The sequence below is a fragment of the Streptomyces sp. NPDC026377 genome, assembly GCF_055567715.1.
Genome location: NZ_JBVHPV010000010.1, coordinates 219160 through 275997 on the forward strand (window position 1 = coordinate 219160; position 56838 = coordinate 275997).

At 72.3% G+C, this 56838-nt stretch carries 46 protein-coding genes and 2 pseudogenes (2 of these 48 cut by a window edge); 27 read left to right on the forward strand and 21 right to left on the reverse strand.

Annotation, left to right across the window (positions count from 1 at the left end; translation table 11 throughout):
• Positions 1 to 1808, reverse strand: the 5' portion of a protein-coding gene (locus ACZ4MU_RS22135) for an AAA family ATPase (protein ID WP_467879211.1). 1024 nt of this gene lie to the left of the window's left edge; 1808 of the gene's 2832 nt are visible here — the first part of the coding sequence; its start codon is at positions 1806 to 1808; its stop codon lies beyond the left edge, outside the window.
• 288 nt (positions 1809 to 2096) lie between these two features.
• Here ACZ4MU_RS22135 and ACZ4MU_RS22140 point away from each other — a divergent pair, with 288 nt between their 5' ends.
• From ACZ4MU_RS22140 to ACZ4MU_RS22150, 3 genes and pseudogenes are all read left to right on the forward strand, one after another.
• On the forward strand, positions 2097 to 2744 hold the full coding sequence (locus tag ACZ4MU_RS22140; RefSeq protein WP_467879214.1) for a helix-turn-helix transcriptional regulator: 648 nt from the start codon (positions 2097 to 2099) through the stop codon (positions 2742 to 2744).
• A 56-nt stretch (positions 2745 to 2800) separates the two neighbouring features.
• A pseudogene (locus tag ACZ4MU_RS22145) lies at positions 2801 to 2955 on the forward strand (Pvc16 family protein); the annotation flags it as partial.
• Positions 2947 to 3487 (forward strand): annotated as a pseudogene (locus ACZ4MU_RS22150) (NADase-type glycan-binding domain-containing protein); the annotation flags it as partial. The pseudogenes ACZ4MU_RS22145 and ACZ4MU_RS22150, both read left to right, overlap by 9 nt.
• Before the next feature lie 60 nt (positions 3488 to 3547).
• Here ACZ4MU_RS22150 and ACZ4MU_RS22155 read toward each other — a convergent pair.
• Both ACZ4MU_RS22155 and ACZ4MU_RS22160 read right to left on the reverse strand, forming a co-directional pair.
• On the reverse strand, positions 3548 to 4075 hold the full coding sequence (locus tag ACZ4MU_RS22155; RefSeq protein ID WP_467879217.1) for a GNAT family N-acetyltransferase: 528 nt from the start codon (positions 4073 to 4075) through the stop codon (positions 3548 to 3550).
• Positions 4076 to 4166: 91 nt separating this feature from the next.
• Complete coding sequence (locus ACZ4MU_RS22160) at positions 4167 to 4760, reverse strand: TetR/AcrR family transcriptional regulator (RefSeq protein ID WP_467879220.1); 594 nt, start codon at positions 4758 to 4760, stop codon at positions 4167 to 4169.
• A 214-nt stretch (positions 4761 to 4974) separates the two neighbouring features.
• Between ACZ4MU_RS22160 and ACZ4MU_RS22165 the strand changes: the two genes are divergently transcribed.
• Entirely contained in the window at positions 4975 to 5532 is a 558-nt protein-coding gene (locus ACZ4MU_RS22165; RefSeq protein ID WP_467879223.1) for a DUF3237 domain-containing protein, read from the forward strand.
• 107 nt (positions 5533 to 5639) lie between these two features.
• Here ACZ4MU_RS22165 and ACZ4MU_RS22170 read toward each other — a convergent pair whose 3' ends face one another.
• Positions 5640 to 6860, reverse strand: coding sequence for a PP2C family protein-serine/threonine phosphatase (locus ACZ4MU_RS22170; RefSeq protein WP_467879225.1), 1221 nt, complete (start codon positions 6858 to 6860; stop codon positions 5640 to 5642).
• 164 nt (positions 6861 to 7024) lie between these two features.
• Positions 7025 to 7813 carry a VOC family protein gene (locus ACZ4MU_RS22175; RefSeq protein ID WP_467879228.1) on the reverse strand — a complete coding sequence of 263 codons (789 nt, stop codon included), beginning with the start codon at positions 7811 to 7813 and terminating at the stop codon, positions 7025 to 7027.
• A 283-nt stretch (positions 7814 to 8096) separates the two neighbouring features.
• On the opposite strand from ACZ4MU_RS22175, the gene ACZ4MU_RS22180 reads away from it, so the two are divergent.
• Positions 8097 to 8642 (forward strand): HFCD family protein, encoded by a 546-nt coding sequence (locus ACZ4MU_RS22180; RefSeq protein WP_467879231.1) that lies wholly within the window; start codon positions 8097 to 8099, stop codon positions 8640 to 8642.
• Between the two features lie 232 nt (positions 8643 to 8874).
• Positions 8875 to 10224 (forward strand): phosphatase PAP2 family protein, encoded by a 1350-nt coding sequence (locus ACZ4MU_RS22185; RefSeq protein WP_467879233.1) that lies wholly within the window; start codon positions 8875 to 8877, stop codon positions 10222 to 10224.
• Between the two features lie 27 nt (positions 10225 to 10251).
• Here ACZ4MU_RS22185 and ACZ4MU_RS22190 read toward each other — a convergent pair whose 3' ends face one another.
• The gene (locus ACZ4MU_RS22190; protein ID WP_467879342.1) at positions 10252 to 11511 is read right to left on the reverse strand and encodes an MFS transporter; all 1260 of its coding nucleotides are present in this window, start codon (positions 11509 to 11511) and stop codon (positions 10252 to 10254) included.
• A 260-nt stretch (positions 11512 to 11771) separates the two neighbouring features.
• Here ACZ4MU_RS22190 and ACZ4MU_RS22195 point away from each other — a divergent pair, with 260 nt between their 5' ends.
• Together ACZ4MU_RS22195 and ACZ4MU_RS22200 are read left to right on the forward strand one after the other, a co-directional pair.
• Entirely contained in the window at positions 11772 to 12005 is a 234-nt protein-coding gene (locus ACZ4MU_RS22195) for a chaplin (protein WP_467879236.1), read from the forward strand.
• Positions 12006 to 12215: 210 nt separating this feature from the next.
• Positions 12216 to 13184, forward strand: coding sequence for an endonuclease/exonuclease/phosphatase family protein (locus ACZ4MU_RS22200; RefSeq protein ID WP_467879239.1), 969 nt, complete (start codon positions 12216 to 12218; stop codon positions 13182 to 13184).
• Positions 13185 to 13227: 43 nt separating this feature from the next.
• Here ACZ4MU_RS22200 and ACZ4MU_RS22205 read toward each other — a convergent pair whose 3' ends face one another.
• The 3 genes from ACZ4MU_RS22205 to ACZ4MU_RS22215 form a co-directional block, all read right to left on the reverse strand.
• Positions 13228 to 13845: a TOPRIM nucleotidyl transferase/hydrolase domain-containing protein gene (locus tag ACZ4MU_RS22205; RefSeq protein ID WP_467879242.1), complete on the reverse strand. Its 618-nt coding sequence runs from the start codon at positions 13843 to 13845 to the stop codon at positions 13228 to 13230.
• 104 nt (positions 13846 to 13949) lie between these two features.
• Positions 13950 to 15689 carry a ferritin-like domain-containing protein gene (locus ACZ4MU_RS22210; protein WP_467879244.1) on the reverse strand — a complete coding sequence of 580 codons (1740 nt, stop codon included), beginning with the start codon at positions 15687 to 15689 and terminating at the stop codon, positions 13950 to 13952.
• Entirely contained in the window at positions 15689 to 18397 is a 2709-nt protein-coding gene (locus ACZ4MU_RS22215; protein WP_467879247.1) for a xanthine dehydrogenase family protein molybdopterin-binding subunit, read from the reverse strand. The genes ACZ4MU_RS22210 and ACZ4MU_RS22215 overlap by 1 nt, the downstream gene beginning before the upstream one ends.
• Positions 18398 to 18684: 287 nt before the next feature.
• On the opposite strand from ACZ4MU_RS22215, the gene ACZ4MU_RS22220 reads away from it, so the two are divergent.
• Genes ACZ4MU_RS22220 through ACZ4MU_RS22230 form a run of 3 tightly spaced genes read left to right on the forward strand, consistent with a single transcriptional unit; the run spans position 18685 to position 21559 of the window.
• Entirely contained in the window at positions 18685 to 19779 is a 1095-nt protein-coding gene (locus ACZ4MU_RS22220) for a FecCD family ABC transporter permease (protein WP_467879250.1), read from the forward strand.
• Positions 19780 to 19781: 2 nt separating this feature from the next.
• A complete protein-coding gene (locus tag ACZ4MU_RS22225) occupies positions 19782 to 20552 on the forward strand; it encodes an ABC transporter ATP-binding protein (RefSeq protein WP_467879253.1) in 771 nt (256 codons plus the stop codon).
• An 8-nt stretch (positions 20553 to 20560) separates the two neighbouring features.
• Complete coding sequence (locus tag ACZ4MU_RS22230; RefSeq protein ID WP_467879258.1) at positions 20561 to 21559, forward strand: ABC transporter substrate-binding protein; 999 nt, start codon at positions 20561 to 20563, stop codon at positions 21557 to 21559.
• Between the two features lie 77 nt (positions 21560 to 21636).
• On the opposite strand, the gene ACZ4MU_RS22235 is transcribed toward ACZ4MU_RS22230, so the two are convergent.
• Positions 21637 to 22497 (reverse strand): class I SAM-dependent methyltransferase, encoded by an 861-nt coding sequence (locus ACZ4MU_RS22235; RefSeq protein ID WP_467879261.1) that lies wholly within the window; start codon positions 22495 to 22497, stop codon positions 21637 to 21639.
• Between the two features lie 263 nt (positions 22498 to 22760).
• Between ACZ4MU_RS22235 and eno the strand changes: the two genes are divergently transcribed.
• A complete protein-coding gene (eno, locus tag ACZ4MU_RS22240) occupies positions 22761 to 24032 on the forward strand; it encodes a phosphopyruvate hydratase (RefSeq protein ID WP_467879264.1) in 1272 nt (423 codons plus the stop codon).
• Positions 24033 to 24117: 85 nt separating this feature from the next.
• Here eno and ACZ4MU_RS22245 read toward each other — a convergent pair whose 3' ends face one another.
• Entirely contained in the window at positions 24118 to 25365 is a 1248-nt protein-coding gene (locus ACZ4MU_RS22245; protein ID WP_467879266.1) for an erythromycin esterase family protein, read from the reverse strand.
• Between the two features lie 58 nt (positions 25366 to 25423).
• On the opposite strand from ACZ4MU_RS22245, the gene ACZ4MU_RS22250 reads away from it, so the two are divergent.
• Complete coding sequence (locus ACZ4MU_RS22250) at positions 25424 to 26161, forward strand: TioE family transcriptional regulator (protein ID WP_467879269.1); 738 nt, start codon at positions 25424 to 25426, stop codon at positions 26159 to 26161.
• Positions 26162 to 26250: 89 nt separating this feature from the next.
• Here the strand turns inward: ACZ4MU_RS22250 and ACZ4MU_RS22255 are convergent, their stop codons facing one another.
• Positions 26251 to 26481 (reverse strand): putative antibiotic biosynthesis monooxygenase, encoded by a 231-nt coding sequence (locus ACZ4MU_RS22255; RefSeq protein ID WP_467879271.1) that lies wholly within the window; start codon positions 26479 to 26481, stop codon positions 26251 to 26253.
• 254 nt (positions 26482 to 26735) lie between these two features.
• On the opposite strand from ACZ4MU_RS22255, the gene ACZ4MU_RS22260 reads away from it, so the two are divergent.
• A complete protein-coding gene (locus ACZ4MU_RS22260) occupies positions 26736 to 27719 on the forward strand; it encodes an AraC-like ligand-binding domain-containing protein (RefSeq protein ID WP_467879274.1) in 984 nt (327 codons plus the stop codon).
• A 260-nt stretch (positions 27720 to 27979) separates the two neighbouring features.
• The gene (locus tag ACZ4MU_RS22265) at positions 27980 to 29476 is read left to right on the forward strand and encodes an IMP dehydrogenase (protein ID WP_467879277.1); all 1497 of its coding nucleotides are present in this window, start codon (positions 27980 to 27982) and stop codon (positions 29474 to 29476) included.
• 146 nt (positions 29477 to 29622) lie between these two features.
• Here ACZ4MU_RS22265 and ACZ4MU_RS22270 read toward each other — a convergent pair whose 3' ends face one another.
• Positions 29623 to 30858 carry a GNAT family N-acetyltransferase gene (locus tag ACZ4MU_RS22270; RefSeq protein ID WP_467879280.1) on the reverse strand — a complete coding sequence of 412 codons (1236 nt, stop codon included), beginning with the start codon at positions 30856 to 30858 and terminating at the stop codon, positions 29623 to 29625.
• 290 nt (positions 30859 to 31148) lie between these two features.
• On the opposite strand from ACZ4MU_RS22270, the gene ACZ4MU_RS22275 reads away from it, so the two are divergent.
• From ACZ4MU_RS22275 to ACZ4MU_RS22325, 11 genes are all read left to right on the forward strand, one after another.
• Positions 31149 to 31379, forward strand: coding sequence for a chaplin (locus tag ACZ4MU_RS22275; protein WP_467879344.1), 231 nt, complete (start codon positions 31149 to 31151; stop codon positions 31377 to 31379).
• Between the two features lie 532 nt (positions 31380 to 31911).
• Positions 31912 to 32349, forward strand: coding sequence for a phage holin family protein (locus ACZ4MU_RS22280; protein WP_467879283.1), 438 nt, complete (start codon positions 31912 to 31914; stop codon positions 32347 to 32349).
• Positions 32346 to 32792: a DUF3618 domain-containing protein gene (locus ACZ4MU_RS22285; protein ID WP_467879286.1), complete on the forward strand. Its 447-nt coding sequence runs from the start codon at positions 32346 to 32348 to the stop codon at positions 32790 to 32792. The genes ACZ4MU_RS22280 and ACZ4MU_RS22285 overlap by 4 nt, the downstream gene beginning before the upstream one ends.
• A gap of 5 nt (positions 32793 to 32797) precedes the next feature.
• Positions 32798 to 33064 (forward strand): DUF4235 domain-containing protein, encoded by a 267-nt coding sequence (locus tag ACZ4MU_RS22290; RefSeq protein WP_358835820.1) that lies wholly within the window; start codon positions 32798 to 32800, stop codon positions 33062 to 33064.
• A gap of 295 nt (positions 33065 to 33359) precedes the next feature.
• The gene (locus tag ACZ4MU_RS22295) at positions 33360 to 34451 is read left to right on the forward strand and encodes a glycosyltransferase (protein ID WP_467879289.1); all 1092 of its coding nucleotides are present in this window, start codon (positions 33360 to 33362) and stop codon (positions 34449 to 34451) included.
• The gene (locus ACZ4MU_RS22300) at positions 34448 to 35515 is read left to right on the forward strand and encodes a glycosyltransferase (protein WP_467879292.1); all 1068 of its coding nucleotides are present in this window, start codon (positions 34448 to 34450) and stop codon (positions 35513 to 35515) included. Before ACZ4MU_RS22295 ends, ACZ4MU_RS22300 begins: the two co-directional genes overlap by 4 nt.
• Positions 35512 to 36531, forward strand: coding sequence for a glycosyltransferase (locus ACZ4MU_RS22305; protein WP_467879295.1), 1020 nt, complete (start codon positions 35512 to 35514; stop codon positions 36529 to 36531). The genes ACZ4MU_RS22300 and ACZ4MU_RS22305 overlap by 4 nt, the downstream gene beginning before the upstream one ends.
• Positions 36516 to 37331 carry a glycosyltransferase family 2 protein gene (locus ACZ4MU_RS22310; protein WP_467879298.1) on the forward strand — a complete coding sequence of 272 codons (816 nt, stop codon included), beginning with the start codon at positions 36516 to 36518 and terminating at the stop codon, positions 37329 to 37331. The genes ACZ4MU_RS22305 and ACZ4MU_RS22310 overlap by 16 nt, the downstream gene beginning before the upstream one ends.
• A gap of 250 nt (positions 37332 to 37581) precedes the next feature.
• Positions 37582 to 39813 carry a catalase gene (locus ACZ4MU_RS22315; protein ID WP_467879300.1) on the forward strand — a complete coding sequence of 744 codons (2232 nt, stop codon included), beginning with the start codon at positions 37582 to 37584 and terminating at the stop codon, positions 39811 to 39813.
• A 311-nt stretch (positions 39814 to 40124) separates the two neighbouring features.
• Complete coding sequence (locus tag ACZ4MU_RS22320) at positions 40125 to 41012, forward strand: SDR family oxidoreductase (protein ID WP_467879303.1); 888 nt, start codon at positions 40125 to 40127, stop codon at positions 41010 to 41012.
• 121 nt (positions 41013 to 41133) lie between these two features.
• Positions 41134 to 42366: an FUSC family protein gene (locus ACZ4MU_RS22325; RefSeq protein ID WP_467879306.1), complete on the forward strand. Its 1233-nt coding sequence runs from the start codon at positions 41134 to 41136 to the stop codon at positions 42364 to 42366.
• 92 nt (positions 42367 to 42458) lie between these two features.
• Here ACZ4MU_RS22325 and ACZ4MU_RS22330 read toward each other — a convergent pair whose 3' ends face one another.
• The 7 genes from ACZ4MU_RS22330 to ACZ4MU_RS22360 form a co-directional block, all read right to left on the reverse strand.
• Entirely contained in the window at positions 42459 to 43046 is a 588-nt protein-coding gene (locus ACZ4MU_RS22330) for a hypothetical protein (protein WP_467879309.1), read from the reverse strand.
• Positions 43047 to 43193: 147 nt separating this feature from the next.
• Positions 43194 to 44210: a MerR family transcriptional regulator gene (locus tag ACZ4MU_RS22335; protein ID WP_467879311.1), complete on the reverse strand. Its 1017-nt coding sequence runs from the start codon at positions 44208 to 44210 to the stop codon at positions 43194 to 43196.
• Positions 44211 to 44213: 3 nt separating this feature from the next.
• A complete protein-coding gene (locus tag ACZ4MU_RS22340) occupies positions 44214 to 44885 on the reverse strand; it encodes a HEAT repeat domain-containing protein (protein WP_467879314.1) in 672 nt (223 codons plus the stop codon).
• 174 nt (positions 44886 to 45059) lie between these two features.
• Positions 45060 to 47582, reverse strand: coding sequence for a SpoIIE family protein phosphatase (locus tag ACZ4MU_RS22345; RefSeq protein WP_467879316.1), 2523 nt, complete (start codon positions 47580 to 47582; stop codon positions 45060 to 45062).
• Positions 47583 to 47658: 76 nt separating this feature from the next.
• Entirely contained in the window at positions 47659 to 52248 is a 4590-nt protein-coding gene (locus ACZ4MU_RS22350; protein WP_467879319.1) for a HAMP domain-containing protein, read from the reverse strand.
• A 476-nt stretch (positions 52249 to 52724) separates the two neighbouring features.
• Positions 52725 to 54383, reverse strand: a complete 1659-nt coding sequence (locus ACZ4MU_RS22355; RefSeq protein WP_467879322.1) for a tannase/feruloyl esterase family alpha/beta hydrolase — start codon at positions 54381 to 54383, stop codon at positions 52725 to 52727.
• Between the two features lie 261 nt (positions 54384 to 54644).
• Positions 54645 to 55856, reverse strand: a complete 1212-nt coding sequence (locus tag ACZ4MU_RS22360) for an MFS transporter (protein ID WP_467879325.1) — start codon at positions 55854 to 55856, stop codon at positions 54645 to 54647.
• 434 nt (positions 55857 to 56290) lie between these two features.
• Here ACZ4MU_RS22360 and ACZ4MU_RS22365 point away from each other — a divergent pair, with 434 nt between their 5' ends.
• The gene (locus tag ACZ4MU_RS22365; protein WP_467879328.1) at positions 56291 to 56758 is read left to right on the forward strand and encodes a MarR family winged helix-turn-helix transcriptional regulator; all 468 of its coding nucleotides are present in this window, start codon (positions 56291 to 56293) and stop codon (positions 56756 to 56758) included.
• Between the two features lie 50 nt (positions 56759 to 56808).
• On the opposite strand, the gene ACZ4MU_RS22370 is transcribed toward ACZ4MU_RS22365, so the two are convergent.
• Positions 56809 to 56838, reverse strand: partial view of a methyltransferase domain-containing protein gene (locus ACZ4MU_RS22370; RefSeq protein ID WP_467879330.1) — the 3' portion only. The gene runs 660 nt beyond the window's last position; 30 of the gene's 690 nt are visible here — the last part of the coding sequence; its start codon lies off the right edge, out of view; it ends in the stop codon at positions 56809 to 56811.

Sequence of the window (56838 nt, forward strand, 5' to 3'; positions counted from 1 at the left end):
GCGGCCAGGCCGTGGTCGACGAGCCGGTCCGCCTCGTCGAGTTCGTCCGCCCACTGGGCCACCGCGGCGGCCGTCCCCAGCAGAAAGGGTTCGGCGAGCGGGTCGGTGGGCCGGGCGAGCAGGTCCCGTATCCGGGTCATCGCCTCCTGGGCGGAGATCGCCGCGGCCGTCGCGGCGTACCGCACGAGCAGGGCCTGTCCGGCGGTGCCGACCAGCTCCGGGGAGTACTGCGCGGCCTCGCACAGCCGCCGGTAGATCCGCTGCCGCGCCTCGGTGTCCCCGTCGCCCAGCAGAGCGGTCGCGGTGCGTAGGGTACGGGCGAGATCGGGGTGGGCGGAGAGCTGTCCCTCGGTGCGGAGCAGCACCTCCAGGGCGGTACGGATCTCACCGCGGCTCACCAGGGCGGTGCCGAGGGCGACGGCGGTACGCACCCGGTCGCGCGGCTCGGCCGCCAGATGGTGCGCCTCGGCCAGGCGGGCGATGGCCGCCGGGGCCTCCGCCGAGGCGTGGTGCAGGGAGCCCAGTTCGGTGAGCAGGCGCTGGCGAAGGGCGTCGGGCAGCGGTTCGTCCAGCGCGCGGCGCAGATAGGCGAGGGCGTCGGCGGGGCGGGCGTCGTGCACGGCGACGGTCACCGCGTCCCGCAGGACGCGCACCGCCCACGGCAGACCGTCCGCCGGCACCCGCAGCAGGTGCCGGGCGACGGCCTCGGCCCGTGCGCCCCCGCGGACCATCGCCCGCGCCGCGGCCCGGTGGGCCGCCTGCCGGCGCGCCTGGGGCCAGCCGGTGAGTACCGCGTCGCGCAGCAGCGGATGGGCGTAGCGGGGACGGCCACTCGCGTCGGGGCGCAGCAGGCCGAGCCGGGTCGTCGCGGCGAGCCAGCCCGCGATCCTGGCGGGGTCCGCGCCGGTGGCCTCGGCCAGGAGCCGCACCGGGTCGCCCTGCCCGTCCAGGTCGTCGTCCGCGCCGGGTTCGTCCGGTGGCCACGCCTCCTCCAGCGCCGCCAGGCAGCGGGCCACCTCGGCCGTGGCGGGACCGGCGCTCTGCAGCCACCAGGAGACGGCCGCCGGATAGGACCCGGGATACAGGGCGGCGCAGGTCTCGGGCAGCGGCGGGGGGCCGTCGGCCGCGGAAGGATCCGCGCCCACGTCGTCGAGGAGGGCGTGCAGCAGCAGCGGACTGCCCGCCGCGGCGCGCACGCAGACCGCCCTCCACCCCGAGCCGGCCGAGGGGAAGGCCTCCCGGACCAGATCGGCCGCCGCCGCGTCGCCCAGCGGGGCGAGGGTGTGGGCGTGCACGAGCGAGGGGGACAGCGTGCGGGCGAGACTGGCGGGCCCGGGCTCGATGTCGTACTGGCTGCGTTCGGTGGCCACCACCAGGACCCCCGGCCGGTCGGCGCGCCTGGCCAGTTCGCGCAGCCAGCGGCAGGAGGCGTCGTCGGCCAGGTGGACGTCGTCCACGGCCAGCAGCAGCGGCCCCTCGTCCGCGTACGAGCGGAGCGTCCGCCAGAGGCGGGCCGCCCGGGTGCGCTCGTCCTCGCCGGGGAGCGGGTCGGGGAACTCCGGTGCGGGCGCCAGCAGTTGGCGCACCGTGGCGAAGGGCACCGCCGTGTTCTCGGACGAGCACCGCACGCGTAGCACCCGCAGTCCGGCCGCCGCGGCGTGCTCACCGGCGGCCTCCAGCACGGCGGTACGGCCGGTGCCCGTGGCGCCGCGCAGCACCACGAGTGAGCCGTCGCCGGACCGGGCGCGCTCGACCGCCGACGCGATCAGCCCCTCGGCGCGGTCGCGTTCGCGGAGCGGTCCGCTCATCGGGGCCTCCTGACGTCGGTGCTTCCCCCACCGGTTAGACGGGCGAAAGCCGACGAAGGTGGGGGTGAGATCGCTCACTCGGGGGCAAGGACGTGCCCCGGAGGCCTGTCCGCAGGGGGGCGTAAGGCCCTCTCGTGGTGGTCTCGTGGTGTGCCTCGTGGTGCTCCACGATTGCGTGCGCGGCCGCCCCCGAAGAAGGGTGAAGCAGTTGTCCGGTGCCGGACGTCCTCGTACGGCACGCCTGTGAACAGGGGGAGACGGTTGCTGAACTCACTGGGGACCGCCACGATGTCCGATGCCGTACAGACGCGCGCCGTTCGACGGCGGGTTCCGGTGGCCGTCACCGCACCGGACCCGATCAGCCGTGAGGGAGCCGTCAGCCAACTGCGCCGGCACCCGGAGATCGAGCTGCGCGAGGAGACCGGCCCCGGCACGGTCTCCCTCTTCGTCGAGAACACGCTCGACGAGGCCGCGCTGAGCCGGTTGCGCCGGATCGTACGGAGCGAGGGGGCGCGGGCCGTGGTCGTCGTCGACACGGTCCGCGAGACGGAGCTGCTGGACATCGTCGGATGCGGCATCGGCGCCATCGTCTGGCGGCACGAGGCCACCGCCCACCGGCTCGTACAGGCGGTCCTGGCCGCCTCGCGCGGCGACGGCGACCTGCCCGCGGACCTGCTGGGACGGCTCATCAGCCAGGTGGGCACGCTGCACCGGGGCGCCGAGGGCCGCCCGGACGCCCCCTCGATCGGTCTCGTGCCGCGCGAGGTGGACGTGCTGCGGCTGATCGCCGACGGCCTCGACACGGGGGAGATCGCGGGCAAGCTGTCGTACTCCGAACGCACCGTCAAGAACGTCATCCACGCCCTCACCACCCGCCTGCATCTGCGCAACCGCGCGCACGCCGTGGCCTATGCCCTGCGCGAGGGCTACATCTGACCGAACGGGCACACCCCGGCTGCCCTCGACGGCCTGACGGGCACCGAGGGCCCGACCGGCGCCGGCGCGGTCGGCTGCCGGTGCGCGACGAGCGCGACATCGTGGTGCGCCGCCGCGGGCCACCGCGGTGGTTCCGGCTCTCCTGCCTGCTGACGGCGTGGACCAAGACCCCCAGGACGAACACCGGCTGCTGTCGGCCGTCCTGGGTACGTGGGTGGCGGCGGCGGTCGCGGTGACCGCCCTCGTCCTCGCGGTCCTGTACGTCCCGGACGCCGTCGACGCCACGCGCGACCACTTCGCCAAGCGCGCCCCCGTGGCACCCGACGGCTTCCGCGCCTCGCGCTCCTACGCCGGGCACCAGCCGCAGCTCGCCTTCGACAGGCGGAGCAACACCTGGTGGGCTCCGGGTGTCCCGCAGTCCGGGCAGGGCCAGTGGGCCGAGGTGAGCTTCGCGGAGCCCACCCGGCTGCTGGACGTGGCCATCACGCCGGGCGTCTCGGCGCGCCGACAAGCTGGGCGACTCCGCGCCGCCGCACCGCCTCAAGGCCACGGTGACCACGAAGGACGGCAGGACGACGACGCGCGACATCACCCTCGACCAGGGCGCGGGCGGCCGGCGCCGCCACTTCCGTGTCGGTGACGCGGTCCGGGTCCGCCTCACCGTCGAGGCGGCGTACGCCGTCTCCGGCGACAAGCAGGTCGCCCTCGCGGAGGTCGAGTTCTTCGGCCGGTCCAGCTCGCACGGCCTCTGGGGCGGGCCACCGGGTGACACGAGGAGCCGGGCGGGGGCGTGGTCCCGGAGGCTACACCGGCCTCTGGAACCAGGCGACGTCCCAGTACCGGCCGAACTTGCGCCCGACTTCCCGGTACACCCCGACGGGCTGGAAGCCGAAGCGCAGATGGAGCCGGCGCGACGCGTCGTTGGGCAGGGCTGTCCCGGCGAGCACCTGGCGTACGTCCTCGCCCTCCAGCACCCCGAAGAGCGCGGCGTACAGCAGACTGCCGACACCGCGTCCCACGTGCTCGGGCGCCAGATAGACGCTGGTCTCGACCGAGGTCGAGTACGCCGGTTTGGGACGGAACGGGCTGCTGGTCGCGTAGCCGAGGACCTTGCCGCCCTCCTCGGCGACCAGGAGCCGGTGCGGGCCGTCGGTGGGGTGGGAGGCCAGCCACGGGCGTCGCTGCTCCACGGTGAACGGCTCGACGTCGAAGGTGATCGGGGTCTCGACGACGTAGTGGTTGTAGATACGGGTCAGTTCCTCCAGGTCGTCCTCGACGCCTGCCCGGACCCGCGCCGGGGCGGAGAACGCCCCGTTCACCCTGCTGCTCATCCGTCGACCATAGTCAGCGCGCGTTTCGCCCGTGTTTCGCTCGGCCAAGGGCACGTATTCCGCTCCGGGTCGGATGGAGGGGCGCCCCCCGTCAGCGCACCGGCCCGAGGAAGCCGTCGACCGTGCGGCGGACCCGGGAGACGGCATCGGCCTCGCCCAGCCGCAGCGCGAGGTTCGCGGCGTGGAGGACGGCGTTGAGCTGAAATGCCGTCAGATCGCAGTCCCGTTCGGCGATTTCGCCGTTCCTCACGGCGTGGCGCAGCTCGTCCGCGAGGAGGGTCTGCCAGGTGCGCCGGTGGAGCGCCAGCAGGTTGCGGACGCTCCCGGGCCGGTCGTCGAACTCCGGCAGGTTGGCGGCCCAGAAGCAGCCGCCCGCGAAGAGGGGCTCCTCGGCGTAGGTGATCCAGTGCTCCGTGAGCGCGCGCAGCCGGGCGGCCCCCGGCGGGGCGCTCCGGGCGGGATCGACGACTGCTTCGGTGAACGCCTGGCGGGCCGACTCCGCGACCGCGAGTTGCAGGTTCTCCTTGGTCTTGAAGAGGGTCTGCACCCCGCTCTTGCTCAGCCCCAGGTCGGTCGCGAGCCGGCCGATGCTGAGCCCTTCGAGTCCCTCCTGGGAGGCCACGTCGACGCCATGCCGCGCGATCCTGCGCCGTGTCCGGGCGCCGCGCAGAAGCCGCTGATCCACCACAGCCCCTTGGAGGTCCACCCCCGCCTCCTCTCCCGCGCCGGGAGAAGGTGCGGGCCGGTCGAAAGGCCGACGCCCACCCGTGTGCTCGCTCATCCGGCCATCCTCTCATCCCTTGCCATAAGCGTACGACCGGTCGTACGTTTTGTTTGCCCGTCCGCGTGTCGGCCGCGTGGACCGGCTCGTCCGAGTCGGCGTTCTCAAGGAGGCACCCGTGCAGGACCACCGCTCGTTCCCGTCGGCGCACGCGCCGGCCGTTGTGGAGAGCAGCCGCGGAGTGACCGTGGATCCGCGCCTCAGGGACGTGGGGAACATCCGCACGGCGCACCTGTTCGACATGGTCGTCGACCTCGAACCGCGTCTGCCCATCGGCGACGGCCCGTTCGGCCGCCGGGTCTTCTTCGGCTCCGCGGGCGGCACCTTCGTGGGCCCCCGGCTGCACGGGGAGGTCCTGCCCGGGGGAGGGGACTGGGCGCTCTTCGGCCCCGACACGACGATGCGCCTGGACGTGCGCCTGACGCTGCGCACCCACGACGGCGCGCTTGTGCATCTGACGTACGGGGGCCGTTGGGCCACTCCCCCCGATCTGCGCGACGCCATGGCCGATCCCGCCGAGCGGCACCGCGTCCACCCCGCCCGCTACTACTTCCGCACCACCCCTCTCTTCGAGACGGGCTCCGAGGCCTACGCCTGGCTCAACGACACGGTCTGCGTCGGAACGGGCTACCTGGTCGAGGGGGGCGTCGCCTACAAGGTCTTCCAGGTTCTGTGACGGAACGCCGGGATCACGTGCGCCGGCGCGTCAGCGGGTGCGAACGAGCCCGTCCACCAGAGCACGCGGTTCGCCCGTGCCCGTGCACGTGTCCTCAGCCGTCGGTCTCACCCCCGTGGTGGCTCGGGCTTCGTCGACGGGGCCCACCACTCGATGAGGAGCATGGTGGCGTCGTCGCGCAGGTCGTTCTGCCCGCTGTCCAGGATGGAGTGGATGAGGCGCCGCAGTGTCTCCGCGGCCAGTTCGCCCGCCGCGGTGGCGAGGATGATGGAGTCGGTGAAGCGGTCCATGCCGAACTCCCCGCCCCCGGCGGTACGCCCCTCCGTGACGCCGTCGGTGTAGAACAGCACGCGGTCGCCGGGCTCAAGCGTGACCTCGTGGACGGCCCTGGGCGCGGTGCTGAACCTGGCGGGCAGGCCCATGGGCGGCTGGGGAGTGCGTTCGAGGGCGCCGTCGACGACCCGCCCGTCCCGGATGAGCAGAGGCGGCGGGTGCCCGCAGTTGCACCAGCTGAACACGCCCGTGGCGAGGTCCAGCTGGGTGAGGATGCCGGTGCAGTACTTGTCGGGCAGCCACTGGCCGAGCGCCTGGTCGATGGTCTCGACGAGGTCGAGCAGCCCCGCCCCGGCCCGCCGCGCGTTGCGGCAGCCGGCCAGCGCGACCGAGGTCGTCAGCCCGGAGGCGAGGTCGTGCCCCATGGCGTCGAGGATCGCGGCGTGGAGAGTGGACTGGGTGAGCGAGTGGTCGAAGGCGTCACCCCCGATCTGGTACGCCGGTTCCAGTACGGCGGTGGAGACCACGTGGCTGTTGCCGATGGTGCGCGGGGCGAGGAAGGCGCGGAGCATCTCGGCGGGCAGCTGCATGCGCTCGGCCCGCGCCTTGCGCGCGAAGCTGTCGCTGTAGGCGCGCTTGGAGGTGATGGCCATCGCCACGACCTGGGTCAGCATCCGGCAGCGCCGCAGCCGTACGGCGTCCACGGAACGCGTCCGTACACCCAGTACCCCCAGCCGCTCGGCGCCGTCCACGACGGGCAGCCACAGGCAGAGGACACCGGTCTCCACGCTCTCCATCCGGAGGGAGACCGTCCGGTAGCACCCGCCGGCGATGGACGTGTCGATGTCCAGCGTCGGGACCCCTTCGGTGAGCGGCACGAGACTGCGCTGCTGAAGGTCGGTCAAGTAGATGACGACCTCTCCCAGGCCGTACGCCTCGGCGAACCGGTTCACCAGCGCCGGCAGGTCCATCGGCGGCGCGGCGTGCACCTGGGCGAGCAGCTCCTCCAGCAGGCGCTCGCCGCAGTCGGGGTTCTCGGCGCCATCCCTGCCCATGACCGACCACCTCCTCCTTCCGGCAGTCTCACACCCCCTCCCGCATCCCGCCCCGCACGATCCTTCCCGTGCGGCCACCCGGCGGAAGCGGAGCACCCGCTCCCCGGCGGGGCCGGGCTTCACCCGGCCCCGCGCCGCGTTGGCCCCCTGACCCGCCCGTGCCGTCAGCCGGTTTCACCGCGCGATGGGGTGATGACGGCGAACGTGCCGCCCTGCGGGTCCCGCACCACCGCCATCCGGCCCGTACTCATGTCGAAGGGGGGTTTGCGCACCGCGCCGCCGGCGCGGACGACGGCCTCGACGACGCGGTCGGTGCCGTCGACGGCGAAGTACGTCAGCCAGTGCGAGGGCGTGCCCTCGGGGAGCTTGTCGAGCCCCTGCATTCCGGCGACGGTCCGCCCGTCGACCTGGAGGGCGAAGTAGCCCGGCTCACCCTCCATCGGGGTCCTGGTGATGCCCAGGACACGGGAGTAGAAGCGCGCCGCGGCCTCGGGGTCGGCGGTGTTCAGTTCGTTCCAGATGAACGCGCCGGGCTCGTTGACGATCCGCGCCCCGAAGAAGTCCCGGGCCTGCCACAGACCGAAGGCCGCGCCCGTGGGGTCGGTGGCCGTCGACACACGGCCGAGCGTACGCACATCCGTGCCGGGGCCGACCACGGCGCCGCCGCTCTCGGCGATCGTCTTCTCGCTCGCGTCGGCATCGGGCACGGCGAAGTAGGTGGTCCACACGCTGCGGGGCGCGGGCCCGCCGTCGGGGGGCGTCGCGGCCGCTATACCGGCGACGGGTTTCCCCTTCAGGGTGCAGATGGCGTATCCGCCGCTCTCCGGTGTCCCGGCCTCGCGCTCCCAGCCGAAGACGTCACCGTAGAAGTCGAGTGCCGCCTGCTGGTCGGGCACCACGAGGTCGACCCAGCAAGGGGTCCCGGGCAGATAGGGGCTGTCGGCAAGGGACATGAGCGGTCTCCCAGGAGTGAAGGGGGCGGTCCGAGGAGCGGCATCCCCGCTCCGGGCACCCAGTGACCTCTCCAACCCCGGCGCACCCAAAACCCGGGCCACGGCTCCCGCACCACGCCTGGCGACGACCGCCCGCCCGGCCAAGCCCCGGGGCGGGACGTGGGGATGCGGTGGCCTGGCGGGCGCGGCGGCGGATCACGGCCCGGACGGTGGCGCCCGGCCCGGAGGGGCCCGAGGAGGAGGCGGTTGCATGTGATCCACTCGGCGGGGTGGGATGGGGGCCATGACGATGCCTCGGACTCTCTATCTGTTCTGCTCGGCGGCGCCTCCGGTCTTCGACGTGGCCGGGGTCGTCGAGGCCGCCCAGGCCGACGGCTGGGACGTTTGCCTCGGGCTCACGCCGACCGCCGCCCGCTGGCTGGAGGGCAGCCTCGACGGGCTGGCGGTGCTGACCGGGCATCCGGTGCGCTTCGACTACGGAAGGCCCGGCGAGCCGGAGGTGTGGCCGCAGGCCGACGCCATCCTGTTCGCGCCCGCCACCTTCCATTCGGTGAACGCGTGGGCCCTCGGGCTGACGAACAGTTTTGTCATCGGGGTCGCGGCGGAGGCGATCGGGAGGGGGATTCCGACCGTGGCGATGCCGTGCGTCAATGCCGCGTATGAGCGGCACCCCGCGTTCGAGCGCTCGGTGGAGACCCTGCGCGGTGCGGGCGTGAGCGTGCTCCACGGCGAGGAAGTGTTCATTCCGAATCAGCCGGGGGAGGAGCGGCCGGAGGGATACCCGTGGCATGTCGCTCTTACCGCTGCCGCGCGCGTGCTCACGCCGTAAGGCGAAAGGAACGCCTTCCCTCCCGTCTTCGTTCGTCCGGGCCCCGGCAGGCTGTCCCGCGCCTCACCCAGGACCCGGCAAACCACCCGCTCAGCTCCGATAGCATGATCGAACGCCGGTCGCCCTCAGCGCCCGTCCTTCACCGGAGAAACGCACTGGCCGGCACGAAGGGCGACCTATTGACGGAAAATCTCACACATCGGCCAAATAATTGAACTCGATAATACCGCGGGTGCTTTCGCGAATAAACTCCAGAACGGATTCCGCCGCGTCGCGTCGGCCGCAGTCGAAGCTGTGGGCCGCCGTCGGCGTGGTGACCCTCGGGTTTTTCGTGGCGCTGGAGATCACCGCGCATCATTACGGCATGTCCGGGCCGGTCACCGGTCAGGTGCCGGAGCTGATTTTCGCCCCCAAGTCGGGGCCGCTCCTGTACGCCGGCATGGCCCTGATGATGGTGGTGCTCACCTGGCGGCAGCGGTTCATCGCCGCCGGTGTCGCGGTCGGTATCGACGCCGTATTCATGTCGGTGCGCTGGATCGTCGACGCCAAGATGGCCTTCGGAAATGGTCCACTGTGGGTGATGGCGGCCTGTGCCGTCCTCGCCGTCACGCGCCGCACCGGACAGGAACGCGTCCTTCTGCTGAAGGGTGTCGGGCTGGGGATGCTCCTCGTGGTCGGTCACAAGACCGGCGACACCTGGCTGCTCATCACCTCGAAGACCCGCCCGAACGTACTCGACCAGTACGTGGTGACCGCCGACCACGCGCTGGGCAACCCCTCCTGGGTGGCGGGCCAGATCGTCGAGGCCGGCGGCCCGGTGGGGTCGCACATCCTCCACTTCGTCTACGGGCAGCTGCCGCTCGCGGCGGCCCTCTTCGCGCTGTACCAATTGCGCAACGTGGCCGCGGAGCGCCGCTTCCCCGGCCATCACCTGGTGCGCACCTTCCTGGTCATCGGCCTGGTCGGACCGGCCGTCTACATGCTCTTCCCCGTGGTCGGACCCGTCTTCACCTACGGCGACGGGGCCTTCGGCACCGGCGGCGGAACCTGGGCGCTGGCCCAGATGTGGCCGGACACGGTGCCCTCCATCAGCGCCCCGCACCCGTTCCCGTACGACGAGATCACGCCGCGCAACTGCATGCCCAGCCTGCACACCGCGTGGGCCACCACGATCTTCATCCATTCCCGCAACGCCCCGCGGATCGGGCGCGTCGCCGGTACGTTCTGGCTGGTCGCCACGCTCGGCGCGACGCTGGGATTCGGTTATCACTACGGGGCGGACCTTCTCGCCGGTGCCGTGTTCGCCGTCACGATAGAAGCGGCGACGCGCTCGTTCGACCGGGGCTGGGAGCGGTCGGGAATCCAGTTCGTCCTTTACGGGTCGGCGGTCTTCACCGCGCTTCTGCTTTCCTACCGCTATCTGTCCCTGGAAATGGCGGACCATCCGCTGGTGTTCGCGCCCCTTCTCCTTCTGGCCACGGGCTCGGTCGTCCACGGATACGTACGGACCACCAAGGGGTGGAATGCGGAGACCGCGCGTGCCGGGAAGACGGAACAGGAAACGCAGCCCGAGATGGCATGAGCCCTTGAGGGGCGACGGGGGCCCTCCTCACCTGGTCGGCATGTCCTCCCGCTGGGCCTTGCGGCGAAGGGCGTCGTCGTCCGTGTCCGCGTCGTACGTGAGGAGCTTCGGCAGGACCGCCGCCAGCAGCGCCACGGACGCCAGACAGGCCAGGCCGCCGGACCAGAAGGCGGACCGGGTGCCCGTCCACCCGGCCATCCCGCCCGCTCGGACCTGCCCCAGCTGCGGGCCGACACTGTAGGAGAGCACCTCGATGCCCGCCAGCCGTCCCCGCAGGTGCTCGGGGATGGTCTGGTTCCAGATGGTGGAGCGCCCCAGGCCGCTCAGCATGTCACCGGCGCCCGCCGCCCCCAGGCAGAGCAGTACCGGCCAGATGTCGGAGCACCAGCCGGCCGCCGCGATCGCCAGCCCCCATCCGGCCGCCCCGAAGACCACCAGCAGCCCGTGCCGGCGCACCCGCGACGTCCACCCGCTGGTCAGGCTGACCAGCACCGACCCGGCCGATCCGGCGGCGTACATCAGCCCGAGGGCCCACGGCGCGTCCAGCTCGTCCGCCAGGAACGGGAAGATCGTGTTCGGGAACGCGAAGAGCATCGCCGCCAGGTCGACGGCGTACGTCCCCAGCAGCACCGGCCGCGACCAGGCGTAGCGCGCGCCCTCGGCGATGCCGCGCAGGGACGGCTTGTCGGCGTCGTGCGCGGGCGGGGCAGGCGAGAGGCGCAGGCACAGCAGGGCCGAGCCGAGGAAGCCCGCCGCCGTCAGGGCGTACGCCGTGCCGTGACCCGCGTACGCCACCACGAGGCCCGCGGCGGCCGGACCCGCGATCATGCCCGTCTGCCAGCGCACCGCGTTCAGCGCGGCGGCGGCGGTCTGCTGCTCGTGCGGCACGATCCGGGCCAGCAGCGAGTCCAGCGCGGGCCGCTGGAGCCCGGCCAGCGCCGAGACGCACGCCGCGACCACGTACAGCGGCCACAGCCGGGGGGTGCCCAGGACCGCGTTGCCCAGCAGCAGCACCGCCAGCACGGCCAGCCCCGCCTCGGTCGCCAGGATCACCTTGCGGCGGTCCACGGCGTCGGCGAGCGCCCCGCCGTACAGCCCGAACACCACCAGCGGCACCAGCTCGACCAGGCCCATCGCCCCCACCGCGAGCGGCGAGTCGGTGAGCTCCTTGATCTGGAGCGGCAGCGCGACCATCGCCATCGAGCCGGCGAGGATCGCGACGATGCCCTGCACCCAGAGCAGCCGGAAGTCGGCGGAGGACCGCCACGGGGAGAGGTCCGGCAGCATGCGGGCCAGACGGGAGCGGAGGGTGGGGGACGCCGTGGTGGTCACGAGTGACGATGGTGCGGGGCGGCGCCGATCCCGGGCAATCGATTTTCCGGCGGGGTCCGGCGGGTTCCCGGGGAGCCGCGGTTGCTCCCTCTGGGTCAAGCGGCTGTATCCCTGGGAGTGAATCGCTCCGAAATGAACGATTACCCGATCAGCTGGACCGGCTCGGCGTGATGGGCTTCGGCGGTCACCACGTTCCACCGAAATCTGGGAGAGACATGCGTATTCGCACTGCCTTCGTTGCCATGGCCGCTGTCGCCGGTGTGTTCGCCGGTACTGGTGCGGCGGTGGCCGACGCCGGTGCCAACGGTGTGGCCGTCGGGTCCCCGGGGTTCCTCTCGGGCAACGTGATCCAGGTGCCCATCCACGTGCCGGTCAACATCTGCGGCAACAGCGTGGACGTCGCCGGCCTGCTGAACCCGGCCACCGGCAACACCTGCGTCAACCGCTGAGTCCCCCTCGGGCGCCGGGGCCGACCCGGCGCCCAGGTGTGCTGCCCGGCCGGTACGGCACGTACAGCCGCTCCGGCCGGGCGGCCCGCAGGGTCCCGGCGCCCCGACGAGGCCCTGGCGGGGCGGGGGACCACCAATGATCACGCCTTGACGCCTTGATCACCCGCGCGGACAATCTCCCCCGGTGCAACGGGATCTCATGGGGGAGACATGGGCGGACTACGGACCATCCTGCTCGCGGTCGTCGGCGCGGTGGGCCTGACGGTGGGGACGGTGCCGACCGGAGCGGCGGCGGACCCGGGTGGGACGGCAGGGGTCGCCGACACGGCGACGTACAGGGTCTGGCACTGGAACGTGGCGGGTGAGGAGTCGAACTTCGGCTCCACCACCAACGGCCTCGTCGACGCGGTCATCGGCTCGGTCAAGTACCGCGACCCCGACTTCATCTCCCTCAACGAGATCTGCCCGGCGCAGTACCGCGCTGTCCTCAAGGGCCTTCAGGACGCCGCCTGGCCGCAGAGCCCGACCAACTTCGCACGGTTCGAGCCCATGCCGGACGTGGACGGAACCGGCTGCCGCACCGCCACGGGGGCGACGGAGCCGTACGGCGTCGCCGTGTTCAGCAGGTTCGCCCCGAGCGGCACCGACCGCGTCACGCTGCCCGCCGACGGCGACAAGGCGCGCAAGCTGCTGTGCGTGCCCGTGGCCTCCCAGCCCGGCGGACTGCGGTTCTGCTCCACGCACATCACCTTCAAGGCGGAGACGAAGGCGGCCCAACTGGAGGCGGTGCGGGGCAAGATGAACGAGTTCGGCGGCACCGTGATCACGGCGGGCGACTTCAACACCCAGCCCCACGACCCGCTGCTCAACGCCTGGTACGCGCCGAGCGTCGCCACACCGGACAACGGCGGCAACACGGGCACCTTCCGTGAGCTCGACGACCTCGACACGCTCTGCCCGGGCTGGGGCGAGCAGAGCACCGAGGGCGCGCTCCTCGGCAAGTGCGGGCAGAAGGCGAAGGTGGACCACGTCTTCGCTCCCGAGAGCCGTCTGGTCTCCTACGACGAGGACACCCACCCCATCGCCACCGACCGCTGCACCAACCGCAACGGCGTGTACATCCCGTGCTCCAACCACCGGATCGTGGACGCCACCGTGACGGTCTCGACGGGGCAGTGAGCCGGAGGGGCCGAAGGCCGGGCGGTACATTCCCGGGTCGCGGTCACAGGCACGCGAGCAGACCGTCGAGGGGCGCGGGCACCTGGCGGGGTGTGAGGGCCTCGACCAGGAGGTGGCCGTAGCGGATCTTGCGGCCCTTCCTCGTGCCGAGGAACCGCCGCATCCGCTGGTGCGGTGACCGGTCCTGCTGGGCGGGCTGCCGGGTGAAGGTCCGCCAGGCCGGAAAATCGCCCTCGGCCCGGACGATCTCCTCCACCCGGGGCACGCCCAGCGCGCGGACGAGTTCGTCCTCCAGGTCCGTCCTGCAGACGAAGAAGCCCTCGCGGGGAGCGTGCGCCCGGTCCAGGGCGCGGTCGTAATAGCGCAGTTCGCGTTCGTCGCAGAGCCCGGTCAGGCGCAGTCCGAGCCCGGGTGGTCCGAGGAGACCGGCGAAGCGTCCCACGCGCATCGCGCCCCCCATGGCTATGACGCACACGCCCTCGGCGGACAGATCACGGCCACGGCGCTCGGCCAGGGTCTCGACGGCCGCCCGATCGCTCGGCCCTTCGAGCAGTACCGCGGTCCGTACGCCCACCTGCGCGGCCAGCTCTTTCGCCGCCTCACCGGGACCGCCCGCCGCCCAGTCGGTGACCGCGTCCCGGAACACTCGCATCTGCGCCATGGAGGCGATTGTGCCCGCGCCCGGGCGGACCCGACACGGGTCTTTCTCCGGGCCCCGGCAGGCCGACCGCTCGGGACCGCGCGCCCGCGTGGACCACGAGGCGCCTACAGCACCAGCGACAGCTCCCACAGCGTCTCCCGGGCGCAGTGGGCCGGGTAGTCGTACGGGAGGTGGCGGGCGTAGCGCTCCTGGGCGAGGACGATCTGCCGCACCATGGTGTGGGTCAGCCGCAGGTTCTCCGCGCCGGCGAGCCCGGGCGCGTATCCCGCGACGAACACGTCGAAGGGAAGCCCCTCGCCGCGCTGGGCCAGCGCGGTCCCCAGGGTGCGCAGCGGGCCGGTCATGTGCCGGCGCGCGGCGCTGTGGAAGTGCGTGCCCTGCCGGTAGGACGCGTCCAGCAGCATGCACACCGCCCAGTAGTGGAGGTTGGCGAGGTGCCGCAGTGCCGGGACCGTCTCGTCGGGGACGGGGCTGCCGGAGGGGGGCAGTCCGCTGGAGTGGCGCAGTGGGAGGACCGGGTGGTCCGGGCCGGCCGGATTCCAGACGTCGGCGCAGTCCCGCAGGGCGGGATGGGTGCCCTCGAACAGGGACCGGAAGAGCGTGAAGTGTTCGCTCTCGCCTTCCTCGCGCAGCAGCTCCAGCCGGGCGAACCAGGACGCGTAGTCGAGCCGGTCCGGCTCCCGCTCGCGCAGCAGCTCCAGTACGCGGGTGACCTTCCGGTAGAGGCTGCCGACCTGGTTGGGGCGCGGGGCGGTGGGCGCCGCCGCGCCGAGCACCTCGTACAGGCGGTCCACGAAGGCGCGGTCCTCGGGGGTGTGCTGTCCGGCGGGGTCGACGGCGCTGGGCGACGCCTCGACGTACACGTACTTGGCCACGCTGTGCAGGCTCAGCGGTTCCAGTACGAAGTCGAAGGGATAGATGTCCTGTTCGTAGGGGAACTGCTGGCGGCCGAGGTGGGGGGCCGCGCCGAGCGCGACGAGCAGGGAGTTGACGATGTCGAGGTGGGTCATCTCCTCGATGGCCACGCCCATCAGATGCAGCGGCCGTCCGCCGTAGCGGTGGCTGGGCCAGCCGGCGAGGTCGGCGAAGCGCGGCAGTCTGACCGAGAAGGCGGCGTACAGGTACTGCACGAGGAGCGAGTGTTCGATCTCCGCGCCGTCGCGAAGGAGACGGATCAGTTCGAGGGTGGGGTCGTCGAAGACCGGGGTGTAGCCGAGCCGTTCGGTGTCCGCCGAGGTCAGGGCACGGGTGCGGCTCGGACGCGCGGTGGCCCCGCGGGCGGCGGACACGGCGGCGGGAGCAGGCGGTGGCTCCGCGAGGTGGTGGGCGGCCTGTGCGGCGTCGAGCACGCCCGCCCGGTACCGCTCGTAGTTGGTGCAGCGGCACACATGTGAGCCGAGGACGGTGTCGACCGTCTCCTCCAGTCCCTGCCCGGCGTCACCCGCACCGCCGCCCCGCGCCGCGTGGTCGACGACGACGCTTCCGGCGACGGTGAAACCGGCCGTGCAGTAACCGCACTGGAACGCCTGACGGTCCAAGAACGCCTGCTGTACGGGATGCAGCGCCTCCCCGGCCGCCAGGCCCTCCACGGTGGTCACCTCCCACCCCCGTACGTGCCGCATGCTGGTCATACAGGCCTGACGGGTGACCAGCGGGGCCTGGGCGCGGGTGCGGACCGCCACCGTGCAGGCCCGGCATTCCCCGATGGAACAGCCGATCTTGGTGCCGGTCAGCCCCAGCTCCTCGTGCAGGAAGTGGACGAGGGACATGTCGCCCGGCACCGAACGCCCGTGGTGGCGAACGCCGTTGACGGTCAGATCGAGCTCGGTCTCCGGCTCCTGCATCAGGACCGCCCGTCGTCGGGAAGGGCCAGGTCGGCCAGGCGGATCGGGGTGCGCACGGGCCAGCAGCGGTCGTCGCCCTGGCCCAGCGCGTGCGCGACGGCGTTGGCGACGGCCGGGGCGACGCTCGTCATGGTCGCCTCGCCGACGCCCTTGTGCCGCAAGTGGGGGCCGTCCGCGCCGAGTACGCCCGTCGCGGGCAGCGGCATCAGCACCGTCGCGCGCCGGATCCCGGTGATGTCGGCGTACCGGGCGAGGCGGTAGCGGTCGAAGTTGACGTAGGGACCGGCCCCGGTCTCGGGGGGCAGCTCCTCGTGCAGCGTGTGGGAGATGCCCATGGCTAGCCCGCCTTCGACCTGGCCCTCCAGCGAGGCCGGCAGCAGCGGATCGCCCGCGTCCAGGAACGTCACCGCGTCCACCACCCGGATCGTCCCGTGGCGCGGCACGACCTCCACCCCGATCAGATGGCCCGCCGCCGCGTACAGCGACCGTGGCACGAAGTCCCCGCCCGGCCCCCGCGCGGGCGGAGCCCTCAGCGGGCCGACGGGCGCGAGCGGCACGGGGTCGTCATCCGGCGAGCGGACGAGCGCCAGCGCGTCGACCGAGGCCTCGTGGGAGACCCCGTCCGCCTGGAACGTCGCCCGCGACCAGCCGTTGCAGAAGAAACCGTGCGCCATGACGCACGTCTGCGCCCCGGTACGCTCCAGCTCACGCGCCAGCGCCGCGAGCGGCACCACCGGCCGGCCCGGCAGCCGTACCGCGCCGTCCCGCCAGGCCGCCAGCAGCTCGTCGTCGCTCAGAGCGGGCTCGTCGAGCAACGTGCGTGCCACGGGGAGCAGACGCAGGCGCAGAAGGGCCCGGCAGGCCTCCCGGACGACGTGCACATGGAAGAACGCCGTCTTGGAGGCGCTGCTCGCGCCGTGGGACAGCGAGATCTTCACCTGGTCGTGCGACCCGGCCTCCTTGAGCCGCTGGGCGAAGCGTTCGAAGGGGCCCACCTCACCGAGGCGGGCCACGGCCGGTACGCCCAGTACCTCGTGGACGGCCTGCTCCAGCGCGGCACGGGAGCCCTGCCCCATCTCCACGCTCTGCCCCCACACCACCGCCCGACCGTCCGGACCCGCCTGAACGGCCGTGTAGACGCTGTCCTGGGTGGTCCCGTACGCCTCCATGCAGCAGGCGAAGCCCACCCCGTACAGGACGCCGTCCCCGCGCCCGGCGCCCCGGTCGCGTGCCTCCTCGCGCCCCTGCCACAGCGGGTGTTCCCGGGCCGCCGCGCACACGTCGGCGGCGGCGACGTGGAAGCGCAGCGGGGTGCCCGCGAGGTCGGTGTCGGGGGCGCCGGCCGGACCCGCCGTGCCGGAGCGCACCACGTTGGCCAGGCGGAAGTCGATGGGGTCCATGCCCAGGCCCCGCACCGCGAACCGGTCGATCGCGGTCTCCAGGTTGAACGCCACCTGCGGGATGCCGAAACCGCGCATGGAACCGACGATCGGGATCGCCCGCTCCAGCACGATGGCGTGCACGGAGGCCCGCGGCACCCGGTAGGGGCCGGTGGCGTGCAGGGCCGCCAGCCCCAGCACGGGCCCGTTGAGGTTCGCCTCGACACCGCCGTGCAGCACCACGAACGACCGCATGGCCCGGATCCGCCCGTCCGGTTCGGCGCTGATCCAGCTGCGGACGGCCGAGGCATGGCGTTTCATACCGCCCTGGAACTGCTCGCGCCGGTCGTAGGCCAAGCGGACGGGGCCCGGCGCGAACACGGCCGCGAGTGCCAGGTAGTACGGGAACGGCGACTTGTCCCGGCCGCCGAACCCGCCTCCGCAGTCCTTCGACCACAGCCGCACGGAACGCACCGCCGGGTGGTTACGGCCGAGCAGCGTCTGGATGTCGGGCACGTCGCCGTGCGGCGACTGCGTGCCCAGCACCAGGTGCAGAGTGCCGGAGGAGCGGTCCAGCCAGGCCAGCCCGGCCTCCGGCTCCAGGAACGCCGGGTCGATCTGCTGGGTGAACGTCGTGGTGACGGCCCGCGGCGCCCCGGGCGAGGCCATGTCGTCCTCCACCGCCTGGAACAGCTGTTCCGCGGCGGTGTCGGGCTGCCCGTTCCTGACGAACGTCCGTTGCGCCGCGTCGTAGGCGACACGGCCCCTGCTCCAGTGGGAGTAGCCGTCCGGGACGGTGGCGTCGAGCAGGTAGTGGGCCTGGCGCTGCGCGCCGGTGAACTCCCGCCGCGTCCACGCCTCCAAGTCCTCGGCGATCCGCTGCTCCTCGGCGGGCGCCGGCACGCCGTCCTCGGGGGCGGCGCCGTACGTCACCGGAGCCGCGCCCTCACGCAGCTCCTGGGCCGCGCGGCGGAACCGTACGAAGTCGCCGTAGACCACGACGGCCACCGGCTGCCCGAGGTAGTCCGCCCTCTCACCCGCCGGCAGCAGGGCCTGGACGTTGTCGGCGGAGACCCGGTTGCTGTACGGGGGCTGGGGGAGGTCGGCGGCGGTGACGACCACATCGGGCCGCAGCTCCACGGGCACCCGTCCGAAGTCCACCCCGGTGAAGGGCCGGTCGACGTGCCGGCTGCGCAGCAGCAGGGCGTGCAGGCAGTCCGCGGGCCACCCCAGGGCGGCCAGGTCCACCGGGCGGAAGTCGCTGGCGAAGACCTTCTGCCCGGTCACCCTGCGCCTGCGGCCTTCGGCCGCGTCGCCCTCACTTCCCATGGCTCCGACCTCAACACCCGCCGGGGCCGTCGGCAACCCACGATGGGCTGGACGGGGCCCGGCGCCCCCCCCGCGCGGCACCGGCGTTTGTTAGGCTCCCCTTGCCTCCCGCGGGGGAAGTCCGGTGAGAGTCCGGCGCTGACCCGCAACGGTGTGCGCGGCGCCCTTGGTCCGTCGCGTGAGCCCGATCGCCCGTGGAGGGCCAGCGACCCGTTGACTGCTCGCCGTGGACTGCGAGCGGGGGGACCCGCGCGGTCGGCACGGCCGTACGGGCCGTCTCCTGCGCGATGTCCAGCAGGCGGCCCCTACGAAGGACGGCCCCTCCCGTGCACCGACGCACATCCCCCAGCCGGATACCCGTGCTGCCGCTCGGCCTGTCCCTGGCGCTGTTACTCCTGCTGTCCCTCGTGGGCGGCGTAGGTCTCGGAGCCGCCGGGGTCGGCTGGCCGAACGTGCCGCGCTTTGTGTGGGCCGGACTCACCGGCGCGACCGTGCGGGCGGGGGACGCCGCCCCGTACACCATCGTCTGGGAGATCCGGCTGCCCCGGGTCCTGCTCGGCGCCGTGGTCGGAGCCGGACTCGCGTCCGTCGGCGTCGCCGTGCAGGCGATGGTCCGCAACGCGCTGGCCGACCCGTTCGTCCTCGGCATCTCCTCGGGCGCGGCGGTGGGCGCCAACGCCGTCATCCTGCTGGGAGCGTTCGCCGGGCTCGGGGTGTGGGCCCTGTCGGTGTCCGCGTTCACCTCGGCACTCGCCGCCATGGCGCTGGTGTACGCCGTGGCCCGCTCGCCGCAGGGGCTGACCCCGCTGCGGCTGATCCTGACGGGCACGGCACTGGCGTACGGCTTCCAGGCCCTCACCACCGTGATGGTGTTCGGCGCGGTCCGCGGCGAGGCGGCGAGGTCGGCGATGATGTGGCTGCTGGGCAGCCTGGGTGGCGCCACCTGGGCGCAGGTCCCGCTCGCCGCGGTGACGGTGGCCGCCGGGTGGAGCTGGCTGCGGTGGCGCGCCGAGGCGCTCAACGCGCTCGCCATGGGCGACGAGACCGCGGCCGCCCTGGGCGTACGACCGGCGAGGCTGCGCCGGGAGTTGTTCGTGGTCACGGCGGCCGTCACCGGCACCGTCGTCGCGGTCAGCGGGGCCATCGGATTCGTCGGACTGATGGTGCCGCACGTCGCGCGGATGCTCGTCGGCGCCGACCACCGCCGGGTGCTGGCCGTGGCCCCGCTCGCCGGGGCGGTGCTCCTGGTGTGGGCGGACGTGCTGTCCCGGCTGCTGCTCGCCCCGGCCGAACTGCCGGTGGGCGTGATCACCGCGGTGGTCGGGGTGCCCGCGTTCCTGCTGCTGATGCGGCGCGGCGGCTACGCGTTCGGAGGCCGGTGACCATGCGGCTCGACATCGACGAGGTGACGGTCGAGGCCGCCGGGACCCGGCTGGTGCGGGACATCCGGCTCACCGTGGACAGCGGGGCGTTCGTGGGACTGGTCGGCCCCAACGGCAGTGGGAAGTCGACCCTGTTGCGCTGTGTCTACCGAGGTCTGCGCCCGGCCCGGGGTGCGGTACGGCTGGACGGTGACGACCTGCACGCCATGGACCCGCGGGCCGTGGCCCGGGTCCTGGCCGCGCTGCCGCAGGAGTCGGCCGCCCAGTTCGACTTCACCGTCACCGAAGTGGTCGCCATGGGACGGCTGCCCCATCGCGACCGTACGGGCGCGTCCGACCGGGAGATCTGTGCGGACGCGATGGCACGCACGGGCGTCACCCACCTCGCCGACCGCGGCTTCCTGGCCCTCTCCGGCGGGGAGAGGCAACGCGTCCTCATCGCCCGGGCACTGGCCCAGCAGCCCCGGGTCCTGGTCCTCGACGAACCCACCAACCACCTGGACATCGCCCACCAGCTGGACGTCCTGTCCCGGGTCCGCGACAGCGGTCTGACCGTGCTCGCCGCCCTGCACGACCTCAACCTCGCCGCTGCCCACTGCGATGTCCTGTACGTCATCGACGGCGGCCGGATCGTCGCCGACGGACCACCGCACGACGTGCTGCGGCCCGAGCTGCTCGCGACGGTGTTCAAGGTGCGCGCCCACCGCGTACGCCACCCCGAAACCGGCGCCGTCCAGCTCCTGTTCGACCTGCCCACCCCCACCACCCCATGAGGACACCCATGCGTAAGCTGCTCGCCGCCGTTGCCTGTCTCGCCGCGACCGCCACCGGCTGCGGCGCCGAGGTCGAGTCCTCCGGGGACACCAGCGCCTCGGCGGTCACCCTGACCAACTGCGGCCACCGGGTGACGTACGACAAGGTCCCCGAACGCGTCGTCACCAATGACGTCGGCATCACCGAGCTGATGTTCGCCCTCGGACTCGAGGACCGCATGGCCGGTTTCGCCATGCCCGACGACAAGGGGGACGTCGGCGGACTGCCTTGGAAGGGCGGATACGACAAGGTGAAGTGGCTGTCCAAGGACCAGCTCACCAGAGAGAACGTGCTCGACGCCCGCGCCGACCTCGTCTTCGCCGGCTGGAACTACGGCTTCCGTGAGGACGGCGGTTTCACGCCCGAGGCCCTGAAGAAGCTCGGCATCCCGTCGTACGTCCTCACCGAGTCCTGCCACAACGGCCGTACGGCGTCCTCGCGCGGCATCATGCCGCCGCTGGACGCCCTCTACACCGACCTCACCAACCTGGGCAGACTGTTCGGTGTCGAGAAGCGGGCCGCCGCGCTGATCCGCGACTTCAAGCAGCAGATCGCGGACGTACGGGCGAAGGCACCCAAGGGCGCCGACCGGCCGTCGGTCTTCCTCTACGACAGCGGCCGCGACACACCGTTCACGTCCGGCCGCTATGCCGCGCCGGAGCAGATCATCACCGAGGCGGGCGGGGTGAACGTGATGCACGACGTGGCGGACTCCTGGACCACCGTGGGGTGGGAGAGCGTCGTCGAGCGGAACCCGGACACCATCGTCATCTGCGACTACGGCGACGTGAGCGCCGAGGAGAAGAAGAGGTTCCTCCTGTCCTACGCCCCCCTGCGCAACGTCTCCGCCGTCAAACACCGGCGCATCTTCGTCCTCGACTACGCGGACCTGGTCGAGAGCCCCCGCAACCCGTCGGCGATCGCGAGGCTGGGGGCGTATCTGCGGACGGGGGCGGGGGAACGGTAAAGGGCACGGCGCCGGCCGTGCGAGGGCGTGACGGCCGGTTCCGGGAGCTTCACCCGCCCATGGGGCCGGCTCACGCCCTACGGCCGGACGGCCACGCAGATGTTGTACCGCCATGTCTCCTGGTGCCGGTACATCTCCACCCCGCTCATCGCGTTGACCAGGCTGTCGCCGCGCCCCACACCGCGCGCCACCGCGTACGGCAGCCGGCCCAGCACCGAGAAGCACCGCAGCATGGGCAGCATCTTCTCCGTCGCGTCGTAGGACGACTCGACCGTGAACCCGGTTTCCCGGAGGAGCCGCTCCAGGTGTCCATGGGGCATCGTGAGCATGCCCGGCATCCCGGAGAGCTCGCAGACCCGCACCAGCGCGGACCGCGCGCGCTGTACCAGACGGTCCTGCGGAGTGCTGGAGTACTCGCACATCACCAGCCTCCCGCCCGGGCGCAGCACCCGGAAGAACTCGGCGAGCCCCTGCCCGGGGTCGGGGGAGTGGACGAAGGACTCCATGGTGTAGACACCGTCGAAGGAGGCGTCCGGGAACGGCAACGCGTGGTAGTTGGCCACGAGGAAACGGGTACGCCCGTCCGGTACACCGATACGGGCCGACCGCTGCCGGGCGATCGCGACGTCCGGCTCGATCCCGTCGATCCCCGTCACACACGCCCCGCCCGCCCGGGCGACCGTGCGCGCCGTGTCCCCGACCCCGCACCCGGCGTCGAGCACCGAGGCCCCCACGGGCAGGTCCAGCCTGCGGGCCACGACGACTTCCATGCGTCTCATGGCCGCGGTGAAGCCCCAGGGGGAGTGGCCCGGCTCGTACCACCCGAAGTGGCGCGTGCGGCCGAGCAGCGCCGCGTAGCCGAAGCGTGAGCCGAACGCCCGGTAGTACGGGAGGACGTGCCGCCGGTAGTGGACGTCGGTCCCGGTCACTTGGGTCATCGCTCGGCTCCTAGTCAGTAGCCCCGTCCCGCCCGAGGTCTCCAGGGAGAGCAACGACCATGCGCCTCGTGGGTCACCGGGCGCCACCCCACGGGGCGTGCGCTGCTCCGAGGCACACACGGTCGAGGGCGCGACCCATCGGCAGAGCTGCGGCCCCGGCCCGTCGCGCCCATCATGGGTGGTGGCATGCGATCGGGCGTGCGGGACGACAGCACGGGCGACAGGGGGCCGAAGGCAACGGGGAGGGCGGCCGGAAGGGCACCATGGCATCCATCGAATCCGTCCACGCACGGCAGGTCCTGGACTGCGGGCACCGGCCCATCGTCGAGGTCGAGGTCCGGACCTCCACCGGCCACGTGGGGCGCGGAGCGAGCCCCACCGGTCAGTCGGTCGGGATGTACGAGGCGGTCGTCCTCAGGGACGAGGACCCCGGTTCGTACGACGGGCTCAGCGTGCACCGGGCCGCGGACAACGTTCACCACGTCATCGCCCCGGCCCTGGCCGGCAGAGACGTGGCCGACCAGGCGGCTCTGGACGGTCTGATGATCGAACTCGACGGAACCGCCCGCAAGGCCCGGCTCGGCGGCAACGCCGTCTACTCGGTCTCGGTCGCCTGCCTGCGCGCCGCGGCCGCCGTCGCAGGTCAACCCGTCTACCGGATGATCGCCCGGACCGACCTGAGCACCCTGCCCGTGCCGAGTTTCAACGTCGTCAACGGCGGCCGGTACGGCGACGTCGTCCAGGCGTTCAACGAGTTCATCATCGTGCCGTACGGGGCGGCGGACATCGCCGAAGCCGTCGAGACCGGTATCCGCGTCTTCGACCGGCTGGGCACGGTCATCGAGAAGTACACCGGCGCACCCCCCGGCGTCGCTCCCTCGTACGGCTACCGCGCGCCCAGCGGCGACCCCCGTGCCGTCCTCGAACTCATCCAGGAGGCCGTCGACGTCTCCGGATGCGCCGACAAGGTGGCCTACGCCCTCGACTGCGCTTCGAGCGAGATGTACGACGCCGTGGCCCATACCTATGAACTCAAGGGTGACCGGGTCACCTCGGCCGACCTCGTCGACTACACCCGCGCGTTGACCAAGGACTTCGACATCCTCTTCGTCGAGGATCTCCTGGACGAGAACGACTGGGACGGCTTCGCCCACGCCGTCTCCCGGCTCAGCCGCACCCTCGTGCTCGGGGACGACCTCATCGCCACCAACCGCGATCGCCTGGACCGGGCGCTCGCGGCCCGGGCGGTCGACGGCTTCATCCTCAAACCCAACCAGGTCGGCACCATCACCGAAGCCCTCGCCACTTACGACACCGCCGTCCGCAACGGCCTGGTGGCCGTCCCCTCCGGCCGTTCCGGCGGCGTGATCGACGACATCGTCATGGACCTCTCCATCGGACTGCAGGCACCCTTCCAGAAGAACGGCGCACCGCGTACGGGCGAACGCATCGAGAAACTGAACTTCCTGCTGCGGGCCGCCGACACCATCCCCGACTGCCGCCTCGCGGACATCCAGCACCTCGTCCGCTTCTAGGGGCGCCCGGTGCCGCCAGGGCGAAGGCCGGGCGGGGCGACGGCGGTGGGCGAGCTCCTCGGTGGCGAAGGCCTCACCCGGACTGTCACCGCACGGCACGGGCCGGCGTACCGGCAGGCGCGGCCGGAACGTCCTTGACGAAGACGATCCCGTCGCTGTCCGCCAAGTGAGCGGGATCGAGGGGGGAGTAGCCGAACCAGGGGGATACGCGGGGGGCCGGTCCCGGGTGGCCCAGGGTGGTGGCCAACTGCCGGGCGCCGATGAGACGGTGGCCCTCCGGGAGCGCGTAGAGAAGGCCCTCGACGGTGTCCGGCGGCGGGGCGTCCACCCCCTGGTGCCGGAGCGTACCGAGAGCCATGGCGAGGAAGGCGTACTCCTCGCCCAGGCGTGCGCTCACGAGGGCACCGGCACTCCACCACTCCACCGGACCCTGCCACATCCGCATCGTGCTCCTGTGCCGTTGCAGATGGGCGTTGTGGGCGTGGACCAGGGTCCGGCCCGTTTCGGCGAGGGCGAGCAGGTTGTCGGCCATCATCTGGTCCCGCAGGGCCACCAGGCGGGTCATACGGGCGGGCGAGGTGTCGGCCATCCAGTGGTGGTAGCGGAGCAGACCGGTGGCGGTACGCGCGTACAGACGCGCCCGCTCATGGTCTGCGCGTGAGGGCGCCGCGACCAGGTGCGGTGCCTGGGCGTCGAGCAGCGACGCCAGCTCGTCCGCAAGCAGCCGCAGTCGACGGGCCTGGGCGGACTGCCCCACGGACTCGGCCGGGTCCGTCATCGCGGCGGGCCGAGTCCACTGGTCGTCGGCTCCGAGCAGCCGGTCGAGAGCGTCGGCGGTGCAGGGGAGCAGGTCCGCGTCCACCTCGGCCGCGAGGTAGCCGTGGAGCGCGGTCAGGGCCTGCCGGGGGCTCGCCGCGGCGGTCATCTCCAGCGGACCGTCGAAACCGGCGAAGCGGACCCGCTCGGCCTCGGGGCGGCCCTCGTTGCAGGTACGCATCCAGCGCACGAGCTCGCGGTTGGCCGCGGACTTGTTGAACCACTCGTGGCTGAAACCGTGTTCCATGACGTCGTCCAGGGTGCCCGTGCCCGAGGTGACGTACTCGTCCACGACCAGGCCCCGCATGCAGTCGCTCTCGATCGCGATCACCCGGTAGCCCTCCTCTTCGACGAGCTGCCGGAAGAGGTCGTTGCGCAGGCGGAGGAGGGTCTGCTCACCGTGGGCGGGTTCGCCGAGGGCGAGCAGCCGCGGCCGGTCCGCAAGCAGCCCCATGACGGTGGCGGCTTCGACGGGCCGGGCGGTGTGGTTGATGTCGTCCTTGATGTCACTGGCCATGACTTCAACGCTATCGTTGAATCAAGGGTGTAAACTTTCGCGCGATATGGTCGCTTCCATGGGGCGAAACCTTCAAAGCGGTGTACGGCTGAGGCCGGTGGATCTCGCTCGCGGACACGGTCTGTCCACGCAGGCGGTCAGGAACTATGAAGAGGCGGGCATCCTCCCGGCCGCCGACCGCACGCCCCACGGCTACCGCACCTACACCCCGCGCCACGCCCAGGCCCTCGGCGCGTTCCTCGCCCTGGTGCCCGGCCACGGCCACCGGACGGCGACGGCGATCATGCGGGCGGCGAACCAGGGCGCGGTCGACGAGGCGCTGCGACTCATCGACGAGAGCCACGCCCAGCTCCTCGACGACCGCCGGACCCTCCAGGCCGTGGAGAGGGCCCTCCGTGACCTGGATCCCCTGGACCCACCCATCCCCGAACCGGCCGCGCCGCGCGGGCCCGAGGGCGGGTTCATCGGTCCCCTCGCCGGGAAGCTCGGCCTGCGGCCCGCGACACTGCGCGCCTGGGAACGCGCCGGACTCGTACGCCCCCGCCGCGACCCGCGGACCGGCTACCGCGTCTACGACGAGGCCGACGTGAGGGACGCGCGGCTGACCCACCAACTCAGGCGCGGCGGCTACCTCCTGGAGCAGATCGCCCCCTTGATCACCCAGGTGCGGTCGGCAGGCGGACTGGAGCCGTTGGACACCGCACTGACCGACTGGCGCGACCGCCTGTCGGCCCGGGGCCGAGCACTGCTGGCCGGAGCGGCGGAACTGGAGGGCTATCTGCGGGCGTACGGGTGAGATTCGGGGGGCGTGGGAAAACCCCGTGTGAGAGCCACAGTGCTTCGCCGCCGTCGAACTGCCCCGGCCTCAGCCCTCCCGGAACACGGTCAGCGCCGGGCCAGCGCGGCATTCGCCTTCGTCAGCAACGGGATGAGGACGTAGGCGGCGACGGGCACGACTATCACCGTGAGTATCAACGTCCGCAGCAGGAGCGGAAGATGGGCCGTGGTCGGACCGATCAGGCCGAGGACGAGGGTGATGGTCGGGTAGACGGCCAGCCAGGTGATCACGGCGCGGCGGTGGATGGACGGAGCGGCGGCGGGCTGGCGCGCGGACATGAATCCTCCTGGTCGGGGGCCGGAGAACTGCTCTCCAGCCATCAGGTGGGAGTCTGGTGTGCGCCCGGCTTCCCTGTCCAACCATGCGCGGGGCAGCCCCTGTTACCCGTCCCGACGCGCGCGGGTGCCGATGGCCGAAGCCGCATCGGCCATTCCGGGCGACGGCCCGGCCATGTTCCGGCGTGCTGATGGTCCCCGTACCCGCCCATGAGCACCGTTGGTGTAGGAGCAGGAGTCTCTCGGGAGGGCAGCTCATGGCGTACACCTACTTCGACACCGCAGGTCTGCCGCAGGAGGAGCAGTTCACCTGGTGGCGCGAGGCCGTCGGCCGGGGCGTGGCGCCGGTGCGCATCACCAGCGACGCCATCGGCTTCGACGGGAGTATCGGCGCCCTGACCTTGGGAAATCTGCACCTCACGACGATGTCCTTCCCCGAGCTGTGCTCGGAGCGGACATCCGCACTCGTGCGCCGGAGCGATCCGGAGAGCTACGAACTCGCCCTCGTCCTCGGCGGATCCATGGCCGTCTCCCAGGGCCGCGGCGAAGCCCGGCTCGGGGCGGGCGACTTCGCGATCTGGTCGTCCTCGTCCCCGTACCGGGGTGTGGCCGGCTGCGAGCCGGGCGACGGCGGCTCGCGGGCGATCGTGCTGAACCTGCCACGGGCGCTCGTCCCCGTCCCGGAGGCCGGGCTCCGCGCCGTACTCGCACGCACGCTGTCCGCCAGGAGCGGTATGGGCCGCATCCTCGCCCAGTACCTGCTCTCCGTGGCGCGCGAGGCGCGGGAGCTGAGTGAGCGGGACAGCGCCCGACTCGGGGTGACCAGTCTGGACCTGGCCGCCGGGTTTCTCGCCGAACAGGCCGACGCGGCGGCGCGCCTGCCCGGGGAGACCCGTCGCCGGCTCCTCCTGGCCCGGATCGACCTCTTCCTCCAGGACAACCTGGCCGATCCCCGGCTCGACCCGGCGGCCGTCGCCGCCCACCACCACATCTCCATAAGGCAGTTGCACCAGATCTTCCGCGACCACGACGAGACGGTGGCCGCCTCGATCCGCCGTCGCCGGTTGGAGGGGTGTCGCGCCGACCTGGCCGACCCGGTTCTTCGTCACGTGTCCGTACGCGACATCGCCCTGCGCCGGGGGATGGAGAGCCCCGAAGGTTTCAGCCGGGCGTTCCGTGCCGCTTACGGTGTGCCCCCGGGCGAGTACCGGCGCACCGCCGTCGGGAACGGGCCACTCTGAGCGCGCCACGGCAGGTGCGGCCGCCGGGGCGTCCGCGTCGGGGGCGGCCCAGGGGTCGCGATTCGTGCAACTGCCGGGTCGCCCACTAAGGTTCCTGGTCACGACCGCACCCCGTTCGATCCACGGGCCGGTCAGGGCTCTGCCGCGGTCGGTGGCATCTCCACGGCCGCCGTGCCGGTCTCTGCCCGCTCGGGCCCTGGAAAACGGGGGCGATCACGGCGGGGCCAGCCGGGCCCCGGCCGACTGGTCAGGAGGAACGAGTGGCACAGATCATCGCCGAGGTCTCACGGACGTTCAACGAGTTCCTGCTCTTGCCGAACCGGCCGCGGACCGACACGTCGGCCGCGACCGTGGACCTGCGCGCGCCGCTGGTGCGGCACATCGCAGGCGAGGCGTCCGCGATCGAGCTGCACACCCCGTTCACCTCCGCGATCATGCAGGCCGTCAGCACCCCCGAACTCGCCATCGCTCTGGCGCGCAACGGCGGTCTCAGCTTTCTGCACCACAACCAGCCGATCCAGGACCAGGTCGCGGCCGTCCGCCAGGTGAAGAACTTCAAGGCCGGTTTCGTCACCAGCGACACCAACGTCCGGCCCGACGACAGCCTCGGACACCTGGTCGACGTCATGCGCCGCACCGGCCACAGCACCGCCGCGGTCACCCACGACGGGACCGCCACCGGCCGTCTGCTCGGCCTGGTCACCTCCCGGGACTTCCACCCGCAGCGCCACGCCCTGGACGGACCGGTCAGCGGCCGGATGACCGCCGTCGCCGACCTCGCCCACGCCGGGCCCGACCTCACGCTCTCCGAGGCCAACGCGCGGCTGTGGGACGAACGGCTGGACTGCCTGCCGGTGCTGGACGACGAGGGCCGCCTTCAGTACCTGGTCTTCCGGTCCGACTACACGGACAACAAGCGCTTCCCCCACCAGCTCGTGGACGCGGCCAAGCGACTGCGCGTGGGCGCGGGCATCAACACGCACGACTACCAGGAGCGCGTCCCGGCCCTGCTGGAGGCGGGCGCGGACGCGCTGTGCTTCGACTCCTCCGACGGCTACAGCGACTGGCAGGCGCGGGCGCTGAGCTGGGTGAAGAAGCACTACCCGGAGATCCCGGTCGGCGGCGGCAACGTGGTCGACGGCGAGGCCTTCACCTTCCTCGCCGAGGCGGGCGCGGACTTCGTCAAGGTCGGGGTGGGCGGCGGCTCCATCTGCATCACCCGCGACCAGAAGGGCATCGGGCGCGGCCAGGCCAGTGCCGTCCTGGACGTCGCGGCGGCCCGGGACGCGTTCCGCGAACGCACCGGCGAGCACGTGCCGATCTGCTCCGACGGCGGGCTGGTGCACGACTACCACGTGGCCCTGGCACTGGCGATGGGAGCCGACTTCGTCATGATGGGACGCTACTTCGCACGCTTCGACCAGGCGGCCGGCGCGAAGCTGCCGACCCGCGACGGCTTCGTGAAGGAGTACTGGGGCGAGGGCTCGAACCGGGCCCGCAACTGGCAGCGCTACGGCCAGGGAGGGCAGGGGCTGGTCTTCGAGGAGGGCGTGGACGGATACGTGCCGTACGCGGGCGACCTCGACGAAGGGCTCGCCCTGACCGTCGCCAAGCTCAGGACCACGATGGTCTCGTGCGGCTCCCGGACCCTGCCGGAGTTCCAGTCCACGGCCCGGCTGACGCTCGTGTCGGACCAGAGCTTCCAGGAGAGCCACGCCAACGTCGCCCTGCGGGACACCCCGGTGGCGGTCTCCTGACGCACGCCGACGGGCGGCGTGGAACGGCCAGGTCGTGGGCCGTGGCCCCAGGACGACCTGGCCGTTCGGTCCGGTGGGCAGGACGACGTGGCTGTTCCGCCGTGACCGCGCGGTGGGTTTTGACGCCGGCGGACCTTCTCGCTCGGTCAGAACCAGTGCAGGCAGTGCGGGGCGCGTTCGGCGCGGAAGAGGGTGTCCGCGAGCATGGCGGCGCCCGGGCGGTGGGTGCGGATGTGCCCGGCCCGTACGAGCGTGCTCGGGGCGGTGCCGCCGAGGTAGACCGAGCCCAGGTCGCTCACGTCCAGGGACAGGTCGGGTGCCCGGTCCGTCGCGACGCACTCGGCCCTGCCGTCCCGGACGGTCAGCAGATAGCGGCCGTGCTCGTCGAGGAAGGGGTCGCCGACGTCGAGGACGAGCTCCCCGTCCGTGAAGTAGCCGCGCGCGCTCAGCGCACGCGGGATGTCCAGCAGCCGCACCCACAGCCAGTCGGTGTCGTTGCTCACCTGCCCGGCGCGGAAGTCCTCCAACTGCCAGCGCAGTGGGTGCCCGGGCGGGAAGTGCTTGAACACGACCTCACCGACCAGGTCGTGTCCGAGGAGGAAACGGGCCAGGGCCGTGAAGGCGGCGTCGTCGGTGGCGATGGTCTCGTCGACCGTCAGGGTGCCGGGTTCGGTGAGGGTGTAGCTGGCGTATCCGTCCGGTACGCCGTCGGCGTCCCGGTGGACGGCGACGTACCGCCGCGCCGGAGAGACCGGCGGCTGGCCCGCGCCCAGGTCCCACCAGCGGTGCGGCCGTGACAGCGCGCCCGGCTGCGCTCGCCGGTACCGGTCGTAGACCTCTTCCAGGATCCCGCCGCAGTCGGCGCGCCGCAGCAGCTCGACCGAGCCGGTTTCGGAGCCGGTGTGGGGGGCGTCGGCGGTGGCGTCCGCCCGGGGGAGGGCGAGGGCGGCCTTGTGGCGCGGCACGGTCAGCCGTCGCGTGTAGGTCGCGGGACCGTAGCCGAACCGGCGGTAGATCAGGGCCTCGGAGGCCAGCAGCACGGAGAGGCACTCCCCCCGGGCCCGCAGATCCATGAGCTGATGCCGCATCATGGCGCTGAGGACGCCTTGGCGCCGGTGCGAGGGCAGGACGCCGACCGCGGTCACCCCCGCGGCGGGGACGAGGATCTCGCCGGGGAGGGTGAGCTCGAAGGTGTACGCACCGGCGGTCCCGACCCGCTGCCCGTCCGCCGTCACGGCGAACAGACCCCGGTCCATTTCCAGCGCCGCCCACCACACACCGCCGCCGCCTTCGGCCGGGGCCTCCGGGAAACGCCCGAACGGGGCATGGAGGGTATCGACGAAGACGTCGAAGTCCTGGTCGGTGGTGGAGCGTATCTCCATCGCTGCCGCGCCTTTCCGGGATGCCGACACCACGTCCTGGAGTGTCCCGTCCCAGTGCAGTGCCGACTCACGGCGTGGTCAAGCGAATTACGGACGGACCGACGGGTGGGGCGTGGTGGGACCGGTGCGGGGCCTCCCCGCCCTCACACCCAACCGCCGCGTGGGAACACCGACTCGATCGGGTCGTGGAGGGTGACCTGGAGGGCGCGTGCGGCGTTGTGGTGGGTGTCCCGGCCGTCCGGCCCGGGCTCGGCTCGTTCTCTTGTACAAGGAGTTTCTCTGTGTCTTCGATGCTGAAGCTGTCCGCCACCGCTCTCGCCGCCGGTGCGGTGGTTGCCGGCGGTGCCTCGGTGGCCTCCGCGGACGCGGGTGCCCACGGTGCCGCGACGCACTCGCCCGGTGTGCTGTCCGGGAACCTGGTGCAGATCCCCGTGCACGTGCCCGTCAACCTGTGCGGCAACTCCATCAACGTGATCGGGCTGCTCAACCCGGCGTTCGGAAACACCTGCGTCAACGACTGACCTTGCCCGTCAGGCCGTTTCCGGACCCGGCCCCCCACGTCGGGTCCGCCGCTGCGGGCTTCCTCCTCCGCACCGGCGGGCCCGGCGACCGGCCGTCCCCCGACGCGCGTGTGCCGGCCCGCTCGGATGTGCTGAGCGGGCCGGCGTCGTGCGCTCCGCAGCCCCACACCGCCGAGCACACACAGGACAAGCCGGCCGGGGCCGCCGCCGCGGCGTCCCGGAGGCTCCACCGACCGGGTAACCCGTATCGGGTGGTGTAACCCCGCCACGCCGTGGTTCTTGAGGCCGGTGGGGTCATGGGCGTGTTCCCGCAGGTGGGGCACCTCCGGTGAGGATTCGGTCTCCCGCCCGGGCGCGGCCGTCGTGTTTCGTCGCCGCCCCCCGTGACCCTCTCCTGGACCCCTTCTCCGGATGTTTTCTTCGGCGACTGCGTCATTCACCCACTGAACTGCGATGTTCGGGGTACTCGCGGGCCATGGGAAGGGCCGGACCGCCCGGCCCGCAGGAACGAGAGCGACGGGAGGTGACCGCCATGACGGGCACGCATCCGCAGGAATCCGGGTTCGACCACAGCCCGCGCCACTCCGGACAGGAGCCGGTGAGCGAGCTGGTGCACCGGGCTTCGCAGCAGTTGACGGAGCTGGTGCGCGGGGAAATGCGCCTGGCGCAGGCGGAGATGAAGGAGAAGGGCAAGCGCTACGGCAAGGGTGGCGGGCTCTTCGGCGGTGCCGGAGTGGTCGGCTTCCTGATGCTCCAGGCGCTGGTGGCCACCGCCATCGCGGGGCTGGCCGTGCCCCTGCCCGTGTGGGCCGCGGCGCTGATCGTGACCGCCGTGCTGGGAGTGATCGCCGCCGTGCTCGCCCTCAGCGGGAAGAAGCAGGTCAGCCAGGCCGCACCGCCCGTTCCTGAACAGGCGATCGAGAATGTGAAGGCCGACGTGGCCGAGATCAAGGAGAGCGCACAGCGATGACCCAGCGACCCCAGGACGAGCCCGCGGACGCAGGTCCCGACGAACTGCGCGAGCACGTCGAACAGACCCGTGCCGACCTCGGCGAGACGGTCGAGGCGCTCGCTGCCAAGGCGGACGTCAAGGCCCGTGCCCAGGAGAAGGCCGGCGCCGTCAAGGACCAGGCCGCGGTGAAGGCCGACGAGCTGAAGACCAAGGCCGTGGACATGGTCCATCAGGCGCAGGACAAGGTGCCCGACCCGGTCAAGGACAAGGCATCCCAGGCGGCCGAGGCGGCCCGCGCGACAGCCACCAGGGCCGGCCGGCTCTGGCAGGACACGGCCCCCGAACCCGTCCAGCACAAGGCGGCCCAGGGTGCGCGACTGGCCCGGGAGAACCGCACCCTGCTGCTGGCGGCCGCCGGAGCGGGCCTGTTCGTGTGGCTGGCCTGCCGCCGGAAGGGGTGACCCCGATGAAGGCATCGAAGATCGTCTACAAGCCGGTCGGCCTTGCGCTCGGCGCCGTCAGCGGTCTGCTGGCCAGCGCCCTGTTCAAGCAGGCGTGGAAGGTCCTCGGCCACGACGAGGACGCTCCCGACGCCACCGACGAAGAGCGCACGTGGAGCGAAGTGGTGCTGGCCGCCGCGTTGCAGGGTGCGATCTTCGCCACGGTCAAGGCCGCCGTCGACCGCGGCGGAGCCACCGCGACCCGCCGTCTCACCGGCACCTGGCCCGGCTGAGCGAGCAACCCAGGGGGTGCCGGTCGTACGCGAACCGGCACCCCCTTCGCCATGCCCGCAGCCGTACCGTGCGGGAACCCGCGGCCTGTGGGTCCGGCACCCGGGCCCGGTGAAGGTGAGGGGTGAGCCTCACCCGGGTGGCCTACACCCATACCTCGGCCCGTGAACACGCCGCACGCCACGACAGCCCCGCCCACTCCCACCCGGCCCACCGCCCACATGCGGTATCCGGTGACGCTCAACAAACTGGAGAGGGGAGCAGGCGCCGTCTGCTCCGCACCAGAGGAGTGTCACCGTGGCCGACCGAGCTTCTTCCGCCCGACCCCCCGGCGAGATCCGGGTGGCGTCCGTGCCCGCGGGCCATGTGTACGTACGGCACTGCTCCGCGCCGGACGACGACGGCGTCAGGCGGCTGGCGGACCCCCGGCCCAACGGCGCGCCCAGCACGTCGCAGCGCTGGTGGCCGCCGGTCATGCTCGACCCGGACTGGGTGAACTCCCACCACAAGGACTTCGACGTCTTCCATCTGCACTTCGGGTTCGACGCGCAGAGCCCCGCCCAGCTGTCCGCCCTCGTGGACGCTCTGCGGCGGCACGGCAAACCCCTGGTGTACACGGTGCACGACCTGCGCAACCCGCATCAGCCCGATCCCGCGATCCATGACGCCGCCCTGAACGTGATCGTCCCGGCCGCCGACCGGCTCATCACGCTCACCCCGGGCGCGGCCCAGGCCATCAGTGACCGCTGGGACCGGACCGCCACCGTCCTGCCGCACCCCCATGTGGTGGAACTGCCGAGGCTGAACCGCCCCAGACCGCCCCGGGACCGGTTCCGGGTGGGGGTGCACGCCAAGAGCCTGCGGCCGAACATGTCCGTCCTGCCCGTCGTCCGCGTACTCGCCGACACCGTGGCCGAGCTCGCGGACGCTGAGCTCCAGGTGAACATCCACCGCGAGGTCGAGGATCCCGCGGCCCGGGCCCACGCGCCGCAACTGATGCGAGAGCTGAGGGAGTTGGAGCGCCGGGGCCGTCTCGCGCTCGCCGTCCACGACTACTTCGACGACGACCGGCTCTGGGAATACCTCGCGTCGCTCGACCTGTCCGTGCTGCCCTACCGCTTCGGCACGCACTCGGGGTGGCTGGAGGCGTGCCACGACCTGGGCACCGCGGTCGCCGCCCCGGACTGCGGGTTCTACGCACAGCAGCGCCCCTGTCTGACGTACGGGCACACCCAGGAGGGCGGCCTGGACGAGGAATCGCTGCGCAAGGCGGTGCTGCGGGCGTACGAGGCGAGGCCCGCCCCCCGGGCCACCGAGCACCACCGCACACGGGAGCGCGCCGAACTGTCCGCCGCCCACCGGGCTCTCTACACCCGTCTGCTGCGATGAGCACGTTGCGGGTGGCCCTCATCGCGTCGGCGCGTTTTCCGATCAGGGAGCCGTTCGCCGGGGGCCTCGAAGCGCACACCTGGGGCCTGGCGCACGCCCTGACCCGGCGCGGGCACCGGGTGGAACTGTTCGCCGCGCCCGGCTCCGACCCGGCGCTCGGAGCGCGCGAACTGCCCGTGCGGCGGGTGGTGCTGAGTTCCGCGGCACGCTCGGACACCAGTATGCCGAGCACCAGCTGGATGGAGGAGCACCACGCCTATCTGGGGCTGATGCTCGATCTGGCGCGGGACGGCGAGCACCGGTTCGACGTGGTGCACAACAACAGCCTGCACTACCTTCCGGTCGCGATGGCGTCGGCCCTGCGGGTGCCGGTGATCACCACCCTGCACACCCCGCCCACCCCCTGGCTGGAGTCGGCCATCCAGACGCATGACGCGTGCCCGGTCGTCTTCACCGCGGTCAGCCGGTCCACGGCCAGCGCCTGGCGGCCGATGGTGCCCGAGGCCCTGGTCGTACGCAACGGCATCGACACGAACTTCTGGACGCCCGGCCCTGGCGGCACCCAACTGGCCTGGTCCGGGCGCATGGTGGCGGAGAAGGGCCCCCATCTGGCCATCCGGGCCGCCCGCGCGGCCGGGGTGCCCCTGAGACTGGCGGGTCCCGTCTCGGACGAGCGGTACTTCGAGGAGGAGGTGGCGCCCCTGCTCGGCGAGGGCGCCGAGTACGTCGGCCACCTCGACCGCAAGGAGCTCGTCGAACTGCTGGGCTCCTCGGCCGCCGCCCTGGTGACACCCGGCTGGGACGAGCCGTACGGTCTGGTGGTCGCCGAGGCGCTGGCCTGCTCCACGCCCGTCTGCGGTTTCGACCGAGGAGCCCTGGCGGAGATCCTCACGCCGGAGTGCGGTCTGCTGGCACCGCCGGGAGACGTCGAGGCGCTGGCGGAGCTCATCCCGCGGGCGATGCGGCTCGACCGCCGTGCCGCCCGTGCCAGGGCCGAGCGGTTCTGCTCCCTGGAGCACACCGCCGACGCCTACACCACCCTGTACCAGCAGGTGACGCGGTGATCGGCTACTACGTCCACCACCAGGGCCGCGGCCACCTCCATCGCGCACAGTGCATCGCGGCCCGGGTGGCGGAGCCGGTCACCGTCCTGTCCTCGCTGCCCCGGCCCGCCGAGTGGCGCGGGCCGTGGGTCCCCCTGCCACCGGACACCGCCGAGGACCCGGCCGACCCCACCGCCCGAGGCCGTCTGCACTGGGTACCGCTGCACCACCGCGGGCATCGCGCACGCATGGGGCTCATCGCCGAGTGGATCGCGGCGCAGCACCCCGCGCTGTTCGTCAGCGATGTGTCGGTGGAGGCCGCCACCCTGGCACGGCTCATGGGAGTCCCCGTCGTCGTCGCGGCCATGCGCGGCGACCGCCACGACGAGGCCCACCGCCTGGGCTACGACCTCGCGGACGCCCTCCTCGCCCCGTGGCCCCGCACCCTGCCCGAACCGGGCTGGCCCGCGCACTGGTACGCCAAGACCGTCCACACCGGAAGCATCTCCCGCTATGACCGCAGACCCCGGCCCTCAGCGGGAGGCGACCGGGCACGGGCCCGCGGCGAAGTCGTCGTGATGCTCGGCGCGGGCGGCGCGGACGTCACCGCCGCGGAGCTGCGTGCGGCGGCCCGGGCGACCCCCGGCTGGTCCTGGACCGTCCTCGGCGGCACCGGAGCGGCCTGGACCGAGGACCCCTGGCCGGTGCTGTGCCGCGCGAGCGTCGTCGTCACCCACGCCGGGCAGAACGCCGTCGCGGAATGCGCCGCGGCGCGCGTCCCCACCGTCGTCATCCCGCAGGACCGCCCGCACGGGGAGCAGCACGCCACGGCCCGGGCGCTGCGGGCGGCGGGTCTGGCGAGCGTGCGGGAGACCTGGCCCATTCCCGCGGAGTGGCCCGCCCTGCTCACGGAGGCGGCCGCCCGGCCCGACCGCTGGGCCCACTGGTGTCCCGGCGACGGCGCCGAGCGGGCCGCACGCCTGCTCACCGAGCTGGCCGCGCGCTCGGAGAGGCAGGTCACGTGCGTACGGCGGTGATCACCCTCGCCGCAGGCCGCCACACCCATCTGCTCCTCCAGCAGGACGGCCTCGCCCACGGCACCCGCGCCCCGGACCAGTACGTGATCGTCTCCATGGCCGATCCACGGATCGCGCCCCTCACCACGGGTCGCGAGCCCTCGGCGGACGTGCTCACCCTGCCCCTCGCCGACGGCCGCCTGCCGCTGGCCGCCGCGCGCAACGCCGGGGCGGCGCACGCCCTGGAAGGCGGCGCGGACCTGCTGGTCTTCCTCGACGTGGACTGCGTGCCCGGCCCCACCCTCCTGGACGGCTACGCCCGCGCCGCCGAGGACGGCGCACTGCTGTGCGGCACGGTCGCCTACCTGCCGCCCCCGCCGCCCGAGGGCTACGACCCGGCCGCACTGGCCGGCCTGGCCCCGCCCCACCCGGCGCGTCCGGCGCCCGCCGAGGGGGAGGTCCTGCGCGGGGGAGACCCACGGCTGTTCTGGTCGCTGTCGTTCGCCCTCACCGCCCGTACCTGGAACCGCGTCGGGGGCTTCTGCGAGTCCTACAGCGGTTACGGAGGCGAGGACACCGACTTCGCCGCCACGGCGGCCGGGTGCGGGGTGGACCTGTGGTGGGTGGGCGGCGCTCCCGCGTACCACCAGCACCACCCCACGCACGATCCACCGGTCCAGCACCTCGACGACATCCTCCGGAACGGGGCGCTGTACAAACGGCGTTGGGGGACCTGGCCCATGCTGGGATGGCTGCGCGCCTTCGAGGCGCTCGGACTGGCCGTGTACGACCCCGGCGCCGACGCGTGGCACAAACGGTGAGGGAGCGGCGGCCGGTTCGGAGGCGGTGCGCGGCGCCAAAGGCCCGGCAGGCCGGAGGTGCGGGCCCCGCGGAAAACGGCGGCGGCGCGCACGGCCGGGCCGCCCGGCCGCACAGCCCGGCCCGCCCGAGAACCGGGCAGATGCCATCGACCCCCCGGTGATGTGGGTGACAACCGCCGGTAGCCCGTTTGAGGACCGCCGTCCACCGGTCATGGCTGAGGTGTCCCGACGACCGTCCCTGGGAGAGAGCATGACGACAGAGCACCCCACCCCCGACCCCGACGCCGAGGGCCTGCCGGGCAGGCCGGGGGCCGTGTCGCCGCCCGTGGCCGAGCCGACCCGGCCCGCCGAGCCGCTGCCCCCGAAGGCCGACCAGCAGGGGCCGGAGACCGTGAGCCCGACCGGTCAGGCCACGGGCGCCGACCAGGCGCGCACGGCGCAGAGCGGCGCGTACCTCACGACGGCCCAGGGAACCCGTCTGTACGACAGCGACCACTCCCTGAAGGCAGGGGCGCGCGGTCCCGTCCTGCTCCAGGACCACCATCTGCGGGAGAAGATCACCCACTTCGACCACGAACGCATCCCGGAGCGCGTGGTGCACGCGCGCGGGGCCGCCGCGCACGGGATCTTCCAGGGCTACGGCACCGCCGGCGAGGTGTGCCGGGCGGCCTTCCTGGCCAAGGACGTGGAGACGCCGGTGTTCGTGCGCTTCTCCACCGTCCTGGGATCCCGGGGCTCGGCCGACACGGTGCGGGACACCCGGGGGTTCGCCACCAAGTTCTACACCGACGAGGGCACCTTCGACCTCGTCGGCAACAACATCCCGGTGTTCTTCATCCAGGACGCGATCAAGTTCCCGGACATCGTCCACGCCGCCAAACCCCACCCCGACCGGGAGATCCCGCAGGCCCAGAGCGCCCACGACACGTTCTGGGACTTCGTGTCCCTGCACACCGAGGCCACCCACCACACGCTGTGGAACATGTCCGACCGCGGTATCCCGCGCTCGTACCGGATGATGGAAGGCTTCGGGGTCCACACGTACCGCCTGGTCGACACCGGCGGCCACAGCGTGCTGGTGAAGTTCCACTGGAAGCCGAAGCTGGGCGTGCACTCCCTGGTCTGGGAGGAGGCGCAGCTCATCAACGGGATCGACCCGGACTTCCACCGCCGCGACCTCTTCGACGCGATCGAGGCCGGTGCCTTCCCGCAGTGGGAGCTCGGCATCCAGGTCTTCCCCGACACCCCCGACCAGACGTTCGAGGGGATCGACCTGCTGGACCCCACCAAGATCGTTCCGGAGGAGATGGCCCCCGTCCAGCCCATCGGGCTGATGACGCTGAACGCCAACACGAAGAACTTCTTCGCCGAGACCGAGCAGGTCGCCTTCCACCCCGGCCATCTGGTGCCGGGCATCGACGTCACCGACGACCCGCTGCTCGCCGGCCGGCTCTTCTCCTACCTCGACACCCAGATCAGCCGGCTCGGCGGTCCGAACTTCGCCCAGATTCCGATCAACCGGCCGCACGTCCCCGTCAACGACATGCTCCGGGACGGCATGCACCAGAGCGCCGTGCACACCGGTGTCGCACCGTACCGGCCCAACAGCCTGGACGGCGGCTGCCCCTTCCTCGCGGGCGCCGACGCGGGCGCCTACGTCGAGACCCCGGTACGTGTCCCCGAGGCGAGCAAGGTCCGCGAGGCACCCGCGTCCTTCGCGGACCACTTCACCCAGCCGCGGCTCTTCTGGCTCAGCATGAGCGCCCCGGAGCGCGAGCACATCATCGCCGCCTACACCTTTGAACTGAACAAGTGCTTCGAACAGGCCGTCAAGGAACGCAACTTGCAGGTGCTGGCCAACATCGACACGCAGTTGTGCGAGAAGGTCGCCGAAGGACTCGGTCTGCCGGCGCCCGAGGCCACCGTGCCCCTCGCGCAGGCCACCGCGAGCCCGGCCCTGTCCCAGCTGGGCAACACCTGGCCGACCGACGGTCGGGTGGTCGGCGTCGTCGCCGACGCGGGCTCGGACCTGGAGAGCGTGCGCGGGGTGCGGCAGGCCGTTCTGGACGCCGGCATGGTTCCCCTGGTCATCGCACCGGCCGGTGGCGTCCTGGGCGGCGGGGGCGAGCCGGTTGCCGTCCAGCGGACCTTCGCCACCGCCCGGTCCGTCGAATACGACGCGCTCCTGTTCGCGGGAACGCCCCGGCCGGGCGCCGACGCCTACGGCGCACGGGACGCCAAGGCCGGCACCCCCGCGCCGCAGGGGCCCGACCCGCGTGTGCTGCTGCTGCTCACCGAGGCGTACCGGCACGGCAAGGCGGTCGGCGGCTGGAACGATGCCCGGGGCCTGTTCGAGGCCGCCGGCATCGGCGCGGACGAAGCCGGGGTCGTGGTCAGCGACAGCGGCCCGGCCGCCGTGCGGAAGGTCGTCGAGGCGCTGGCCGAGCACCGCGCCTGGGACAGGTTCCCGGCCGCCGTCTGAACCCGTCGCGGTGTGTGCCCGCGCAGCCGGACCACCGGCGCGGGTACACGCCGCGCCCGCCCGCCGCCCGCACCACCGTGCGTACCCCGCCCGCGCGTACCCCGCCCCCCTGCGTACGAGTCCTCCCGACGCCCAGGTGGTACGCACAGGCATACATGCGCTCATCGGGGTACCTGATGCGTATTCCAGCCATGACCACCCAGGGCGGACCCGGCGAGCCCGAGGGCCGTGCACGACCCCGACCACGCGCCACGCGTCGGTACGACCCCGAGGCGCTCGTTCGCGAGCCGCCCCCTCGAGAAAGGCGCCCCATGACCGACCCGACCCGACGGCAGGACCCGACCGACAAGCACCCCCGGCCCGACCTGCCCCAGCAGGACCAGCAGCACCCCGGCTGGACCGGTCCGATGGACCCGCCGCCGGACCACGGCGAGCAGTCGTACCGGGGCAGTGGCCTGCTGACCGACCGCAAGGCGGTCCTGACCGGCGGCGACTCCGGCATCGGGCGGGCCGTCGCCCTCGCCTACGCCCGTGAGGGCGCCGACGTGCTCTTCACCCACCTCCCCGAAGAGGAGGAGGACGCCCGCGAGACCGTACGGCTGGTGGAGGAAGCGGGACGCCGTGCCGTGGCCGTGGCCTGCGACATCCGCGAGGAGCGGCAGTGCCGGGACCTGATCGACCGGGCCGTCGCCGAGTTCGGGCGCATCGACGTGCTGGTCAACAACGCGGCCTACCAGATGGCGCAGTCCGAGGGCATCGAAGCCATCACCACCGAGCAGTTCGACCGCGTCCTGCGCACCAACCTGTACGGCATGTTCTGGCTGACCAAGATGGCCGTGCCGCACATCCCGGCGGGCGGATCCGTCATCAACACCACCTCGGTCCAGGCCTACCAGCCCAGCCCCCACCTGCTCGACTACGCCATGACCAAGGGCGCGATCGTCACCTTCACCAAGGGCCTGGCGCAGATGCTGGCCGAGCGCGGAATCCGGGTCAACGCCGTGGCGCCCGGGCCGGTGTGGACCCCGCTCATCCCGGCGACGCTGCCCGACACCGCCGAGTTCGGCAAGCAGGCGCCGCTGGGGCGGCCCGCGCAGCCCGCGGAGATGGCACCGGCGTACGTGTTCCTCGCCTCCGAGCACGCCAGCTTCATCACGGCCGAGATCCTGAACGCCACCGGCGGCTCACCGCTTCCCTAGCGGCGGTCGCGCGGACCGGGCGGGACAGGGCGGCCGGGAGGGGCGAAAGTCCCCTCCCGTCGCCGTCGGCCGCCGAGAGCGCCCGAGCGGCGGAGTGCGAACACGAGCACGGGATGGAACGTTGAAAGATCTGCGCCAGGCCTCCGTCCAGTGGGGGCAATGGGCAACCTGGGAGTGCGCGTCCGTGGTCCGGTCGGCGCGGCGGGCGCTGGGCGGACCGGGACCCGAACGGGACACCGCGGTCCAGGCGCTGAAGGCGGCCGCGGCGGCGTTGATCGCCTGGGCGCTGGCGGGATGGTGGTGGAAGGCGCCGATGGCGCTGCTGGCGCCCTGGACGGCGCTCCTGCTGGTGCAGAGCACCGTCTACCGCTCGCTCAAGACCGCGCTGCAGCAGTTCGTCGTCGTGGTGGTGGGCACGCTGCTGGCGGCCGGGGCCGGTCTGCTGATGGGCAACACCATGCTGGCCATGCTCGTCGTGCTGCCGGTGACCATGCTCTTCGGCTCGTACGCCCGGTTCGGCACCCAGGGCCTCAACGCGCCGACCGCCGCGCTGTTCGTCCTGGTCTACGGGACGTACTCGGGCTTCGAGATCCTCCACCGCTTCCTGGAGACACTCCTCGGGGCGGTCATCGGGCTCACGGTCAACGCGCTCGTGCTGCCACCGGTGCACTCCCGCAGCGTGCGCCACCTGCGCGCCCGTCTGCCCGAGGAGAGTGCGAGGCTGCTGGCCACGGTCGCGGACGGGCTCGGCGACGGTGACTTCTCCCGCGAGGACGCCCAGGGCTGGCACGACCGGGCGAGGCGGCTCACCGACCATGTCACCGACCTGCGCACGGCCCGCCGCTGGTCGGAGGAGAGCTACCGCTTCAACCCGGGCCACAAGCTGCGCCGCTCGGCGCCGGTCCCGCCGGCCGCCGACTGGGACTTCGTCTGGGACCGCATCACCAGTCACGTCGAGGCGATCACCCGGACCCTGGCCGAGGCGACCGGCGGCAAGTCCGACCGCCCTGTCCTGCCGGACCCGGCACCCGGCGTCGTGGCCCGGCTGCTGCGTTCGGCCGGGGACGTGTGCGCGCTCGACGACACGGCTGAGCGCGGCCCGGCCCGCGGGGCGGGGGAGAGCGACGACGAGCCCGATGACCGCGACCGCGACCGGCGCGGGGCGCTGCGCGGCGCGTACGCGGCGCAGAACGAGCTGACCTCACTGTTCCGCGAGCGCGGTGACGCACGCCAGGACGTCCTCGCGGCCGTCACCGCGGACACGATCCGGCTGCTGGCGGATCTGTCGACGATCGCGGGAGAGGACGGGGACGAACGGACCGGGCGGGCGGAGACCGACGCGGGCGAGGCGTAGGCCGGGACCGTGCGGAGCGCGGGGGAGGCGGGCCCCAGCGGGGTCGGTCCCGCTGGGGTCTCCTGCCTCTCCTACACCTCTCGCACGCCTGGTCAGGCGTGCGGCGGCGCGGCGGGCAGCTGCGAGCCGGTACCGATCGGCACGGTCAGGCCGGGCAGCGCGGTCACCGGGGCCGCCGGTGCGGCGGGCTGCTGAACCCCTGCGGGGTTCGCGGGAGCCGCCGGCTTGGCCGGCATCTCCGGGGAACCGGCCTGCTTGGGCTTCTCCTGCGTGCCCGGGGCCGCCGGGGTGTTCGGCGCGTGCGGCAGCTGGTTCGCGAGGTCGTGCGCGGCGGGCTTGGCGGGGAGGTTCTCCAGGGGCGCGGCGGGCTTGGCCGGGAGGTTCTCCAGGGGAGCCGCCGGCTTGGCCGGGACGTTCTCCGCGGGAGCCGCCGGCTTCGCGGGGTCCAGGGGAGCGCTCGGCTTGGCAGGCTGCTGCATGCCCGTCGGGGGAGTCACGGGCGCGGCCGGCGGCAGCGGCGTCACCGGGGGTGTGGGGTTGGGATCCTCGGCGGTCGCGGTGGCGTGGGTGAGGGGCGCGTGCGTGGTGGCGGCGGCGGTCGGCGCCGCCGCGATCACCCCGGCTGCGGCGAGAAGGGCGAGCGGCCACAGCGGACGACGGTGACGGGGGAGCAGATGCACGGTGGAACACCTTTCGTTTACCGTTAATGCCCCAGTAAGGGCCTTTCGTTTCCACTCAACACCTCTGCGGCGTTCTTCGCTTCTCTGGTGTGTCATACGTGCCATGCCCCAAGGAGTCGCGTTCCGGCGGCAGTAGCCCGACCGGGGTCATCCCGCGTCGCGCAGCCGCAGCAGATACGTCGCGGTCAGCGCGACGGCACGGTCCTCGTCGTGAGACAGGTCCGCGAGGGCGCGTGACGCCGTCGCTCCGGGGATGCCCGCCAGCGCCTGGGTCAGTCGCCCGCGGGCCGGCTGACGGGTGACGTCGCGGGCCAGGCGGTCGACGAGCAGGGTCGCGATCCGGTCCGCCCTCGCGGTGTCGCTCGCCAGTACGCTCAGGGCGTCGGCGGCGTCGGTGTCGTTCCTGCCCTCCACGATCATGTCGAGGAGCACCGGAACCGCGTCGGCCACGCCGATCGCCCCGAGCGCCAGTGCCGCGCACCCGCGGACCGCGGGATCGGAGTGCGCCAGGGCGTCCCGCAGATGACCGGTGGCCACGTCCCCCGGCAGCTCGGCGAGACAGCGGACCGCGCGTTCGCGCACGGCCGCCACCGGTGAGGCGAGACCCTTCCCCAGCAGTGCCGACCCGCTGTCGCCCGAGCGGGCCAGCGCCCAGCGCAGGGCCCCGGCGACATTCGGGTCCGTCTCGCGCAGTACCGCCTCGACCAGGGCCCCGACCGGCACCGCCACGTCGTCGGCCGAGGAGAGGGCCGAGGAGAGGGCCGCGCGCTGGCGTGCGTCGGCGCTCTTCGATCCCAGGGCCTGGAGAAGGGCGACGACCTGGAGGACGTCCTCCCAGCCGTCGGGATCCGCGGCCTCGATCCGGGACAGGCGCGTGAGCAGTTCGGTCTCCGCCGCGATACGGGCACGTGTCTGTTGGATGAGGTCGCCGACGAGCGCGGAGGGCGTGGAGCCGGGATCGTCGAGCGCGCGCCCGATCTCGCGCAGCGACAGCCCCAGCGACCGCAGACTCTCGATCTGGAAGACCCGCCGGATGTCCGCGCCGGAGTACTCCCGGTATCCGGAGCCCGTACGCCCCGAAGGCCGCACCAGACCGAGCGACTCGTAGTGCCTGAGCATGCGGGCACTGACCCCGGACCGTCGCGCCACCTCACCGATCAACACGTCTCATCGTCCCTCCTGGCGGCCGCCGCCGAGAGCCACCGCGCGTTTCGCCTCCTCGATGGCGAATCCGAATCCGGCGTCCGGGTCGTGCAACAGCCGCTCGGTGGCGAGCGCGTGCGCGCGTACCCGTGGGTCGGGGCTCGCTGCCCGCGCGCGCAGAGCCGGCACGATCGCCTCACCCAGCGCGACCAGGGCCCGGCTGAGACTCAGCTGCGTCTCCCGCTCACCGCGCCCGAGCTGTGTCGCCAACACCTCGGCCAGCGCGGGCTCCTCGCCCTCCGGTACGAGAACGACCGCCGCCCGCCAGGCGGCCCGCGCCACCTCCTCGTCCGCGTCGCTCAGCAGGGCCCGGGTGAGCGAGGGCCACGCCCTCCGGTCTCCGATCTTGGACAGCGTGTGCAGCGCCTGGCCGCGCGCCTGCGCCCGCTCCGAGCGGAGTGCGCGGAGCAGCGCGGGGAGCGTCAGGGACACCGGGTGGCGGGTGAGCGCCCACGTCAGCGTCTCGCGGACGAAGATCTCCGGCTCGACGGCGCAGCGCTCGACGAGCCCGTCCACGAGGCGCGGGTCGGGCGCCGTCCCCACCGCCAGAGCGGCCCGCAGCCGTACGGAGGAGCGGGCGTCCGCCAACTCCTGAAGTGCTCGGGTCACATCGGGGTCCTGGTGCGTGATCGTCATGGGACCACCTCCTCGGCAAGCAGTGAAGGGCTTGTCACTGTGTCAAGGTCAAACCGAGGCGGTGGGGCGCGCGGCGGTCACGGCCGGTCGGACGCGTCCTCGCCGGGCGCGCACACCGCGTCGCCGTTCCCTCGTGACCCGTCAGAGAACGAAGGGTCACGAGGGGGGCGGCGTTCAGGCGGACGGCTCCTCAAGGACCTCGATGCCGATGAGGCACGTGTCGTCGTCGGTGTCCGACTTGCTGTAGGTCAGCAGACGGTCCAGGCGCTGGCTGAGGCCGTCGACCGGGGTCTGGGCGTTGGTCAGCAGCTGGGTGAGGGACTCCTGCATCGCGGTGTCCCGTCGCTCGACGAGGCCGTCGGTGTACATCAGCAGGGTGTCGCCCGGCTCCAGTTGCACCTCGTCCTCTTCGTAGTCGGCCTCCGGCAGCGCCCCCAGCAGGAGGCCTCCGGTGAGCGGCAGGGCGGTCGCCCGGTCCGTGCGGACCAGTACCGGGGGGAGGTGACCGGCCCTGGCCCAGCGCAGCGTACGGGTGGAGGGGTCGTACAGGGCGCAGACGGCGGTGGCGGTGACCTGGTCGGTCAGATGGTGGGCGACGTTGTTGAGCCAGGACAGGAGCTGCCCCGGTCCGGCCCCCGTCATGGCCAGCCCGCGCAGGGCGTTGCGCAGGACCACCATGCCGGTGGCCGCGTCGATGCCGTGGCCGGCGACGTCGCCCACGCACAGCAGGATGTGCCCGGAGGGCAGAACGACGGCGTCGTACCAGTCGCCGCCGACCAGGGCCTCGGACTCGGCGGGCCGGTAGCGCACGGCGACCTGAAGACCCGACACCTGCAGCGGGCCGTGGGCCGGGGGCATGATGGCGTGCTGGAGCTGCAGCGCCAGCCGGTTGCGCTCGGCGGACTCCTGCGCGGTCTGGGCGAGTTGGTCACGGGTGGCCGCCAGGGCGACCTCGGTCCAGTGCTGGGCGGAGATGTCCTGGTAGGCGCCCCGGACACGGAGAAGGTGCCCTTCGCTGTCCAGTACGGGTTCGGCGACGATGCGGATGTGCCGGGTGACGCCGTCGGCGCGCTGGAGCCGGAAGGCGACGGTGGAGGAGCGCCGGTGGTACAGGACGGTGCGCAGGAACCGGCCGATGGCGATGGCGTCGTCGCTGTGGGCGTGCGCGGCGAGGTCCCTGAGGGGGACGGGGCCCTGGGTGAGGGGCCGTCCGTGCAGGGCGTAGAGCTGGCTGTTCCAGGTGATCTCCCCGGTGGCCAGGTCCTCCTCGAAGCCGCCGATGCGGCCGAGCCGCTGGGCGTGCTGGAGCAGGCTGGCCAGCCGGGCGGTGTCGTCCTCGATCCGCCAGATCACCAGCAGGCTGCTGCCGTGGCGGGTGACGCTGATGTCGGCGACGACCTGCAGGGGCACCTCGTCGACGAGCGTGGTGAGCGCTATGCGCTGGACGCGCAGGGGCTCGCCGGTGGCGTAGACCCGCTCCATGTGGTTGTAGAGGTCGCTGCCACCGATGGCCATGGGGTAGGTCTCCAGCAGCAGTCCGCCGTGGAGGGCGCTGCGCGGGCGGCCGGCCGGGTCCTTGAAGTGGACGTTGGCGTGGTGGATGCGGAAGTCGGCCAGGGTGCCGTCGGTGTTGAGATGCGGGGTGAGGACGAGGGCCGCGTCGTGCAGTCCGTCGGACAGATCGACCAGTTCGGCCGCGGCCGGGTCGTGTCCGGCGGAGCGGAACACCGAGGGCGAGGGGGTGGGCAGGCTTTCCAGGGTGTGGGCGCACAGCTCGGCCAGCGCCTCCAGTTGCCGCTCGACCGCCTGGGGGAGCGGGGGCAGCGGCCGGGGCCAGCAGATCTCCAGCACGCCGTGGATGCGGCCGCCGGTGCCGGCGCAGATGGCGACCCGGCCGCCCTCGGGGCAGCCGGGCTGACCGATCGACGGCATGGACGCGACGGATTCGAGGTGCACGGTGGTGCGGCTCGACAGGGCCTGGCGGGCCACGGTCGCCACGCCGGGCGGTACGTAGCGCCAGCGCTCGGCTTCCTCCCTGCTGAACCCGGCGTGCCCGCTGAGGACCAGGGAGCCGTCGCGGCCCGCGGTCCACACGGCCACGGCGACGGCCTCCAGGGGGGCCAGCGCGTGTTGCAGCAGCGATTCCGCGACCGCCTGGGTGTCGTTGGCGGCCAGGGCCGCGCTCTCCGCGGTCCGCAGCCGTACGGCCACCGAGGTGGCGCTCTCCCCGCCGGTCTCCGAGGCCGTGCGCCGTACGAAGTCGGCGGCGATCGCCGCGACCTGGTCGCGGGCGGCCTCGTTGATGATGTCGGCGGCCAGTTCCAGTTCGGACATGCCCGCCTGTTCGGCCAGCTCGGCGAGTTGCCGCGCGGCCTGCGCGGGCCCGCAGTGCAGGCGCTCGATCATGACGCCCTTGGCGAGTTCGACCAGGGCGCGGCCCTCGACGGCGGCCCGGGCGGCCTGGACCTCGGCGCGCAGCCGTTCCACGGTGGCGGCCAGCCGGCCCACGGCCTCGCCACCGTCCTGGCCCCCGGCCGCGGCCGACGACTGCGCGCCGTCCGCGGTCGCCGCGCCCTTCTGCGCCGGCACCGCCACATGGGCGGCCGCGGCAGCCGGCCGCGGCGCGTCGGAGCCGGGGGGCACGTCTCCACCGCCGGTGGGTTCGGCGTGGCCCCCGGTCTGCTCGCTGACACTCATGGCGCGAGGGACTCCTTGGTGTCAACGACGGGCGGACAAAGAACGCCGGGAAGGGCCCGGCGGGCCGGTGCGGGCGTCACTTCGCACCGAGCCAGTGCCGGATGCACGCCAGAAGGTCGTTGGCGTCCACGGGCTTGGTGATGTAGTCGCTGGCGCCGGAGGCGAGACTCTTGTCGCGGTCCCCGGGCATCGCCTTGGCGGTGACGGTGATGATCGGCAGGTCCACGTACTCGGGCATCTGCCGGATCTCGGTGGTCGCGGCGTAGCCGTCCATCTCGGGCATCATCACGTCCATCAGGATCAGGTCGATCTCGGCATGGGCGCACAGCGTGTCGATTCCCTTGCGCCCGTCCTCCGCGTGCAGGACGCGGATGCCGTGCAGCTCCAGGATGCCGCTGATGGCGAAGAGGTTGCGGGCGTCGTCGTCGACGACGAGCACCGTACGGCCCTTGAGGGTCTCGTCGACGCCGTCGACCTCCTGATGGCGCGGCTTGTCGCCTCTGACGAGCGCGATGACGTCGCCGGGCTGCTCCGCGGACAGATGCAGCACGATGCGCTCGCGCAGTTCGTCCAGGCTGGAGAGGATTTCCAGCGGACGCTCGGCCGCCCGCGCCTGGAGCGCGTGCTCCTGCTCCGCGTTCAGCCGCTGGCTGTTGTGGGCCAGTACGGGCACCTGACGCAGGGCGGCGTCGCCGTCCATGGCATCGAGGAAGGTCCACGCCTCGCTGTTCGCCATGTCGACGTCGAGGACGACGCAGTGGAAGGGGTCGGCGGCGAGCGCCGCGGCCGCCTCCTGGGCGCCGACCACGGTGATCACCTCGTGGCTGTGCTCCCCCGGCAGCTCGGGGCTGTTCTCCAGGTTGGCGACCGCGCTCTCGGCGACCAGCGAGAGAAGGCCGCGCTGACGGTCCTCGATCACCAGCAGCCGCCGGGGGCGGCGGGCGGAAACATCCGCCGCGACGGGGAGGAGCTGCCGCTGCTCGGACGACGGCAGGCTCTTCACCGCCTCCTCGGCGGCGTTCAGCGCGTCGCTGCCGGTCACCTGGGCGATCAGATCGGTGGATGAGGCCGGCAGGTACAGCGTGAAGGTGCTGCCCACCTCCGGCGTGCTCTGCGCGGTGATGGCGCCGCCGAGCAGATGGGCCATCTCCCGGCTGATGGACAGCCCCAGGCCCGTGCCGCCGTGCTTGCGGCTGGTCGTGCCGTCGGCCTGCTGGAACGCGCCGAAGATCGCCTCCAGGTGCTGGGCCGCGATGCCGATGCCGGTGTCCTTCACCCGGAAGGCCACCACCGGTCCGCCCTGGTGCACCGACGCGGGGACCTCCGTGTCCTGGGCCAGCTCGATGGCCAGCTCGACACTGCCGTACTCGGTGAACTTGACCGCGTTGGAGATGAGGTTGCGCAGCACCTGCCGCAGCCGCGAGTCGTCCGTGAACAGCTCGGCCGGCACCCCCGGAGCGGTGATGATGGTGAACCCGAGGCTCTTCTGCGTGGTCATCGGCCGGAACGTGGCCTCGATGTCGTTCAGCAGGGGACGCATCGGGACCCGCTCGGGGTTGATGTCCATCTTGCCCGCCTCGACCTTCGACAGGTCGAGGATGTCGTTGATCAGCTGGAGCAGGTCGGATCCCGCCGAGTGGATGATGCCCGCGTACTCGACCTGCTTGGGGGTGAGGTTGCGGGTGTGGTTCTGTGCGAGCAACTGGGCCAGGATCAGCAGGCTGTTGAGCGGGGTGCGCAGCTCGTGGCTCATGTTGGCCAGGAACTCCGACTTGTACTTCGACGCGAGGGAGAGCTGCTGGGCGCGGTCCTCCAGCTCCTGGCGCGCCTGCTCGATCTCCAGGTTCTTCGCCTCGATGTCACGGTTCTGGGAGGCGAGGAGCTGAGCCTTGTCCTCCAGTTCCGCGTTGGAGCGCTGGAGCTCCTCCTGCTGGACCTGGAGTTCCTCGGAGCGGGCCTGCAGCTCCCCGGCCAGGCGCTGGGACTCCTCCAGCAGTTCGTCGGTGCGCGCGTTGGCGAGGATGGTGTTGACGTTCGCGCCGAGCGTCTCCATGAGCCGGTCGAGGAAGTCGCGGTGAATGTCCGTGAAGGGGGTGAAGGCGGCCAGCTCGATCACACCGAGCACCTGCTCCTCCACCACGATGGGCAGGATGATCAGTCCGCCGGGAGACGCCGTGCCCAGACCGCTGGAGATCCCGATGTACTCGGCGGGGACGCCCTCGGCGGCGATGACGCGGCGGCTGCGCGCCGCCTGTCCCACCAGCGACTCGCCGGGCTTGAACCGGTCGTGGCCGGTGAGGCCGACGGGACGGCCGTAGGAGCCGACGAGCGTCAGATGGGTGCCCTCCGGTGTCTCCTCGGCGAGGTAGAAGGCGCCGTACTGCGCCGACACCAGCGGGGTGAGCTCGTCCATGACCAGCTCGGCCACCACGGCGAGGTCCCGGTGGCCCTGCATCAGGCCGGAGATGTGGGCCAGGCTCGACTTGAGCCAGTCCTGCTCCTCGTTGGTCCGGGTCGTCTCCCGCAGGGAGCCGACCATCGCGTTGATGTTGTCCTTGAGCTCGGCGACCTCGCCGGAGGCCTCCACCGTGATCGAGCGGGTCAGGTCGCCCTCGGCGACGGCGCTGGCGACCTCGGCGATCGCGCGGACCTGCCGGGTGAGGTTCCCGGCCAGTTCGTTGACGTTCTCGGTGAGCCGCTTCCAGGTGCCGGAGAGGCCCTCGACCTCGGCCTGTCCGCCGAGCCGTCCCTCGCTGCCCACTTCGCGGGCCACGCGGGTGACCTCGGCGGCGAACGAGGAGAGCTGGTCGACCATCGTGTTGATGGTGGTCTTGAGCTCCAGGATCTCGCCGCGGGCGTCGACGTCGATCTTCTTCGTCAGATCGCCGTTGGCGACGGCGGTCGTCACCTGCGCGATGTTGCGGACCTGTCCGGTGAGGTTGTTCGCCATCGAGTTGACGTTGTCGGTCAGGTCCTTCCAGGTGCCGGCGACGTTCGGCACTCGCGCCTGGCCGCCGAGCCGTCCCTCGGTGCCGACCTCGCGGGCCACCCGGGTGACCTCGTCGGCGAACGCGGAGAGGGTGTCGACCATCGTGTTGATCACGCCGGCCAGCGCGGCGACCTCGCCCTTGGCCTCGACGGTGATCTTCTGCGAGAGGTCGCCGCGTGCCACCGCGGTGGCCACCTGGGCGATCGAGCGGACCTGGCCCGTCAGGTTCGAGGCCATGACGTTGACGTTGTCGGTCAGGTCCTTCCAGGTGCCGGAGACCCCCCGTACCGTCGCCTGTCCGCCGAGATTGCCCTCGGTGCCGACTTCTCGGGCGACGCGGGTGACCTCGTCGGCGAACGCGGAGAGCTGGTCGACCATCGTGTTGATGGTGTCCTTCAGCTCCAGGATCTCGCCACGGGCGTCCACCCGGATCTTCTGGGAGAGGTCGCCCTGCGCCACCGCGGTGGTGACCTCGGCGATGGAGCGGACCTGGGCGGTGAGGTTGTCCGCCATGACGTTGACGGACTCGGTGAGGTCCTTCCAGGTGCCGGAGACACCCTTGACGTCGGCCTGTCCGCCGAGCCGGCCCTCGGTGCCGACTTCTCGGGCGACGCGGGTGACTTCGTCGGCGAACGCGGAGAGCTGGTCGACCATCGTGTTGATGGTGTTCTTGAGCTCCAGGATCTCCCCGCGCGCGTCCACGCCGATCTTCTGGGAGAGATCGCCCTTGGCCACGGCGGTGGCCACCTGGGCGATGGAGCGCACCTGGGCCGTCAGGTTGCCGGCCATGAAGTTCACCGAGTCGGTCAGATCCCGCCAGGTGCCCTTCACGCCCTTGACGTCGGCCTGTCCGCCCAGACTGCCCTCGGTGCCGACTTCTCGGGCGACGCGGGTGACTTCGTCGGCGAACGCGGAGAGCTGGTCGACCATCGTGTTGATGGTGTTCTTGAGCTCCAGGATCTCCCCGCGCGCGTCCACGCCGATCTTCTGCGAGAGATCGCCCTTGGCGACTGCGGTCGTCACTTGGGCGATGTTGCGGACCTGGTCGGTCAGGTTTCCGGCCATGAAGTTGACCGAGTCGGTCAGATCGCGCCACACCCCGCCGACACCGGGCACCTGGGCCTGTCCGCCCAGCCGTCCCTCGCTGCCCACTTCGCGGGCGACGCGGGTGACTTCGGCGGCGAAGGAGGAGAGCTGGTCGACCATCGTGTTGACGGTGTCCTTCAGCTCCAGGATCTCCCCGCGCGCGTCCACGTCGATCTTCTGAGAGAGGTCGCCGCGCGCCACCGCCGTCGCCACCTGGGCGATGTCGCGGACCTGCGTGGTGAGGTTCCCCGCCATGGCGTTGACCGAGTCGGTGAGGTCCGCCCAGGTGCCCGACACCCCGGGCACGTCGGCCTGGCCGCCCAGCGTCCCCTCGGTGCCCACCTCGCGCGCGACCCGGGTCACCTCCGAGGTGAACAGGGACAGCTGGTCGACCATGCCGTTGAAGACGGTGGCGATCTCTCCCAGCAGGCCGTCGGCGCCGTCGGGCAGCCGGGTGCCGAAATCGCCGTCGCGTACGGCGGTGAGCCCGGCGAGCAGCTGACGCAGCTCCGGTTCGCCGACCTTCGCGGCGGCACGCGGCGACTTGGCCCGGGTCACCGGGCGTGACGTCTCAACCGACGTCTCAGGCATGACAACCTCGTTCCAACGCTGGCGGTACGACATGGGGTGGTGCCGTAGAGCCGTACCGGCGTTGAACCTTCACACACCGGCGAACCCCCGACTGTTTCCGTGAGGAAACTGTGTACAACGATACCCGCCGCCCGTAAGTGGGAAGGTGATCCAAGAGGTTCTTGTGACCGGTGATGAAGCAGACGGGGCGCGTTTGTGACCAGCGACGTTTGCCCCTTTCCCGGGCGTTGAATCACGCCACTTCCGTGACCTGGGACACACTTTGTCGTCAGGGGTTGAGTGGTTGGGTGAATTGCCCAGCTATGCCCTGATGCAGTCAGTGAGGACGGACGCGATAGCCGCGACCGCACGGCGCGCGGCCGGCGACTGGGCGGGCGCCCGCGCCGCCGCCGGGGTCGATGTCGGGGGTTCCCGGCGCGGCACCGCTGCCCCTGGTGGTGCGGTCACCACCGGCCTCCCGCGAGGCGCCCGGCGGGTTACGGGCGGGATGCGGGGGCGCAGGTGAAGCTGTCCGCCGAGTCGGGGCTGCCGGTGCCGGTGTATTTCGGCCAGGACGGAGCGGTGCACAGCGGCCGGGTCCTGCCGTGCGCGGCCGGATTGGCGTCGGTGACGACGGGCCGGGCGGGTGGCGTGCCCCGCTCGGTCCAGTCCTCCAGGGCGCTCAACGAGTCCCAGCTCGCCGCGAAGGAGGCACCGACGTTGGCGTGGTTGGCGCCGGGAACGAGGTAGAGCCGGGCGAAGGCGTCGGTGGCGCGCTTGCCCACGCGCTGCTGGACGCGCTGGAAGTACTCGGCGGTGGAGCGGTGGCTGACGAGTTCGTCGGCCGTGCCGTGCAGGATGAGCAGCTTCCCGCCTGCCCGGGCGAACGGGCGCAGGTCGGGGTTGTTGACGTCCTGGAGGGCCGACAGATCGCTGATGCGCTGCCACCACACGCCGGGGTGGCGCGGGTCGACGGCCAGGGCGTTGTGGGAGGGGTCGCGGGTGACGAAGTAGCGCACCCACTGGTCCCAGAACTGCACGCCGTACCCGCTGTTCTTCGGCATCGGGTGACCGGGCGCCACGACTCCCATGCCGAGCAGGGGGGTGGTCATGGCCGCGCCGGACAGGAAGGGGAATCCGGGGTAACCGCGCTCACCGCTCGCCAGGGGGTAGTGCCACCGCAGGGGGGCGGAGAGCGCTTCGACGGCGTGGATCTGGGGGTCGGACAGGCAGGTGTCGCCGGTGTCCACGCCGTTGGGGCAGCGCAGTGTGCGGGGGTTGAAGTGGCAGCCGCGTTCGTCGGAGATGACGCCGTCGCGCAGACCGTCCCGGCCGTCGCAGGCCGCGATGACGCCCCGGTGGAGCAGGCTCTGCTTCGCGGGGCCGGGGAAGGCTCCGGGCCGGGAGAGGAGTTGGGCCTCGTATCCGAAGAACAGGTCCAGGCTCGCGGCGTTCCAGGCGGGATAGGCGGCGATGACGCCGTCGAAGTCCCCCGGCCGGCGCTGGGCGACGGCGAGCGCCTCGCGTCCGCCGCTCGACCCCCCGGCGAAGTAGGTGTGTGCGGGGACGGCGCCCGCGTAGTGGAGCCGGATGAGGTACCGGGCGGCGTCCCGGGTCTTCTTCAGGGCGTCGCCCGCGAAGTTGCGCACGGCTTCGTCGTTGAGGCCGAAGGACCCGTCGAGCGACGTGGTCGGCGGGAAGCCGGGGGTGGCCTGATGGCCGGAGTCGCCGGCGAAGGTGACGTAACCGCGGGCGAGCGGCCTGGGTTGGCCGGTCGGGCCGAAGGGGACGTTGCCGGTGACGTCGGGGACGGTGCCGTCGTATCCGCCGCCGCCGAACATCATCGCCTTGCCGTTCCAGCGGACGGGCAGGGCCGCCCGCAGGCGGATGTCGGGCGCTCTGGGGTCCACGGGGCGCAGGGCGGCGTCGACCCGGCAGTACGCACCGGTCGCCGCGGTACCGGTGCCGGTGGCCGCGACGGGCGTCGCGGCCGTCACCTCACCGCCCGTGGTCGGCAGGCCGATCACGGAGGCCGGGATCGTACGGCCGAGCAGGCTGGTGCACGGTGCCGGGCCGGCTGCGGCGTGCGCCGCGGGCGGAGCGGTGGTGCCGATGAGCGCGAGAGCGAGTCCTGCTATGGCGACGGCCTTGTTCATGGCGGCTCCATGAGGTGCGCGGGAAGGTACGGGGCGCGCACAGATTAGAGAGGCCGCGGGAGAGGGGACTATGGCGTGGGCGCACACATCGGTGGCCCACAGGGTGTATTCACCGAGACGGCGATGGCGACAGCGACCGCGACCGGCTCCGCAGCCACCACCTCCGCCTCCACCCTCCGCGCCGACACAGCCCCCGGTCGGTGCGGCTCCTGCCGACCACAACCCCGTACGCCGGTAGGGGACACCCCTGAACTCCCCGCCCTACGGTGGCGGCTGGGTGGCAACGGGCTGGTCCTTCCGCAGGGCCAGCGACGCCGAGAAGCGTGCGCGGGCGACCGGCCCGACGAGTGCGACGGGCAGGGTGACGGCCGCGGCGATCGCGAAGAGCGCACCGAAGTGCTTGTCGTCCGCCAGCCCGCTCACCAGATACGTACTGAGAGCCGCGCCCGTGTACACCGCGCACGCCACGAGCGACGTGGCGATGCCGCGTACCTGGGGCGGCGCGACCTCGGTCCCCCACGTCTGCACCGTGGACTGCACCAGGGCGAAGGCGAGTCCGGACAGTACGCTGGCTGTGAGCACGGTCGGCATCGACTGGGTGGGCACGCACACCAGGTAGCCCACGCCGAGCAGTGCGCTGCCGACGGCGAAGTGGGTCGCCGCCGTCACCCGCTGGCCCAGGGCCCGCACGGCCACGCCGCCCACCACCGCCGCCAGGCCGTAGCTGCCGGTGACCAGACCGGCGTAGACGACGCTGTGACCGCCCGACTGCAGGGCCGTGTTGAGGAAGTTGAAGAAGCCCAGCATGGCCGCGCCCTCGAAGAGTGCGAAGGCCACCAGGAACCGGAACCAGCCGATACGGAAGACCATGCCGAGCCGGGCCGAGACGCTCGTCCCGCTGGGCGCCGGGGCGGACGCCTCGGGCAGACGGCCGAAAGCGAGGACGAGCAGCGGCGAGCAGATCGCCACGAGCAGGATCGCGGCGCGCCAGTTCCACAGGTGGGTGAACACCCCCGCGACCACGGTCGCGGCGGCCGTGCCGACGGCCCCGGCCGCGAGCACGCTCGCCACGGTCCGCTGCCGCTGGGCGAACGGCAGCCGGTCACCCACGTACGCGACCATCACCGGCAGCAGGGCGGCCGCCGACGCGCCCGCGAGCGCGCGTCCGAGGATGAGGACGCCCAGGTTGGGGGCGAGGGCGGACACCAGGTCCGCGACACAGATGCCCAGCAGCGCCACGCGCATGACCGGTACGCGCCCGTACACGTCGGAGACGAGGCCGTGGATGGGCTGCATCAGGCCGAACAGCAGCAGATAGGCGGTGAGCGCGATCGTGACGGAGGAGAGGCTGACGCCCAGGCCCTTGGAGGCGGGGAGCAGGAGCGGGGTGATCACGATCCGGTCGAAGTTGCCGAGGAAGGAGCCTGCGTAGATCAGTCGCATGTCCTGGGCGTCGGTGGTGCGCTTGTTCACTGCCTACCCTCCGGTTCGGTGGTCTGCTGTCGGGCTGCGGTTCTCGCGTGCACCCGCGCCTCCATGGCTGCCGGAAGGCAAATTAATCACTAGCGCTGATAGTCAGAGAATCTGATGGGTCAGTATGGGGCGGCCGAGTGGAATCGTCAACGCGGGGCGCCCGGCTTCGTGCGGCGCACCGACAAGCCCGCGCGGGCCTCCCGTGGGAGCAACGCGCCCTCGGTCCGACCGGTCACGCGCCGGAGTGCGGGACACATGCCCGCGTCGGCCGCCGTTGAAGGCTTGACGTGTCTCAAAGCCATTGGTCTTCTGTCTGAAAGGCAGTCAGTGCCGCTGTCGGACCCGAGGCGCGCAGGCGTGCCGCCGGCCGGTCCGGCGGGTGCGTCGGGGCAGACCGCGCGCTGCACCTGGCGCTCGTCGGAGGAGCCGGAGGAATGACCGTGGGCGAGGAACTCCGCGTCACCGATCCCCCCTTGTGCGAAGGGCTGTTGCAGTGGCACGGCTTCCTGCTGTGCAAAGCGGCCCGGACGGTCACGGGTTCCGTCGAGCGCGACCTGTCGCCGCTCCAGGTGACGGCGCGTCAATTCGACGTGCTGAGCGTGGTCGCGGCCGAACCGGGGATCAATCAGCGGGCGGCGGCCAACAAGCTCCGCATCAACCGGATGACCATCGTCACCCTGATCGACAAGTTGGAGGGGATGGGTCTGATGGAGCGCAGGCGCGGACCCGACCGCCGGACCCTCTCACTTCATCCGACCGAACGGGGACTCCTCCGGCTGCGGCAGGCACAGGAGGTGCTGGCGGGAGTCCACCGCGAGTTCCTGGGGCCCCTGTCCACCGAGGAACGCGAAGCCCTGCGGGCGCTGCTCGTACGTCTCGTGGTGTGCCGCCCCGGCGTCTGAGAGGGAGGGGAGTGGCGCTAGGCGGGTGAGCGGTCGGCGACCCTGGCCCGTCAGCCGAGACCCCCGTCGTCGCGTCCGCT

Excerpts from the sequence above, each read along its gene's own strand:
- ACZ4MU_RS22140 (WP_467879214.1), top strand. The coding sequence starts at position 2,097 with ATGTCCGATGCCGTACAGACGCGCGCCGTTCGACGGCGGGTTCCGGTG.
- ACZ4MU_RS22155 (WP_467879217.1), bottom strand. The coding sequence starts at position 4,075 with ATGAGCAGCAGGGTGAACGGGGCGTTCTCCGCCCCGGCGCGGGTCCGG.
- ACZ4MU_RS22170 (WP_467879225.1), bottom strand. The coding sequence starts at position 6,860 with ATGGGCAGGGATGGCGCCGAGAACCCCGACTGCGGCGAGCGCCTGCTG.
- ACZ4MU_RS22175 (WP_467879228.1), bottom strand. The coding sequence starts at position 7,813 with ATGTCCCTTGCCGACAGCCCCTATCTGCCCGGGACCCCTTGCTGGGTC.
- ACZ4MU_RS22180 (WP_467879231.1), top strand. The coding sequence starts at position 8,097 with ATGACGATGCCTCGGACTCTCTATCTGTTCTGCTCGGCGGCGCCTCCG.
- ACZ4MU_RS22190 (WP_467879342.1), bottom strand. The coding sequence starts at position 11,511 with ATGCTGCCGGACCTCTCCCCGTGGCGGTCCTCCGCCGACTTCCGGCTG.
- ACZ4MU_RS22195 (WP_467879236.1), top strand. The coding sequence starts at position 11,772 with ATGCGTATTCGCACTGCCTTCGTTGCCATGGCCGCTGTCGCCGGTGTG.
- ACZ4MU_RS22200 (WP_467879239.1), top strand. The coding sequence starts at position 12,216 with ATGGGCGGACTACGGACCATCCTGCTCGCGGTCGTCGGCGCGGTGGGC.
- ACZ4MU_RS22205 (WP_467879242.1), bottom strand. The coding sequence starts at position 13,845 with ATGGCGCAGATGCGAGTGTTCCGGGACGCGGTCACCGACTGGGCGGCG.
- ACZ4MU_RS22210 (WP_467879244.1), bottom strand. The coding sequence starts at position 15,689 with ATGCAGGAGCCGGAGACCGAGCTCGATCTGACCGTCAACGGCGTTCGC.
- ACZ4MU_RS22215 (WP_467879247.1), bottom strand. The coding sequence starts at position 18,397 with ATGGGAAGTGAGGGCGACGCGGCCGAAGGCCGCAGGCGCAGGGTGACC.
- ACZ4MU_RS22220 (WP_467879250.1), top strand. The coding sequence starts at position 18,685 with ATGTCCAGCAGGCGGCCCCTACGAAGGACGGCCCCTCCCGTGCACCGA.
- ACZ4MU_RS22225 (WP_467879253.1), top strand. The coding sequence starts at position 19,782 with ATGCGGCTCGACATCGACGAGGTGACGGTCGAGGCCGCCGGGACCCGG.
- ACZ4MU_RS22230 (WP_467879258.1), top strand. The coding sequence starts at position 20,561 with ATGCGTAAGCTGCTCGCCGCCGTTGCCTGTCTCGCCGCGACCGCCACC.
- ACZ4MU_RS22235 (WP_467879261.1), bottom strand. The coding sequence starts at position 22,497 with ATGACCCAAGTGACCGGGACCGACGTCCACTACCGGCGGCACGTCCTC.
- eno (WP_467879264.1), top strand. The coding sequence starts at position 22,761 with ATGGCATCCATCGAATCCGTCCACGCACGGCAGGTCCTGGACTGCGGG.
- ACZ4MU_RS22245 (WP_467879266.1), bottom strand. The coding sequence starts at position 25,365 with ATGGCCAGTGACATCAAGGACGACATCAACCACACCGCCCGGCCCGTC.
- ACZ4MU_RS22250 (WP_467879269.1), top strand. The coding sequence starts at position 25,424 with ATGGGGCGAAACCTTCAAAGCGGTGTACGGCTGAGGCCGGTGGATCTC.
- ACZ4MU_RS22255 (WP_467879271.1), bottom strand. The coding sequence starts at position 26,481 with ATGTCCGCGCGCCAGCCCGCCGCCGCTCCGTCCATCCACCGCCGCGCC.
- ACZ4MU_RS22260 (WP_467879274.1), top strand. The coding sequence starts at position 26,736 with ATGGCGTACACCTACTTCGACACCGCAGGTCTGCCGCAGGAGGAGCAG.
- ACZ4MU_RS22270 (WP_467879280.1), bottom strand. The coding sequence starts at position 30,858 with ATGGAGATACGCTCCACCACCGACCAGGACTTCGACGTCTTCGTCGAT.
- ACZ4MU_RS22275 (WP_467879344.1), top strand. The coding sequence starts at position 31,149 with ATGCTGAAGCTGTCCGCCACCGCTCTCGCCGCCGGTGCGGTGGTTGCC.
- ACZ4MU_RS22280 (WP_467879283.1), top strand. The coding sequence starts at position 31,912 with ATGACGGGCACGCATCCGCAGGAATCCGGGTTCGACCACAGCCCGCGC.
- ACZ4MU_RS22285 (WP_467879286.1), top strand. The coding sequence starts at position 32,346 with ATGACCCAGCGACCCCAGGACGAGCCCGCGGACGCAGGTCCCGACGAA.
- ACZ4MU_RS22290 (WP_358835820.1), top strand. The coding sequence starts at position 32,798 with ATGAAGGCATCGAAGATCGTCTACAAGCCGGTCGGCCTTGCGCTCGGC.
- ACZ4MU_RS22300 (WP_467879292.1), top strand. The coding sequence starts at position 34,448 with ATGAGCACGTTGCGGGTGGCCCTCATCGCGTCGGCGCGTTTTCCGATC.
- ACZ4MU_RS22315 (WP_467879300.1), top strand. The coding sequence starts at position 37,582 with ATGACGACAGAGCACCCCACCCCCGACCCCGACGCCGAGGGCCTGCCG.
- ACZ4MU_RS22320 (WP_467879303.1), top strand. The coding sequence starts at position 40,125 with ATGACCGACCCGACCCGACGGCAGGACCCGACCGACAAGCACCCCCGG.
- ACZ4MU_RS22340 (WP_467879314.1), bottom strand. The coding sequence starts at position 44,885 with ATGACGATCACGCACCAGGACCCCGATGTGACCCGAGCACTTCAGGAG.
- ACZ4MU_RS22345 (WP_467879316.1), bottom strand. The coding sequence starts at position 47,582 with ATGAGTGTCAGCGAGCAGACCGGGGGCCACGCCGAACCCACCGGCGGT.
- ACZ4MU_RS22350 (WP_467879319.1), bottom strand. The coding sequence starts at position 52,248 with ATGCCTGAGACGTCGGTTGAGACGTCACGCCCGGTGACCCGGGCCAAG.
- ACZ4MU_RS22355 (WP_467879322.1), bottom strand. The coding sequence starts at position 54,383 with ATGAACAAGGCCGTCGCCATAGCAGGACTCGCTCTCGCGCTCATCGGC.
- ACZ4MU_RS22365 (WP_467879328.1), top strand. The coding sequence starts at position 56,291 with ATGACCGTGGGCGAGGAACTCCGCGTCACCGATCCCCCCTTGTGCGAA.